General features: G+C 59.9%; 48 protein-coding genes and 1 tRNA gene (1 of these 49 running past the window's edge). 16 read left to right on the top strand and 33 right to left on the bottom strand.

The features are described from left to right. The 3 genes from AD665_RS18225 to AD665_RS18215 form a co-directional block, all read right to left on the bottom strand. On the bottom strand, window positions 1–95 hold the 5' portion of the coding sequence (locus AD665_RS18225) for a PhoX family protein (protein ID WP_053193059.1). It extends 1,807 nt beyond the left edge of the window; only the first 95 of its 1,902 coding nucleotides appear in the window; the start codon lies at window positions 93–95; its stop codon lies off the left edge, out of view. A 67-nt stretch (window positions 96–162) separates the two neighbouring features. Beyond that, window positions 163–927, bottom strand: a complete 765-nt coding sequence (locus AD665_RS18220; RefSeq protein ID WP_024779417.1) for a TOBE domain-containing protein — start codon at window positions 925–927, stop codon at window positions 163–165. Between the two features lie 56 nt (window positions 928–983). Then, window positions 984–1,724: a ComFC family protein gene (locus tag AD665_RS18215; protein WP_053193057.1), complete on the bottom strand. Its 741-nt coding sequence runs from the start codon at window positions 1,722–1,724 to the stop codon at window positions 984–986. A 91-nt stretch (window positions 1,725–1,815) separates the two neighbouring features. On the opposite strand from AD665_RS18215, the gene bioB reads away from it, so the two are divergent. From bioB to AD665_RS18185, 6 genes are all read left to right on the top strand, one after another. Further along, the gene (gene bioB / locus AD665_RS18210; RefSeq protein ID WP_053193056.1) at window positions 1,816–2,871 is read left to right on the top strand and encodes a biotin synthase BioB; all 1,056 of its coding nucleotides are present in this window, start codon (window positions 1,816–1,818) and stop codon (window positions 2,869–2,871) included. A 168-nt stretch (window positions 2,872–3,039) separates the two neighbouring features. Next, on the top strand, window positions 3,040–4,218 hold the full coding sequence (gene bioF / locus AD665_RS18205) for an 8-amino-7-oxononanoate synthase (RefSeq protein WP_024779414.1): 1,179 nt from the start codon (window positions 3,040–3,042) through the stop codon (window positions 4,216–4,218). Then, window positions 4,211–4,942: an alpha/beta fold hydrolase gene (locus tag AD665_RS18200; RefSeq protein WP_024779413.1), complete on the top strand. Its 732-nt coding sequence runs from the start codon at window positions 4,211–4,213 to the stop codon at window positions 4,940–4,942. The genes bioF and AD665_RS18200 overlap by 8 nt, the downstream gene beginning before the upstream one ends. After that, window positions 4,935–5,747 carry a malonyl-ACP O-methyltransferase BioC gene (bioC, locus tag AD665_RS18195; RefSeq protein WP_053193054.1) on the top strand — a complete coding sequence of 271 codons (813 nt, stop codon included), beginning with the start codon at window positions 4,935–4,937 and terminating at the stop codon, window positions 5,745–5,747. Before AD665_RS18200 ends, bioC begins: the two co-directional genes overlap by 8 nt. Continuing rightward, window positions 5,744–6,424, top strand: a complete 681-nt coding sequence (bioD, locus tag AD665_RS18190) for a dethiobiotin synthase (RefSeq protein ID WP_024779411.1) — start codon at window positions 5,744–5,746, stop codon at window positions 6,422–6,424. Before bioC ends, bioD begins: the two co-directional genes overlap by 4 nt. A gap of 105 nt (window positions 6,425–6,529) precedes the next feature. Then, window positions 6,530–6,826, top strand: a complete 297-nt coding sequence (locus AD665_RS18185; RefSeq protein WP_041022289.1) for a hypothetical protein — start codon at window positions 6,530–6,532, stop codon at window positions 6,824–6,826. A 38-nt stretch (window positions 6,827–6,864) separates the two neighbouring features. On the opposite strand, the gene AD665_RS18180 is transcribed toward AD665_RS18185, so the two are convergent. Beyond that, the gene (locus AD665_RS18180) at window positions 6,865–8,139 is read right to left on the bottom strand and encodes a delta-60 repeat domain-containing protein (RefSeq protein ID WP_053193053.1); all 1,275 of its coding nucleotides are present in this window, start codon (window positions 8,137–8,139) and stop codon (window positions 6,865–6,867) included. Between the two features lie 290 nt (window positions 8,140–8,429). Between AD665_RS18180 and AD665_RS18175 the strand changes: the two genes are divergently transcribed. The 5 genes from AD665_RS18175 (at window position 8,430) to AD665_RS27045 (ending at window position 16,234) form a co-directional block, all read left to right on the top strand. Then, the gene (locus AD665_RS18175; RefSeq protein WP_024779408.1) at window positions 8,430–10,235 is read left to right on the top strand and encodes a phenylacyl-CoA dehydrogenase; all 1,806 of its coding nucleotides are present in this window, start codon (window positions 8,430–8,432) and stop codon (window positions 10,233–10,235) included. Window positions 10,236–10,565: 330 nt separating this feature from the next. Continuing rightward, window positions 10,566–11,855 (top strand): GGDEF domain-containing protein, encoded by a 1,290-nt coding sequence (locus AD665_RS18170; protein WP_024779407.1) that lies wholly within the window; start codon window positions 10,566–10,568, stop codon window positions 11,853–11,855. A gap of 91 nt (window positions 11,856–11,946) precedes the next feature. Next, the gene (locus AD665_RS18165; protein ID WP_053193052.1) at window positions 11,947–13,743 is read left to right on the top strand and encodes an acyl-CoA dehydrogenase C-terminal domain-containing protein; all 1,797 of its coding nucleotides are present in this window, start codon (window positions 11,947–11,949) and stop codon (window positions 13,741–13,743) included. A gap of 224 nt (window positions 13,744–13,967) precedes the next feature. Beyond that, window positions 13,968–15,746: an acyl-CoA dehydrogenase C-terminal domain-containing protein gene (locus tag AD665_RS18160; protein WP_024779405.1), complete on the top strand. Its 1,779-nt coding sequence runs from the start codon at window positions 13,968–13,970 to the stop codon at window positions 15,744–15,746. 329 nt (window positions 15,747–16,075) lie between these two features. Then, the gene (locus AD665_RS27045) at window positions 16,076–16,234 is read left to right on the top strand and encodes a YqaE/Pmp3 family membrane protein (RefSeq protein WP_003177654.1); all 159 of its coding nucleotides are present in this window, start codon (window positions 16,076–16,078) and stop codon (window positions 16,232–16,234) included. Window positions 16,235–16,356: 122 nt separating this feature from the next. Here AD665_RS27045 and AD665_RS18155 read toward each other — a convergent pair whose 3' ends face one another. The 11 genes from AD665_RS18155 to AD665_RS18110 all read right to left on the bottom strand — a co-directional run bounded on the left by AD665_RS18155 (window position 16,357) and on the right by AD665_RS18110 (window position 29,910). Beyond that, a complete protein-coding gene (locus AD665_RS18155) occupies window positions 16,357–18,180 on the bottom strand; it encodes a S9 family peptidase (protein WP_024779404.1) in 1,824 nt (607 codons plus the stop codon). Further along, window positions 18,146–19,297 carry a pyrroloquinoline quinone biosynthesis protein PqqE gene (gene pqqE, locus AD665_RS18150; protein ID WP_024779403.1) on the bottom strand — a complete coding sequence of 384 codons (1,152 nt, stop codon included), beginning with the start codon at window positions 19,295–19,297 and terminating at the stop codon, window positions 18,146–18,148. Before pqqE ends, AD665_RS18155 begins: the two co-directional genes overlap by 35 nt. Continuing rightward, window positions 19,269–19,544 (bottom strand): pyrroloquinoline quinone biosynthesis peptide chaperone PqqD, encoded by a 276-nt coding sequence (pqqD, locus tag AD665_RS18145; RefSeq protein ID WP_024779402.1) that lies wholly within the window; start codon window positions 19,542–19,544, stop codon window positions 19,269–19,271. Before pqqD ends, pqqE begins: the two co-directional genes overlap by 29 nt. Beyond that, entirely contained in the window at window positions 19,541–20,293 is a 753-nt protein-coding gene (gene pqqC, locus AD665_RS18140; RefSeq protein ID WP_024779401.1) for a pyrroloquinoline-quinone synthase PqqC, read from the bottom strand. Before pqqC ends, pqqD begins: the two co-directional genes overlap by 4 nt. A gap of 194 nt (window positions 20,294–20,487) precedes the next feature. After that, complete coding sequence (pqqB, locus tag AD665_RS18135; RefSeq protein ID WP_024779400.1) at window positions 20,488–21,399, bottom strand: pyrroloquinoline quinone biosynthesis protein PqqB; 912 nt, start codon at window positions 21,397–21,399, stop codon at window positions 20,488–20,490. A gap of 80 nt (window positions 21,400–21,479) precedes the next feature. Continuing rightward, window positions 21,480–21,554, bottom strand: coding sequence for a pyrroloquinoline quinone precursor peptide PqqA (gene pqqA, locus AD665_RS27040; RefSeq protein WP_003177660.1), 75 nt, complete (start codon window positions 21,552–21,554; stop codon window positions 21,480–21,482). A 157-nt stretch (window positions 21,555–21,711) separates the two neighbouring features. Then, window positions 21,712–24,144, bottom strand: a complete 2,433-nt coding sequence (gene pqqF, locus AD665_RS18130; protein WP_053193051.1) for a pyrroloquinoline quinone biosynthesis protein PqqF — start codon at window positions 24,142–24,144, stop codon at window positions 21,712–21,714. Window positions 24,145–24,199: 55 nt separating this feature from the next. Continuing rightward, window positions 24,200–24,994: a carbon-nitrogen hydrolase family protein gene (locus AD665_RS18125; protein WP_053193050.1), complete on the bottom strand. Its 795-nt coding sequence runs from the start codon at window positions 24,992–24,994 to the stop codon at window positions 24,200–24,202. Between the two features lie 26 nt (window positions 24,995–25,020). Beyond that, window positions 25,021–26,703 carry a flavin monoamine oxidase family protein gene (locus tag AD665_RS18120; RefSeq protein WP_024779397.1) on the bottom strand — a complete coding sequence of 561 codons (1,683 nt, stop codon included), beginning with the start codon at window positions 26,701–26,703 and terminating at the stop codon, window positions 25,021–25,023. Between the two features lie 279 nt (window positions 26,704–26,982). Further along, on the bottom strand, window positions 26,983–27,444 hold the full coding sequence (locus tag AD665_RS18115) for an Lrp/AsnC family transcriptional regulator (RefSeq protein ID WP_024779396.1): 462 nt from the start codon (window positions 27,442–27,444) through the stop codon (window positions 26,983–26,985). Between the two features lie 36 nt (window positions 27,445–27,480). Further along, complete coding sequence (locus AD665_RS18110; protein WP_053193063.1) at window positions 27,481–29,910, bottom strand: sulfite exporter TauE/SafE family protein; 2,430 nt, start codon at window positions 29,908–29,910, stop codon at window positions 27,481–27,483. Window positions 29,911–30,127: 217 nt separating this feature from the next. Between AD665_RS18110 and AD665_RS18105 the strand changes: the two genes are divergently transcribed. Both AD665_RS18105 and AD665_RS18100 read left to right on the top strand, forming a co-directional pair. Further along, on the top strand, window positions 30,128–30,493 hold the full coding sequence (locus AD665_RS18105; RefSeq protein WP_024779394.1) for a type II toxin-antitoxin system RelE/ParE family toxin: 366 nt from the start codon (window positions 30,128–30,130) through the stop codon (window positions 30,491–30,493). After that, window positions 30,486–30,797, top strand: coding sequence for an XRE family transcriptional regulator (locus tag AD665_RS18100; protein ID WP_024779393.1), 312 nt, complete (start codon window positions 30,486–30,488; stop codon window positions 30,795–30,797). Before AD665_RS18105 ends, AD665_RS18100 begins: the two co-directional genes overlap by 8 nt. 120 nt (window positions 30,798–30,917) lie before the next feature. Here the strand turns inward: AD665_RS18100 and AD665_RS18095 are convergent. From AD665_RS18095 to rpsU, 5 genes are all read right to left on the bottom strand, one after another. Beyond that, window positions 30,918–30,994, bottom strand: a tRNA-Ile gene (locus AD665_RS18095). A gap of 15 nt (window positions 30,995–31,009) precedes the next feature. Further along, window positions 31,010–34,753, bottom strand: a complete 3,744-nt coding sequence (locus tag AD665_RS18090) for a bifunctional diguanylate cyclase/phosphodiesterase (RefSeq protein WP_053193047.1) — start codon at window positions 34,751–34,753, stop codon at window positions 31,010–31,012. Between the two features lie 123 nt (window positions 34,754–34,876). Further along, window positions 34,877–36,724 (bottom strand): RNA polymerase sigma factor RpoD, encoded by a 1,848-nt coding sequence (gene rpoD, locus AD665_RS18085; protein ID WP_024777399.1) that lies wholly within the window; start codon window positions 36,722–36,724, stop codon window positions 34,877–34,879. A gap of 67 nt (window positions 36,725–36,791) precedes the next feature. Continuing rightward, entirely contained in the window at window positions 36,792–38,762 is a 1,971-nt protein-coding gene (gene dnaG / locus AD665_RS18080) for a DNA primase (protein ID WP_053193045.1), read from the bottom strand. Between the two features lie 479 nt (window positions 38,763–39,241). Then, complete coding sequence (rpsU, locus tag AD665_RS18075) at window positions 39,242–39,457, bottom strand: 30S ribosomal protein S21 (protein WP_002551877.1); 216 nt, start codon at window positions 39,455–39,457, stop codon at window positions 39,242–39,244. Between the two features lie 199 nt (window positions 39,458–39,656). On the opposite strand from rpsU, the gene tsaD reads away from it, so the two are divergent. After that, entirely contained in the window at window positions 39,657–40,682 is a 1,026-nt protein-coding gene (tsaD, locus tag AD665_RS18070; protein ID WP_024777401.1) for a tRNA (adenosine(37)-N6)-threonylcarbamoyltransferase complex transferase subunit TsaD, read from the top strand. Window positions 40,683–40,687: 5 nt separating this feature from the next. Here tsaD and plsY read toward each other — a convergent pair whose 3' ends face one another. Next, window positions 40,688–41,257, bottom strand: a complete 570-nt coding sequence (gene plsY / locus AD665_RS18065; protein ID WP_024777402.1) for a glycerol-3-phosphate 1-O-acyltransferase PlsY — start codon at window positions 41,255–41,257, stop codon at window positions 40,688–40,690. 74 nt (window positions 41,258–41,331) lie between these two features. Here plsY and folB point away from each other — a divergent pair, with 74 nt between their 5' ends. Together folB and folK are read left to right on the top strand one after the other, a co-directional pair. Further along, a complete protein-coding gene (folB, locus tag AD665_RS18060; protein WP_024777403.1) occupies window positions 41,332–41,685 on the top strand; it encodes a dihydroneopterin aldolase in 354 nt (117 codons plus the stop codon). Further along, window positions 41,676–42,203, top strand: coding sequence for a 2-amino-4-hydroxy-6-hydroxymethyldihydropteridine diphosphokinase (gene folK / locus AD665_RS18055; protein ID WP_053193043.1), 528 nt, complete (start codon window positions 41,676–41,678; stop codon window positions 42,201–42,203). Before folB ends, folK begins: the two co-directional genes overlap by 10 nt. A 125-nt stretch (window positions 42,204–42,328) precedes the next feature. On the opposite strand, the gene AD665_RS18050 is transcribed toward folK, so the two are convergent. From AD665_RS18050 to AD665_RS17995, 12 genes are all read right to left on the bottom strand, one after another. Then, window positions 42,329–43,555 carry a multifunctional CCA addition/repair protein gene (locus AD665_RS18050; RefSeq protein WP_053193041.1) on the bottom strand — a complete coding sequence of 409 codons (1,227 nt, stop codon included), beginning with the start codon at window positions 43,553–43,555 and terminating at the stop codon, window positions 42,329–42,331. Window positions 43,556–43,618: 63 nt separating this feature from the next. Continuing rightward, a complete protein-coding gene (locus tag AD665_RS18045) occupies window positions 43,619–45,184 on the bottom strand; it encodes a SpoVR family protein (protein ID WP_024777406.1) in 1,566 nt (521 codons plus the stop codon). After that, window positions 45,181–46,452 carry a YeaH/YhbH family protein gene (locus AD665_RS18040; RefSeq protein WP_024777407.1) on the bottom strand — a complete coding sequence of 424 codons (1,272 nt, stop codon included), beginning with the start codon at window positions 46,450–46,452 and terminating at the stop codon, window positions 45,181–45,183. The genes AD665_RS18045 and AD665_RS18040 overlap by 4 nt, the downstream gene beginning before the upstream one ends. Before the next feature lie 111 nt (window positions 46,453–46,563). Then, complete coding sequence (locus AD665_RS18035) at window positions 46,564–48,486, bottom strand: PrkA family serine protein kinase (RefSeq protein WP_024777408.1); 1,923 nt, start codon at window positions 48,484–48,486, stop codon at window positions 46,564–46,566. Window positions 48,487–48,787: 301 nt separating this feature from the next. After that, on the bottom strand, window positions 48,788–49,117 hold the full coding sequence (gene glpE / locus AD665_RS18030) for a thiosulfate sulfurtransferase GlpE (protein ID WP_024777409.1): 330 nt from the start codon (window positions 49,115–49,117) through the stop codon (window positions 48,788–48,790). Window positions 49,118–49,148: 31 nt separating this feature from the next. Then, window positions 49,149–50,027 carry a symmetrical bis(5'-nucleosyl)-tetraphosphatase gene (locus tag AD665_RS18025; RefSeq protein ID WP_024777410.1) on the bottom strand — a complete coding sequence of 293 codons (879 nt, stop codon included), beginning with the start codon at window positions 50,025–50,027 and terminating at the stop codon, window positions 49,149–49,151. Beyond that, complete coding sequence (gene apaG / locus AD665_RS18020; RefSeq protein ID WP_024777411.1) at window positions 50,027–50,407, bottom strand: Co2+/Mg2+ efflux protein ApaG; 381 nt, start codon at window positions 50,405–50,407, stop codon at window positions 50,027–50,029. Before apaG ends, AD665_RS18025 begins: the two co-directional genes overlap by 1 nt. A gap of 107 nt (window positions 50,408–50,514) precedes the next feature. Continuing rightward, entirely contained in the window at window positions 50,515–51,333 is an 819-nt protein-coding gene (gene rsmA / locus AD665_RS18015; protein ID WP_024777412.1) for a 16S rRNA (adenine(1518)-N(6)/adenine(1519)-N(6))-dimethyltransferase RsmA, read from the bottom strand. Continuing rightward, complete coding sequence (gene pdxA / locus AD665_RS18010; RefSeq protein WP_024777413.1) at window positions 51,330–52,319, bottom strand: 4-hydroxythreonine-4-phosphate dehydrogenase PdxA; 990 nt, start codon at window positions 52,317–52,319, stop codon at window positions 51,330–51,332. Before pdxA ends, rsmA begins: the two co-directional genes overlap by 4 nt. Then, window positions 52,316–53,632 carry a peptidylprolyl isomerase SurA gene (surA, locus tag AD665_RS18005; RefSeq protein ID WP_147460425.1) on the bottom strand — a complete coding sequence of 439 codons (1,317 nt, stop codon included), beginning with the start codon at window positions 53,630–53,632 and terminating at the stop codon, window positions 52,316–52,318. The genes pdxA and surA overlap by 4 nt, the downstream gene beginning before the upstream one ends. Beyond that, on the bottom strand, window positions 53,613–56,411 hold the full coding sequence (locus tag AD665_RS18000) for an LPS-assembly protein LptD (protein ID WP_024777415.1): 2,799 nt from the start codon (window positions 56,409–56,411) through the stop codon (window positions 53,613–53,615). The genes surA and AD665_RS18000 overlap by 20 nt, the downstream gene beginning before the upstream one ends. Before the next feature lie 143 nt (window positions 56,412–56,554). Next, window positions 56,555–57,671, bottom strand: a 1,117-nt coding sequence (locus AD665_RS17995; protein WP_211267727.1) for a group II intron maturase-specific domain-containing protein, incomplete at its 5' end; no start/stop codon positions are given.

Genomic DNA, 57,671 nt, shown 5'->3' with positions numbered 1-57,671 from the left:
GCGCCACACAGGGCGCCGGCGCCGATGAAACTACGGCGGCTCAGGCCGACGATCTTTTCCAGGTCGGTGGATTGGTTTTCTTCTAATAGGCTCATCTCAGGCTCCCTGCTGGTTTTGGCAGTCACCTTAAAGCGGGTCGATGAAGCTTTTGTTTCAGTGCGTTTATAGCGGGGTCCCGAGCAACACATTCGTCGCCGAAAACACCACTTGCACCGGTGAGCCGATGTCGAGGTTGCGCGCTTGCAATTGGAGCGGATCGGCCAAGGCACACAGGGTCTGGCCGTTGGGCAAGCCGATACGCACCTCGCTGGGACCATCGGCAGCCGTGGCGATGTGTTCGATGACGCCTTGTAGAACATTGATGCCCGATTTCTCCAAGGGGCCGCTGGGAAACAATTCCAGCCAGCCGGCCTTGATCAACGCCACCACTTCGGTGCCGATGGCCAGCTCCAGGCGCACCGTGCTGTCGTGGGTGATCTGCGCGTCGATGACCAGGCCTCGAGCCAATTCCAGGCGCACCCGGTCGTTATGGCCCTGGGCTTCGATGCCGAGGACTTTGCCGTGCAACTGATTGCGGGCGCTGGTGCGCAGCATCAGGCGACTCAGCAGGCCGAGGTCGCCGGCGTCTTCGCTCGCTTGCAGCAACTGCGCCTGCAAGGCTTGCAGGCGCAGGTACAGGCGCAGCACACGCTGCCCTTCTTCCGACAGCCTGGCACCGCCGCCACCCTTGCCGCCGACGCTGCGCTCCACCAACGGTTGGTTCGCCAGGTTGTTCAACTCATCGATGGCGTCCCATGCCGCCTTGTAGCTCAGACCCGCGCTCTTGGCGGCACGGGTGATGGAGCCTTGTTCGGCGATGTGCTGCAACAGGGCGATGCGTTGCGGACGCCGGACAATGTGTTGGGTCAGAAGCGTGGGTAATGACATGGCGGAAACTGCGCGCAAGAGTGAAAGAACGACGTTGGCGCCTGGGCCGCCGCGCGTCAAGCCGGTTCACCGGGTTTTGGTGTGCGCGCCAGGCAATACACATCGACCCGGGCCGCACCGCCGTCGAGCATCAATTTGGCCAGTGTCTGGGCGGTGGCCCCGGTGGTGAGCACATCGTCCACCAGGGCCAGGTGGCGATTGCGCAATGGCGCATCGGGTGCCAGGGCGAAGGCCTGGCGCAGATTCCGGCGCCGGGCCCGGGCATCGAGTGCCTGTTGCGCCGGGGTATCGTGGATGCGCAGCAGCAGATGTTCTTCGCAGGGAATCTGCAACGCAGCACCGAGCCAGCGCGCCAGCAAGGTCGCCTGGTTGAACCCGCGCTGGCGCAAGCGTCGTCCTGCCAGCGGCACCGGCACCAGCGCGTCGGGCGGTTCCAGGCCTTCGTCGAAATGATGTTGCAGCGATTGCGCCAGCAGTTCGCCCATGAGGCGACCAAGAGGCCATTTTGCCTGGTGCTTGAAACGGGTTATCAGGCTGTCCACCGGGAAATCATAAGCCCAGGGTGCCAGGACCCGTTCGAAGGCTGGCGGTTGCGCGGTGCATTGCCCGCAACGCAGGCCGGCCATGGGCAGCGGCAGGGCGCAGATGACACATTGATCACCGAGCCAGGGCAGTTCGCTTTCGCAAGGCGTGCAGATCGGCTGTTGAGTGTCGGTGGCCTCACCACACAGGAGGCAGGACTGTTTGTTTTTTAACCAGATGTAAACCGGTCCATCGTATCGTGGTTGACAGCGCATGACTCTTCCTTAAATATGCCGAACATCCGTGTCGCGCCTGTGGGTATTGCGTGCCCCCAGTCGCCAGCCAAGCATAATCAAGGAAATACCCATGAGCGCCAGCACCACTGCCAACCTGCGTCATGACTGGTCTTTGGCCGAAGTCAAAGCACTCTTTGTCCAGCCGTTCAATGACCTGTTGTTCCAGGCGCAGACCGTGCACCGCGCGCATTTCGACGCCAACCGTGTCCAGGTTTCCACGCTGCTGTCGATCAAGACCGGCGCCTGCCCGGAAGATTGCAAATATTGTCCGCAGTCCGGCCACTACAACACCGGGCTGGACAAGGAAAAACTGCTGGAAGTGCAGAAGGTCCTTGAGGAGGCCGCACGTGCCAAGGCCATCGGTTCGACCCGTTTCTGCATGGGCGCGGCGTGGAAGCATCCGTCGGCCAAGGACATGTCCTATGTGTTGGAAATGGTCAAAGGGGTGAAGGCCATGGGCCTGGAAACCTGCATGACCCTGGGGCGTCTCGACCAGGAGCAGACCGAGGCACTGGCCCAGGCCGGCCTGGATTACTACAACCATAACCTCGATACCTCTCCGGAGTTCTACGGCAGCATCATCACCACCCGTACCTACAGCGAGCGCCTGCAGACCCTGGCCTACGTGCGTGATTCGGGGATGAAGATCTGCTCCGGCGGCATCCTCGGCATGGGCGAGTCCCTCGATGACCGCGCCAACCTGCTGATCCAATTGGCGAGCCTGCCGGAGCATCCGGAGTCGGTACCGATCAACATGCTGGTCAAGGTCGCCGGCACGCCGTTGGAAAATGCCGAGGATGTCGACCCGTTCGATTTCATCCGCATGCTCGCCGTGGCGCGGATCCTGATGCCCAAATCCCATGTCCGCCTGTCCGCCGGTCGCGAGGCGATGAACGAACAGATGCAGGCCCTCGCGTTCCTGGCCGGCGCCAACTCGATTTTCTACGGCGACAAACTGCTGACCACCGCCAACCCGCAGGCTGACAAAGACATGCAATTGTTCGCTCGCCTGGGCATCCAGCCTGAAGCCCGCGAAGAACATGCCGACGAAGTGCACCAGGCCGCGATTGAACAGGCGCTGGTGGAGCAGAAGAGCAGCGAGCAGTTCTATAACGCGGCTGTGTGATCAACCCCGATTTTTCTGTTTGGAATGGGGGACCTGTGGGAGTGAGCCTGCTCGCGATAGCAATAGAGCATTCAACATTTACGTCGAATGACACACCGCCATCGCGAGCAGGCTCGCTCCCACAGGGGAACCCTTCAATCTTTGAATAGTGGTCACCCCGAGGCCTGCATGCCCTTCGATCTCGCCGCACGCCTGGCTGCCCGTCGTGCCGAAAACCTCTATCGCCAGCGCCCGCTGCTCGAAAGCCCCCAGGGGCCGGAGGTGGTTGTGGACGGGCAGCCGTTGCTGGCGTTCTGCAACAATGACTACCTGGGCCTGGCCAATCACCCGCAGGTGATCGAAGCCTGGCGTGCCGGGGCGGCTCGTTGGGGGGTGGGTGGCGGCGCTTCCCATCTGGTGATCGGCCATAGCGGTCCCCATCACGCCTTGGAGGAAGCTCTTGCCGATCTCACCGGTCGTCCGCGGGCGCTGCTGTTCACCACCGGCTACATGGCCAACCTCGGCGCCGTGACCGCACTGGTCGGGCAGGGCGATACGGTGCTGGAGGACCGGCTCAATCACGCGTCGTTGCTCGACGCCGGGATACTGTCCGGCGCGCGTTTCAGCCGTTATCTGCACAACGACGCCCGGAGCCTGGCCAGCCGTCTGGAGAAAGCCACCGGCAATACCCTGGTGGTCACCGACGGTGTCTTCAGCATGGACGGCGACATTGCCGATCTGCCGGCCCTGGCCCGTGAAGCCAAGGCCAGGGGCGCCTGGCTGATGGTCGACGATGCTCACGGTTTCGGTCCGTTGGGCGCGAACGGAGGCGGTATCGTCGAGCACTTCGGCCTCAGCCAGGACGACGTGCCGGTGCTGGTCGGCACCCTCGGCAAGGCCTTCGGCACCGCTGGCGCTTTTGTGGCGGGCAGTGAAGAACTGATCGAGAGCCTGATCCAGTTTGCCCGCCCCTACATCTACACCACCAGCCAACCGCCGGCCCTGGCCTGCGCCACGCTCAAAAGCCTTGAGTTGTTGCGCAGCGAGCATTGGCGGCGCGAGCATTTGCAAGTGTTGATCCGTCAGTTTCGCCATGGCGCGGAGCAGATTGGCCTGCAACTGATGGACAGCTTCACGCCAATCCAGCCGATTCTGATCGGCGATGCCGGGCGAGCGATGCGCCTGTCGCAAATGCTGCGCGAACGGGGTCTGATGGTCACCGCGATACGGCCCCCCACCGTCCCGGCCGGCAGCGCCCGTTTGCGTGTGACCCTGACGGCCGCCCACAGCGAGGCCCAGGTGCAACTATTGTTGAATGCACTGGCCGAGTGTTTTGCCCTGCTGGGGCCGGAGGCAAGCCATGCGTGATCGATTGATATTGCTGCCTGGTTGGGGGCTGGGCGTTTCCCCGCTGGAACCGCTGGCCGCTGCGCTGCACGGGCTCGACGAACATCTGCGGGTGGAAATCGAGCCGTTGCCGGCCCTGGTAACGAGTAATCCCGAGGAGTGGCTCGATGAGTTGGACGCCTGCGTGCCCCAGGATGCCTGGTTGGGTGGCTGGTCCCTGGGCGGCATGCTGGCCTCCGAGTTGGCCGCGCGCCGGGGCGAGCGCTGCTGCGGGCTGTTGACCCTGGCAAGCAATGCTTCGTTTGTGGCCCATGAGCAATGGCCGAGCGCGATGGCCAGTGACACCTTCGACGGTTTCCTCGCCGGGTGTGCCGCCGATCCACGCCTGACCCTCAAGCGTTTCAGTTTGTTATGCGCCCAGGGTTGCAGCGACCCCCGCGGGTTGGCGAGGCTGCTGCTGGCCGGCGCACCGAACACCGCGCCGGAGGTGTCGATGGCCGGTCTGCAAGTGCTGGCGCAGCTGGATACCCGTGCCGCTTTGCAACGCTTCCGTGGCCCGCAATTGCATCTGTTTGCCGGGCTCGACGCCCTGGTGCCGGCCGAAGCCGCGAGTGAATTGCTGGCATTGTTGCCGGACGTCGAGATCGGCCTGATCGAACAGGCCGGTCATGGATTTCTTCTGGAAGACCCGCACGGTGTCGCGGGGGCGATCCAGGCCTTTTTACATGAGGCCGGTGATGACTGACCTGTCCCTTCCCAAATTGCCCGGGACCTTGCCTGACAAGCGCCAGGTGGCAGCCTCGTTCTCCCGGGCGGCGGCCAGCTACGACAGCGTGGCGGAATTGCAGCGCGACGTGGGGCAACAGTTGCTGGAGCAGTTACCTGCCTCGCTCGTGCCGGGACGCTGGATGGACGTGGGTTGCGGCACCGGTCACTTCACTCGGGCGCTGGGCGCGCGCTTCGGCGTGGCGAGCGGCGTTGCGCTGGATATCGCCGAAGGAATGCTCAACCATGCCCGGCCCCAGGGTGGGGCTGCGCATTTCGTCGCCGGTGACGCGGAGCGCCTGCCTCTGCAAACGACGAGTTGCGACCTGGTGTTCTCCAGCCTTGCGGTGCAGTGGTGCGCGGACTTTGCCTCGGTGCTGAGGGAGGCGCATCGTGTATTGAAACCGGGCGGAGCCTTTGCCTTCACCAGTCTCTGCGTCGGTACGTTGTACGAATTGCGCGACAGTTGGCGCCAGGTGGACGGCCTGGTGCACGTCAACCGTTTCCGGGAGTTCGAAACCTATCGACAACTGTGCATGGAAAGCGGGTTGAAGGTCATCAGCCTCGAGAACCGTCCCCATGTGTTGTATTACCCGGACGTACGCAGCCTGACCCATGAATTGAAGTCCCTTGGTGCCCATAATCTGAATCCAGGCCGCCCGGGTGGGTTGACCGGCAGAGCGAGGATCCTGGGGATGATTGAAGCCTACGAGCAATTTCGTCGGGTAGAAGGGTTGCCCGCGACCTATCAGGTGGTCTACGCCGTGCTGGAGAAACCCCTATGAGCCAGGCTTACTTCATCGCCGGTACCGACACCGATGTGGGCAAGACCACTGTTGCGGCCGGCCTGCTGCACGCAGCGCGACAGGCCGGCATGAGCACCGCCGCCGGAAAGCCCGTGGCCTCCGGTTGCGAGGTCACCCCCAAAGGCCTGCGCAATGCCGACGCCCTGGCCCTGCTCGCCGAATGCTCGATGCCGCTGACGTATGCCCAGGTCAACCCGATGGCGTTCGAGCCGGCCATCGCGCCGCATCTGGCGGCCCGGGAAGCCGGCGTGGCATTGACGGTGCAGTCGTTGTTGGGGCCGATGCGTGACGTGCTGGCCCTGCAAGCCGATTTCACCTTGATTGAAGGCGCGGGCGGCTGGCGCGTTCCGTTGGCCGATCAGGACAATCTCTCTGACCTGGCAATGGCCCTGGGCCTGCCGGTGATCCTGGTGGTGGGGGTACGGCTGGGCTGCATCAGTCACGCGTTGCTCACCGCCGAAGCCATTGCCCGGGACGGCCTGCAATTGGCTGGTTGGGTTGCGAATATCGTCGACCCCAAGACATCGCGGCTGGAGGAAAATCTGGCCACGCTCGCCGAACGCCTTCCGGCACCGTGCCTGGGCCGGGTGCCACGAATCAAGGGCGTGACGGCGGAAGCAGTGGCCGGGTACCTGCATCTGGACCTGCTGGATTAGGGTTTGCCTATAACAAGGCACTGTGCCATTAGTGTTTTTGTCGGGCCTTTTCCCAGTGCTTCTGATTCAATGGCCTTGTCGACCCTTCAAGATACGAGCCTTGCCATGGAAATCTCAGGAAGTACCGCATTCTATGCTGGTCTGAGTACTATTCAGACAGGGCAGAACCGTGTCGATCAGGCTTCATCTCAAATCGCCAACAACACCATCGAGCGGGCGGTTACCAGTCAGTCGTCCGAAGTCCAGGTCGATCGCCTGCGGTCGGTGGATCGCAGCCAGCAATCGGACCTGGCCAGCAACATGGTTGAAATGGCCCAGGGCAAGTTCCAGGTGCAAGCGGGCGTGAACGTGGCTAAAGCATCCGACGAGATGCTGGGTACGTTGATCGATACCTTCGCCTGAGCCCGCTCGCCTGAACCCTTCGTTGAGCATCAATCGACTCAAGCGCCCTGATACCCCCATATCCGGGGCGTAAAAGAGCTGATTGCAGCATTGAAAAAACCACCCGAAACCACCACGCGGTGATTAGGCTGCACCTGTACATCATATAAGTTGCCGCTTTCGTCGGTTTGCCAGAAGCCTTCAATGACTCCGCTCTGGCTCACCCGCTCGTACGCCTGGATAGGCTTGTTTGGCTGCCCGGGGACGAAGGCATGACCCACCGTGACGATTCTGCCATCGGCTTGGATGGTCAGGGCGTTCAGGGCCACATGGTAGCCCGGGCGGGCAATCAGAAGCGGCTCGCCGTTGTTGAAACTTCCATCGATTTCACCATTGGCCTCCAGCCGGATAAGTAAGCCCCTTCTCAGGTTATCGAGACCTGTCATCTGGCCTGCGATCAGGATTCTATCGTCCTCCTGAATTGCAATATGGCTGACGATATCCGGTGAGTTGATTTGAGCACGCGACTGGTCGGAGGAACCCTCGTCCATCTCGATATCAACGAAACCCTGATTGCCAAAGGTGATGTCCAGTTCTCCCGCGATGGTGTAGCGGGCCACTGTTCGTGTCCTCGGTTGCTCACCCTGATACCGCCAGGATCCTGCGACGATGATCTTGCCGTCGCTCTGAGTCTGCACATTGCAGGCGTAGCTGGGATGGCCATGGAACCTGATGTCGATGAATCCGCGACCGGCTCCAAAGCCTGTATCGGGTTCCCCGTTGGTATGCAGTCTGAACAGGCGGCCCTCGACCCCCGATTGGGCATTTTCATAGGTAAGGTAGTAGGCGCAGACGAGAATTTTCTGATCTTTCTGCAGGCAACCATCAACCGATTTGTAGTTGCTGTCCGTAGTGCGTGCATGCTCGGGGCTCATGGTGATTATTTTGCGCCCGAATACGAGATCGTGGCTGCCCGTGGCATAGAAACGCATGAGTGCAGGTCGCCATTCGCTGTCTTTGGTGGAGCCGCCAATGAGCAGTATTTTTCCGTCCTCCTGAAGTAACACGCGCGTCGGCGTGCTGTTTTTGGAGCCGTCCTCGAACCATCCGGTTGTGTCATGGAACGAAGTGTCCTTGACGCCATCGGGCAAGTAGCGCGTCAGTGCAAAATAACCCTTGAGTTGCAAGGCAAGGATCAGCTTGCCTTCGCTGTCGCAGACGAGCGAGCTGGCTACGCCTTCTGCGTTCACGCCAATGAACCCTTCGGTTCCAAAAGCCGGATCCAACTGACCGGGTTGACGAGGTTGGGGAGTGCCTGTTGGTTGAGTGTCCATATCGTTTTCCTCCAATCGCAACTAATCTGGACTGGGGACGCCCAGTTCGTTCATGGGCTTAGTAAATCGCCTTTTTTGAAACGCCGAACCTGTAGAAGCTGACAGTTGTGCCGGATTGACGAGCCAGGTGCCAACGACAATGTCGAGACGATCTGAATGGTGGGACCAGCGGTAATGGATAGACGCTTGACAAGATTTAGGCGTAAACGTATGTTTCAAACAACTGTTTGACCGCCACAACAAATCCATGCGGTCGTTCATCCCCGGTTACATCAGCAGAGGTTATCGCTATGCCTGACTACAAGGCCCCCTTGCGTGATATTCGCTTCGTTCGTGATGAACTGCTTGGCTATGAAGCGCATTATCAGAGCCTTCCGGCTTGCCAGGACGCAACTCCGGACATGGTTGACGCCATTCTCGAAGAAGGCGCCAAGTTTTGTGAGCAGGTGCTGGCTCCGCTGAACCGCGTGGGTGACACCGAAGGCTGCACCTGGAGCGAGTCCGGCGTGAAAACCCCGACCGGTTTCAAGGAAGCCTACAAGCAATTCGTCGAAGGTGGCTGGCCAAGCCTGGCCCATGACGTCGAGCATGGTGGTCAGGGCCTGCCGGAGTCGCTGGGCCTGGCCGTCAGCGAAATGGTCGGCGAAGCCAACTGGTCGTGGGGCATGTACCCGGGCCTGTCCCACGGCGCGATGAACACGATTTCCGAGCACGGTACGCCCGAGCAGCAGGACGCCTACCTGACCAAACTGGTGTCCGGTGAATGGACCGGCACCATGTGCCTGACCGAACCCCACTGCGGTACCGACCTGGGCATGCTGCGTACCAAGGCCGAGCCACAGGCCGATGGCTCCTACAAGGTAACCGGTACCAAGATCTTCATTTCGGCCGGCGAACACGACATGGCCGACAACATCGTCCACATCGTTCTGGCGCGTCTGCCGGACGCTCCGGCCGGTACCAAGGGCATTTCGCTGTTCATCGTGCCCAAGTTCCTGCCTAACGCCGACGGCACCATCGGCCAGCGCAACGCGGTTAGCTGTGGTTCGATCGAACACAAGATGGGCATCCACGGCAACGCTACCTGCGTGATGAACTTCGACGCGGCCACCGGTTTCCTGATCGGCCCGGCGAACAAAGGCCTGAACTGCATGTTCACCTTCATGAACACCGCACGCCTGGGCACCGCTTTGCAAGGCCTGGCCCACGCTGAAATCGGCTTTCAGGGCGGCCTGAAATACGCCCGTGACCGCTTGCAAATGCGCTCCCTGACGGGCCCGAAAGCGCCGGACAAGCCCGCTGACCCGATCATCGTGCACCCTGACGTGCGTCGCATGCTGCTGACCATGAAGGCCTTCGCCGAAGGTAACCGGGCGATGGTCTACTTCACCGCCAAGCAGGTCGACATCGTCAAGTACGGCGTCGATGAGGAAGAGAAGAAAAAGGCCGATGCGCTGTTGGCGTTCATGACGCCGATCGCCAAAGCATTCATGACCGAAGTCGGCTTCGAATCGGCCAACCACGGCGTGCAGATCTACGGCGGCCACGGCTTCATCGCCGAGTGGGGCATGGAGCAGAACGTTCGCGACAGTCGCATTTCGATGCTGTACGAAGGCACCACCGGCATCCAGGCCCTCGACCTGCTGGGCCGTAAAGTGCTGATGACCCAGGGCGAAGCGCTCAAGGGCTTCACCAAGATCGTCCACAAGTTCTGCCAGGGCAACGAAGGCAACGAAGCGGTCAAAGAGTTCGTCGGACCGTTGGCCGCGCTGAACAAGGAGTGGGGCGAGTTGACCATGAAGGTTGGCATGGCGGCCATGAAGGATCGCGAAGAAGTCGGCGCGGCCTCGGTGGACTACCTGATGTACTCCGGTTACGCCTGCCTGGCCTACTTCTGGGCCGACATGGCGCGTCTGGCGGCGGAAAAACTGGCTGCCGGCACCACCGAAGAGGCTTTCTACACCGCCAAGCTGCAGACGGCGCGCTTCTACTTCCAGCGCATCCTGCCGCGTACCCGTACTCACGTGGCTGCCATGTTGTCCGGTGCCAATAATCTGATGGACATGAAAGAAGAAGACTTCGCACTGGGTTACTAAGCCTCAGGCGGTATCTTCTGAAAGCCGCTGCCTCCTTCGGGACGCAGCGGCTTTTTCATGCTCGCAGGAAAAAACTGTGGGAGCGAGCCTGCTCGCGATGCGGTGTGTCAGTCGACAAAAAAATATCTGATACACCGCTTCGCGAGCAGGCTCGCTCCCACAGGGGTATGCGCTGATCCTGAAACAATATTCATCCAATTGTCCTTTAAGAAAACATCCCTTCCTGCCGTTACAGCGATGGCAGTGTGATATCGGTCACATCTCTCGTGCCTTATTGTTCCAATAGCAGGCACAATGCCATCTTTGATCAGCCGGGTTGGAGTTTTACCCTTGCCGCGTTCTTCCGCTGTACGTTTCAGTCATTTCCTACCTTCGCTGTTGCTATTGCTGGCGGGGCTTGCGGCTGCCTACGTCAAGGATCTCAACGTCTTCTTCACCTCGTTGTTCAATGTTCTTCCTACGTTGGTGTTGCTGTTGGGCGGTGCGTACTGCGCTGTTTACCGACGTCAACGTGAGCTGTTTCTGATGGTCACGGTGTACATCGGCTACTTCCTGCTGGACACCCAGACCGATTTCTACCGTGACAACGGCAAGGTGCGTGAAGACGCCGCCGTGGTGTTCCACCTCGTCTGCCTGTTGCTGCCGTTGTTGTTTGGCCTGTTCGCGGCGTGGCAGGAGCGCACCCACTTGTTCCAGGACATGGTCGCGCGTTTCGCGGTTCTGCTGGCCTTTGGCAGCGTGGCATTGGCCTTGGAGCAGAGCTTTCCCCAAGCCTTGTTGCTTTGGCTTTCGGAGATCCGCTGGCCGGCGTTGCATGGCGCCTGGATGAGCCTGATCCAATTGTCCTACCCGGTGTTCCTCGGCGTATTCCTGTTGCTGTCATGGCAATACTGGCGCAATCCCCGGCCCTTGCATGCCGCACAGCTGGTAGGCGTGTTGGGGCTTTTCTGGATGTTGCCGAAGACCTTCATCCTGCCATTCACCCTGAACATCATGTGCAGCCAGGTGATGCTGATGATCGCTGCGGCGGTCGCCCATGAGGCCTATCAGATGGCGTTTCGTGATGAGCTGACCGGCTTGCCGGGACGGCGTGCGCTGAATGAGCGCATGCAGCGGTTGGGTCGCAACTATGTGCTGGCGATGAGCGATGTGGACCACTTCAAGAAATTCAACGACACCCATGGCCACGACGTGGGCGACCAAGTGTTGCGCCTGGTGGCCAGCAAACTGTCGAAAATCGGTGGCGGCGGTCGGGCTTATCGCTACGGTGGCGAGGAGTTTGCGTTGGTGTTTGCAGGCAAAACCATCGACGAGTGCATGCCTCATCTTGAGGTCATCCGCCAGTCCATCGAGACGTACGCCATTCAACTGCGCAATCCGGACAGTCGACCCCAGGATGACCAACAAGGTCGCCAGCGCCGCTCCGGGGCGGGGGCATCCAGCGTGTCGGTAACGGTCAGCATCGGTGTCGCGGAACGTCTCGAGCAGCGTACGCCTGAAGAAGTCCTCAAGTCCGCCGACCAGGCTCTCTATAACGCCAAGGGCGCCGGACGCAACTGTGTGGTTGCTTTCGGCCAGAGCCGCCGTGGCGCGGTACGCATGGAAGCCGCCGCGGGTTGAGTGATGACGGCGCATTCAGCGTCTGTACTGTGATTGTGAGACTCGGTGGCCGGCAGTAGGTTTGAACGATCTGCTACCGGAGAAAATCACCATGCCCGAGTACAAAGCTCCCCTGCGCGACATGCGCTTCCTGATCGACCACGTTTTCGATTTCCATGGCCGTTATGCCGAACTGGGGGCCAGCGATGCCAGCCCGGACATGGTCAACGCGATCCTCGAAGAAGGTGCGCGCTTCTGTGAGAACGTACTGGCGCCGCTCAATCGTTCCGGTGACGAAGAGGGCTGTCATTTCGACAACGGTGTGGTGACCACGCCTATCGGTTTCAAAGAAGCTTTCGCACAGTACGTGGAGGGCGGCTGGCACGGCTTGGCCGCCGATCCGAGCTATGGTGGCCAGGGTCTGCCCGGTTCCCTGGGCCTGGTCATCAGCGAAATGATCGCGTCCAGCAACACGTCCTGGGGCATGTACCCGGGCCTGACCCACGGTGCCATGTCGGCCATTCATGCCCATGGCACCGAAGAGCAGAAGCAAACCTACCTGAGCAAGCTCACCGCCGGTCAATGGACCGGCACCATGTGCCTGACCGAAGCCCATTGCGGCACGGACCTGGGCATCATCAAGACCCGCGCCGCGCCTCAGGCCGACGGCAGCTACAGGATCTCCGGCAGCAAGATCTTCATTTCCGCCGGCGAACACGACATGAGTGAAAACATCATTCACTTGGTGCTGGCCAAACTGCCGGATGCTCCCGCCGGTACCAAGGGCATATCGCTGTTCATTGTGCCCAAGTTCCTGCCCGATGCCATGGGCGAGGCGGGGGAACGTAATGGCGTGACCTGCGGTTCGATCGAACACAAGATGGGCATCAAGGCCTCTGCCACCTGCGTGTTGAATTTCGACGACGCCAAGGGATTCCTGATCGGCGAGCCCAACAAGGGCCTGAACTGCATGTTCACCATGATGAATCATGCGCGGCTCGGCACCGGCATGCAGGGCTTGTGCCTGGGAGAAACGAGCTTCCAGGGCGCGATCAGATACGCCAACGACCGCTTGCAGATGCGCTCGCTCACCGGCCCCAAGGCACCGGAGAAAGTCGCGGATCCGATCATTGTCCATCCCGATGTGCGCAGGATGCTGCTGACCATGAAAGCCTTCAATGAAGGCAATCGGGCACTGACGTATTTCACCGCGCAACTGCTGGATACGGCGCACCTGGGCGCCGACGAAAGCGCCCGTCAGGAGGCAGAGGATCTGCTGGCGTTCCTCACTCCGATCTGCAAGGCCTTCATGACCGAAACCGGACTGGAAGTGACGAACCATGGCATGCAGGTGTTTGGCGGCCACGGTTTCATTCGCGAGTGGGGTATGGAGCAATTGGTGCGGGACTGCCGCATCGCGCCGATCTACGAAGGCACCAACGGAATCCAGGCCCTGGATCTGTTGGGGCGCAAGGTTTTGGGCAGCCAGGGCAAGCTGCTGCGCGGGTTCACCAAGATCGTTCACACATTCTGCGCCGCGAATACCGGACACCCGCAGCTAAAGGATTTCATCGCACAACTCGACGGACTCAACCGGCAGTGGGGCGAACTGACGACCGGGGTCGGCATGGCCGCCATGAAGAACCCGGACGAAGTGGGCGCCGCCTCCGTGGATTACCTGATGTACAGCGGCTATATCATCCTGGCCTACCTGTGGTTGCGCATGGCGCTGGTGGCCCAGGCACAACTCAACGGTGGTACCGGCGATGCCGATTTCTGCCGAGGCAAACTGGCGACCTGCGAGTTCTACTTCAAGCGACTGTTGCCGCGCACGGCTGCCCATCGGGCCGCCATCGAGTCGGGAAGCGACTGTCTGATGAAGCTGCCGGCCGCGCTGTTTGCGCTTTGATTTAGAGGGAATGCCAACAGAGATCGCAGGCTTCGCCAGCTCTTACAGGGAATACGCATTTTCATGTAGAAGCTAGCGAAGCCTGCGATCTTTTTGTTTTGACTAAAAATAACAAAACAGTCATGTGTTGACCCTATGTGTCGCAAAAGTTGTTGAGGTACACTCCGACCATTGCTAAAACCGTTTTCCCACGGACCAACTGTTTAGATCCTGCGAGGTTTGCCATGGCTGACTACAAAGCGCCCCTGCGCGATATGCGCTTCGTCCTCAATGAAGTGTTCGAGGTCGCGAAACTCTGGGCCGAGCTGCCGGCACTGGCCGAGACCGTCGACGCTGAAACCGTCGAAGCGATTCTCGAAGAAGCCGGCAAAGTCACCAGCAAAAGCATTGCGCCCCTCAGCCGTGCCGCTGATGAAGAAGGCTGCCATTGGGCGAACGGTGCCGTCACCACGCCGGCAGGTTTCCCACAGGCCTACCAGACTTACGCTGAGGGCGGCTGGGTCGGTGTCGGCGGCGATCCTGCCTACGGTGGCATGGGCATGCCCAAGGCCGTTTCGGCCCAGGTCGAAGAAATGGTCAACTCCGCAAGCCTGTCCTTCGGTCTGTACCCAATGCTGACCGCCGGGGCTTGCCTGTCGATCAACGCCCACGCCAGCGAAGAGTTGAAAGCGGCGTATCTACCGAACATGTACGCCGGCATCTGGGCGGGCTCCATGTGCCTGACCGAGCCCCATGCCGGGACGGACCTGGGGATCATTCGCACCAAGGCCGAACCCCAGGCCGACGGCTCCTACAAGGTCAGCGGCACCAAGATCTTCATCACCGGCGGCGAGCACGACCTCACCGAGAACATCATTCACCTGGTGCTGGCAAAACTGCCGGATGCGCCGGCTGGCCCGAAAGGCATTTCGTTGTTCCTGGTGCCCAAGTTCATGGTCAATGCCGACGGCAGCCTGGGCGCGCGCAACGCGGCCAACTGCGGGTCGATCGAACACAAGATGGGTATTCAGGCGTCTGCCACCTGCGTGATGAACTTCGATGAAGCCGTGGGTTATCTGGTCGGCGAGCCGAACAAAGGCCTGGCGGCGATGTTCACCATGATGAACTACGAACGTCTGGGGGTCGGTATCCAGGGCCTGGCGTCCGGAGAGCGCTCCTACCAGAACGCTATCGAATACGCCCGTGATCGCTTGCAGAGCCGTTCGCCCACCGGTGCGCAGAACAAGGACAAAGTCGCCGACCCGATCATCGTCCACCCCGATGTGCGCCGGATGTTGCTGACCATGAAGGCCTCGAATGAAGGCGGTCGGGCATTCTCCACCTACGTGGCGATGCAACTGGACACCGCCAAGTTCAGCGAAGACCCAGCCACCCGCAAGCGCGCCGAAGATCTGGTTGCGTTGCTGACGCCGGTGGCAAAGGCGTTCCTGACGGATCTGGGCCTGGAAACCACTGTGCATGGCCAGCAGATTTTCGGCGGCCACGGTTATATTCGCGAGTGGGGCCAGGAGCAGTTGGTGCGTGATGTTCGCATCACCCAGATCTACGAAGGCACCAACGGTATCCAGGCGCTGGACTTGGTGGGGCGCAAGATCGTCGGCAGCGGCGGCGCGTTCTACAAGCTGTTCGCCGACGAGATTCGCCACTTCACCGCCACTGCGAGCAGCGATCTGGCCGAGTTCACCAAGCCGTTGAATAATGCTGTCGCTACCCTGGACGAGCTGACCGACTGGCTGCTGGACCGGGCGAAAAGCAACCCGAACGAAATCGGCGCGGCTTCGGTGGAGTATCTGCAGGCATTCGGCTACACCGCCTACGCTTACATGTGGGCGCTGATGGCCAAGGCGGCGTTGGGTAAGGAAAGCCAGGATGACTTCTACGCCAGCAAACTGGGAACTGCGCGCTTTTACTTCGCTCGCCTGCTGCCACGGATCCATTCCTTGAGCGCTTCGGTGAAAGCAGGCAGTGAATCGCTGTTCCTGCTGGAAGCAGGGCAATTCTGAATATGAGGCAATGTAAGCAAATGCTTACATTACGTGACGTCGATTTCCCTCTATCGGCTGATTGGATCCAAGGCTAATCTACTTCACATGGACGTCGCGCAGGATGCGCAGAGAAACAACACGGACACGTAGGATTCCGCCAGGAAGGTGGAGTGAAAGGGATATCAGGGAAACAGTCTGCAAAGCCCCGCTTCGGCGGGGTTTTCTTTTGCCTGCGTTTTTTGTTCCTGCCTGGCTTCGCCCTACTCACTGATGGTTTGAACCCTGACGAGCGGTCATGGGTCAATGTGCTATATGGCAATGTAGCCATCGCCCATCAGGAGCCCACCATGGATTTCATTCGCATCATCATCGCCATTCTGTTGCCGCCATTGGGCGTGTTCCTGCAAGTCGGCTTCGGCGGGGCTTTCTGGCTGAATATTCTGCTGACACTGTTGGGTTACATCCCCGGCATCGTCCATGCGGTCTATATCATCGCCAAGCGCTGAACATTGCAGCAAAACCCATGTGGGAGCGAGCTTGCTCGCGATAGCTGTCTGTCATCCAACATGGATGTCGACTGATCCACCGCTATCGCGAGCAGGCTCGCTCCCACAGGTTCTTCATCTCCTTACAACGCCATCACCTTCCGATAGAACAACCACTCATGCTCGAGGGCGTGGGCCTGGTTCGCCGCCTTGCGAAAGCCGTGACGCTCATCCGGATAGTAATGCGCTTCGACCGTCACGCCGTTGTCTTTCAGCGCCCTGACCATATCGCGGGTCTGCTGCGGCACGACCACGGCGTCCAGTTCGCCCTGAAAGAAGATAACCGGTGCGTGGATCTGATCTGCGTGCAGCAGCGGGGTACGGGCACGGTAACGCTCGACGTCCCGTTGCGGGTCGCCGATCAGCCAGTCCAGGTAATCACTTTCGAATTTGTGCGTGGCTCGACCCAGGGCGACCGGATCGCTGACTCCATAAAGGCTGGCGCCGGCACGAAATACGTCATGAAACGCCAGGGCGCAGAGCGTCGTATAGCCACCGGCACTGCCGCCGCGGATGAACGCACGGCGGCCATCGATCAGACCCTGCTCGTCCAGATAGCCAACCACCGCACAGGCATCCTCGACGTCCACCACGCCCCAGTTCAAATGCAGCGCTTGCCGGTAGATCCGGCCGTAGCCGCTGCTGCCACGGTAATTGAGGTCCGCGACGGCGAAGCCGCGCTGGGTCCAGTACTGGATGCGCGGATCGAACAAGGGATAGCAGGCCGAGGTGGGGCCGCCATGGATGAAGACCACCAATGGCGGCTTGGTGTCTGCCCCCATGGCTGGGTAAAAGAACCCATGGGCCATGCCCGAGGTCGACGGATAGTGCAGGGTCTGCGGGCGGCTGATCTGTTCGACGGGCAGAGGCGCGACGCCTCCGGCCAGGACCTGCGTGTCGTGACTGTGGCGTTCAATCGCGATGACTGCGCAAGGACTGACCGGAGATGCGACAATGGCGTAAATGAACCGCTCGTCCAGCGCCAGGCTGCGAAAGCGGGTGTAGGCGCCGGTGTAATCTTCCTCCCCCGCGTCACTGCGGCACAGGCCAAGCCGCCCGAAACCCGCTTCGGTCCAGCTCGCCAGGTACGTGCTGCTGTCTAACGGCAACCAAGTGCAGCCGCCGAGTTGCCACGGCGCGGGAGCGTGATCGGCTTCAGCGCAGGGCAGCGGTTGCAGGCCGTCGGTCGTCTCGACCCACGGCTGCCAGTAGCCGCCGCGATCGCTCAGGCAGTACAAGCGGTTGGCATTATCGAAACGCGGTTGCTGGATGGATTCTTCTTCAGCGCTGCCCGCCACGCAACGGGGTTCACCCCAACCGGTAGCGGTGCGTTCGGCCAGCATCAGGCGCGTGGCCGTCCACGGTTGATGCGGACGGCTCCACTCGATCCAGGCCAGTCGCTGGCCGTTCGGACTCAAGGTTGGCGCGGCATAGAAGTCAGCGCCTTCGACCAGTAGACGCCGCTGTCGATCTGCCAGGCCAATCGCTACCAGGCGATGTTGATTGGCCTGTTCCTCCACTGCCAATACCTGGCCTGCGGCGAAACTGAGATCGCCATATCGACAGTCGCCCGACGTCAACGCCACGGGCATCTCGCCGCTCAGGGACTGGCGGTACAGCTGCTGGTCCGCGTCGTTGACGAACAGCACGCCATCGTCGCCCAGGCAGAACGATCCACCGCCATATTCATAGACCCGGCTGCGTGCGCTGAAACCGTCCGGGGTCAGGCAACGGGCCTGGGTGTCTTGCCATTGCCAGATCCGGCAGGCCCCGTCTTCCGGGCGATATTCGTTCCAGAACAGGCCCAGTGGGCCGACCTGCAATTCAGCGAAGTCGATCCCCGCCGCAACGGCCTGGGCGGCGCTGAACGGCTCAGCTTTTGGCGATGAGGTGCGAGTTTCGTTCATTGCGGAAGGCCAATTGTTCGATGGTCTGGGTGGCGTGCTCGGCTTCTTCCCGGGCCTTGAGAATCACCCCGTGATGTGCGGATTTGCTGCACACCGGGTCGGCATTGCTGGCGTCGCCCGTGAGCATGAACGCCTGGCAGCGGCAACCGCCGAAGTCCTGCTCCTTTTCGTCGCAGGAGCGACATGGCTCGGGCATCCAGTCGTAGCCGCGGAAACGGTTGAAACCGAAGGAGTCGTACCAGATGTGCTGCATGCTGTGGTCGCGCACGTTGGGAAATTGCACCGGTAGCTGTCGGGCGCCGTGACATGGCAGTGCGGTACCGTCCGGTGTCACCGTCAGGAAAAGGCTGCCCCAGCCGTTCATGCAAGCCTTGGGGCGTTCCTCATAGTAGTCCGGGGTGACGAAGATCAGCTTGCACGGATGGCCCTGGGCTTCGAGCCTGGCGCGATATTCATTGGTGATGCGCTCGGCGCGCACCAGTTGTTCCCGGGTAGGCAACAGGCCCACCCGGTTGAGCTGCGCCCAGCCATAGAATTGACAGGTGGCGAGTTCGACGAAGTCGGCTTCAAGGGCAATGCACAACTCGATGATGCGGTCGATCTTGTCGATGTTGTGCCGATGGGTGACGAAGTTGAGGACCATCGGGTAGCCGTGGGCCTTCACCGCCCGGGCCATTTCCAGTTTCTGTGCGAAGGCTTTCTTCGAGCCGGCCAGCAGGTTGTTCACCTGCTCGTCGCTGGCCTGGAAGCTGATCTGGATGTGATCGAGGCCGGCCTTTTTGAAGTCGCTGATTTTCTGTTCGGTCAAACCGATGCCGGAGGTGATCAGGTTGGTGTAGAAACCCAGCTTGCGCGCCTCGCCGATCAGCTCGGCGAGGTCCTGGCGCACCAGCGGTTCGCCACCGGAAAAACCCAGCTGCGCGGCACCCATTTCCCTGGCTTCACGAAATACCTTGAACCATTGCTCGGTGCTCAGTTCCTTGCCCTGCTCGGCGAAGTCCAGCGGGTTGGAACAGTAGGGGCATTGCAGCGGGCAACGATAGGTCAGCTCCGCCAGTAACCACAGCGGCAAGCCGATCGCGGGCTTGTCAGGCAAGTTCGATCCAATGCTCTGCACGGGCGACCTCCATGAACTGCTCGATGTCGTCACCGAGTTCGGGCACGTCGGGAAACTGCTTGGCCAGCTCGTCGATGATGGTCGTGACATCCCGTTCACCGTCGATCAGTCCACCGATCAGCGCAGCGCTGTCGTTGAGCTTGATCATGCCTTCAGGATAGAGCAACACATGACCTTTCTGCGCCGGTTCATACTGGAAGCGATAGCCGGGGCGCCAGCGAGGGGTTCTGCTGCGGTCGAAACTCATAAGGGGATTCCTTTGTGCCACACCCGTTGGCCGGTCACGCTGTGATAGGGCGGGCGGTTCAATTCGTAGGCCATGCTCATCGCGTCGAGCATGCTCCAGAGGATGTCCAGTTTGAACTGGAGGATCTCCAGCATGCGCTCCTGGCCTGCGCGGGTGGTGTAGTGCTGCAAGGTAATCGCCAGGCCATGCTCCACGTCACGGCGGGCTTGGCCCAGGCGCGTACGGAAGTACTCATAGCCGGCCGGGTCGATCCACGGATAATGCTGCGGCCAGCTGTCCAGGCGGGACTGGTGGATCTGCGGGGCGAACAGCTCGGTCAGCGAGCTACTGGCGGCCTCCTGCCAACTGGCCCGGCGGGCGAAGTTGACGTAAGCATCCACAGCGAATCGCACCCCTGGCAGCACCAGTTCCTGGGAGCGCAATTGATCGGGGTCCAGTCCCACGGCCTGGCCCAGCCGCAGCCAGGCCTCGATACCACCGTCTTCACCGGGGGCGCCGTCGTGGTCGAGCAGGCGCTGTATCCACTCGCGGCGAACCTCTCGATCCGGGCAGTTGGCCAGGATCGCGGCATCCTTCAGCGGAATGTTCACCTGATAGTAAAAGCGGTTCGCGACCCAGCCCTGGATTTGCTCGCGAGTGGCACGGCCCTCATACATCGCCACATGATAGGGGTGATGTATGTGGTAATACGCGCCTTTGGCACGCAGGGCCGCTTCGAACTCGGCGGGGGAAAGGGGGGTATCAGTCATTGCGGTTCTCCGGGGAATAACCGTGGGTTCTGTGGCGTCTGGGCTGGCCTCATCGCGAGCAGGCTCGCTCCCACATGGGTTCTGTGGCGCACTCGGACTACTGTGGGAGCGAGCCTGCTCGCGATGGGGCCAGCCCGGCCAGCACAACCAGGCTGACACAGCGCACGCTCACTCCCACAATCGTCCCGCCCTTGCTACAACTCAATACTCATTCCGTCGTAGGCCACTTCAATCTTTCGGCGTACAAGTTCGGCCCGCTCTGGTGAATCTTCATCAAGAATCGGATTGGTATTGTTGATGTGGATAAGGACCTTACGCGGTCCGGGCAGTTGCTCCAGCACTTCGAGCATGCCGCCGGGACCGTTCTGCGCCAGGTGGCCCATTTCCCGCCCGGTACGGGTGCCGACGCCGCGACGCTGCATCTCATCGTCGTCCCACATCGTGCCATCCACCAACAGGCAATCGCTGCCAGCCATGATCTCCAACAGTGCTTCGTCCAACTTGCCCAGGCCTGGCGCGTAGAACAGCTTGCCCCCGGTACACAGGTCTTCGACGATCAAGCCGATGTTGTCCCCTGGGTGCGGGTCGAAGCGGTGTGGCGAATAGGGCGGTGCGGCGCTGCGCAGGGGCAGCGGGGTGAAGCGCAGGTTCGGACAGGCCGGCACGGTGAAGCTTTGGTCGAGCTCGATGCGGTTCCAGCTCAGCCCACCGTTCCAGTGGGTCAGCATGTTGAACAGGGGAAAACCGCTGCTCAGGTCTTCATGGACCATGTCGGTGCACCAGACTTGATGCGGGCAGCCTTCCCGCAGGCTGAGCAGGCCTGTGGTGTGGTCGATCTGGCTGTCCATCAGGATGATCGCGCCGATGCCGGTGTCCCGCAGGGCCCGACCAGGCTGCATCGGCGCGAAGCCCTGGAGTTGGGCGCGGATGTCCGGAGAGGCGTTGCACAACACCCAGCTCACTCCGTCATCGGAAATCGCGATGGACGACTGGGTGCGCGCCAGGGCCCGCAGGCTGCCGTTGCGAAAACCTGCGCAATTGGCGCAATTGCAGTTCCATTGAGGAAAACCGCCGCCAGCGGCGGAACCTAGAATCTGGACGAACATGGCCGCTCCATCTGATAACCGAAATAAAAAACGCCCCGGATGACCGAGGCGTTTGCTGCGCGTTCAACCGACCGCAGCAATTAACGGCTGGCGAAGTACATGGTGACTTCGAAACCGATACGCAGGTCGATATATGCGGGTTTGGACCAGGACATGGAAATACTCCTTTGGTTGGGGTGGGACGGTTCAGATCTATACATATAGTCCACCTCCGTTCGGAGATGTTCAGATGCTTAGGCTGCTATGTTACTAAATTAAACAAAATTCCACGCCTCGATTCTCCGAGAAAGCTCATTGCAGACGCTGTAATGATCATTCCGCTATGTGCCAATGTTCATCCGGGCAGACACCGTTGCTCAGGCAATACCGGCCACCTTCGGCGTCGATCAGGCGTTGGGCGGCATCGAGCAATTGCTCGCGATTCAGTCCGGCGACCGCATCGTAAAGTTGCTCAAGGTAATCCGACGGGCGGCCGGCCAGTTTACCCTGCCAAAGCAGTTCGGCCGCTTGGGCGCAGGGCAGGGTGTCGCTGTGGAACTGGGAGGCGAGTGCCCGTTGTTGGCCGAACAAGGTCGAATCGTCGATCTGCCGGATCAGTTGCGGTAGCGCTTCCAGGAACTGTTCCATGTGCGTGATCAATTCAGTCGCCGAGGCGCTGGGCGACTGGACACCGAACAGCAGACCGGTTTGCCCATCGATCTGCCTCAATCCGCTGAACACCGCGTAGCCCAGCTGCAACTCGACCCGCAGGCGTTGGTAGAACGGCGTCTGACACAGCTGTGCCAGTAACCGCCAGGCGGCTTCGTTGGGCAACGCCAGGGTGGGTGTCGGACAAAACAGCAACACGGCCTGCTCGTCGCCCTGGGTCGGCAACCTGTGCCAGATACGCTGCGCCAAGAGCGGCGCCGGCTTGACTGGCTGGGCGGCAATGCCGGGGACCCTGGCCAGGGCAGGCCCCATGGCGCCCTGGGCTGTTTCAGAAAGGCCGATGGCCAAGCCGTCCCATTCGGCGGTCGCCCACAGGCTTTGGTCGCTGTCGGGCCGTGGCCTGGTTTCTGGTGGAGACGACGGTCGACAGTGATCCGCCAGCGCCTGCAACAAATGTCGAATCGGCATCAGCGGAGTTTCGTCTACAGCGTTGGGCAGCGGCTCCCCCAACTTTGTCAGGACCTGTTCGAGCACCAGCGGTATCGGTGCCTGCAAACCGATCAGCTTCAGCAGGCTTTGGTTTCCGGAGATCTCCATGGTGACTTCAACACCGGCCTGCCGGGCCTCCTCTCGCAATTCCTGCAGGTGCTGTTCCAGCCTGGATTGAAGACCGTGGGGCGTTTGAGCCGCCAGTCGCCAGCGCAGGTACACCACGCCTTCACGGGGGTGATCCGTCAGTCCCTGTCTGAATTGCATGGGTGAGCGGTCGCGTCGCCCCCGGGAGCGGTCCTGGGCGAAGGTCCGTAAACCGCGGTGGGCGCTTGTCTGACCGCGTATCAGACCGGCGCGGGGTGGCTCGATGGCCGTTTGCAGGAACGGGTTGGGCGCGGGTAGTTGCCATTTTTCAGTGATGTGAGTCGCAGGGTGCAGTTGCCTGAGGATTTCCCGGAGTCGCTCGAGGTCATTCTGCAACAGGGGCTCTTCCCGACTTTCACTGTCCGAGCGGGCCAGTTGCAGCGCCGATCCTGTGGCTTGCCGGCAATGGAGCAGGGCGGTCAACTCCTTGCGCAAGGACGCCCAGTCATCCTGGGCGGCAAAAAATCCCAACCAGTCGCGCAGCAACGGCTGTATTTCGTCGTGCCGTTGAGGCTCGTCGAGCTTGAGTTCGATGTGCAGCAGCGCCTGTCCGTCAAATTCATACAACGGCGTGGCGTTGAGGCTGTCAGCCAGACCACGTTGGCGCAACGTGGCCAGCAAGCCGCCCGGTTTGCCGGTGTTCAGCCAGGTGCAAAGAAAATCCAAAGCTTGGGGTGAAGCGCTGGGCAGGTCTTCGAAGGCGAATAGCAGATCGAGGCGACGGTCGCTGAGCTGTTGATAACCGGTATCGGCCGATTCCATCAGTTTCGGTGGTGACTGCCGGGCAGCTACGTCGCCGGCGGGCAGGTCGTTGCCGAATGATTCTGCCAGAGCGCTCAACTCATCGAGGCTTTGCGGGCCAACCAGGCTCAGGGTCATTTGGCCGTTGTGGTAGAACCCTCGATAAAAGTCCTGCAGTGCCGTCTGGAATTCAGGCTGCGACACGGCCAGGCTGTCACGGTTGCCGGCGTGAAAACCCCGCAGCGGGTGGACCATCGAGAGGCCTTCCAGCAGGGAAATCTGGCGCTGGGCCGCCGGGTCCTGGGACCAGGCGATGAACTCCGCCTGCAACACTTCTCGTTCCCGCAACTGGTCGGCTTCGTCCAGGCGCGGATGGACAAGCATGTCCTGCAACCGGTCCAGTCCGCCGGCGAAGGCGGCAGGCGGCAGCTCGATGAAAAAGTCCGTGGTGCGTTCGCTGGCGCGTGCGTTGACCTGGCCGCCATGCCGTTGCACGTAGGCCATCAAATGTTCTCCCGCAGGAAAACGCTCAGTACCGAGGAAGAAAAGGTGCTCAAGGAAGTGCGCCATGCCCGGCCAGGCCAATGGCGCATCATGGCTGCCGGCGGCTACCCGCAGCACGGCCGCGCTGCGTTTGAGACCGGCTGCATGACGCAATGTCACCTTCAGGCCATTGACCAGGGTTTCAGTGGAGGGGCGGAGGGAGTCGGGGGCCGGCATGAGCGCTTCCAAGGCAGAGATGCGCTCATGCTAGCGGATTGCAGGATGTTCTCAATCAGTGCTTGTGCAGGTCGCCGTAAAGCTCAGGACGGCGGTCATGCAAGTAGTTGTAGGCTGCGCGGGAGTTTTCCATCAATTGACGGTCCAGCTCCCCCACGATCAAGGCTTCATCCAGCCCCGCAAGGGCGGGACGGCTGCCATCCGGTGCGGCAATGCTGCTTTGGCCGCAATACTGCAATTCACCTTCATGGCCGCAGTAATTGGCGTAGGCCACGAAACACTGGTTCTCGATAGCCCGGGCGCGCACCGTAATGTCGGCGATGAACTCGTAGGGCAGCATGTTGGCGGTCGGTACCAGGATCAATTCGGCGCCGGCCAGGGCCAGGCGTCGAGCATTCTCCGGGAACTCCAGGTCGTAGCAGATCAGGAAACCGAGCTTCCAGCCGTTGAGGCTAACGATCGGCAGTGAATCATCGCCCGCGCTGAACATCGCATGATCGAGGTCACCGAACAGGTGGCTCTTGCGATAGTTGGCCAGGCGCTCGCCCTGGGCGTCGATCAGTTGGACCGAGTTGTAGATCTGCCCGTCCTCGCTGCGCTCAGGGTAGCCATAGAGAATCGCCAGGCCGGAGGCCTTGGCAATGCGACCGATCTGCTGCGCCCATTCGCCGTTGTAGACCTCGGCCAATACATTTACCGCGTCGACGCCGATGTTGTAGCCGGTCATGAACATCTCCGGCAGCACCAGCACATCGGCGCCCCTGGCCTCCAGCGCCACCTGATGCAGGCGCTGCAGGTTGGCGACCGGATCCAGTGGCAGCGGTGGGCATTGATAAAGGGCTACGCGCATCGACAACTCCTTTTATTCGGGCCGTTTCATTCAGGCAGTGCGATCGGACCGATCTCGTTGAATACATCACCTGGACCCGGGTTCTCGGCGTGAGTTTCACCGCCGAAGTGCTTCATGATTCCCCACACGGCATTGAGTGAGGTCTGTACCGCGCCTTCAACCCAGGCTGGTGTCCATGAGACGTCATCGCCAGCGATAAAGATCCCGCGTTGTTCAGCCGGCATGTCGTCTTGCATGAAATGCGCGTACATACGCTGGTTGTAACGATAGTGACCCGGCAAGGCGCCCTTGAAGGCGCCGAGGAAGTGCGGGTCGGCTTCCCAGGAAACGGTGATCGGATCGCCGATGATCCGGGCGGCGATGTCCACCTTGGGGTAGATTTTCTTCAGGGCATCGAGAGCCAGCTTCACGCGCTTTTCCACGGGATGAGGCAGCATTTTCAGCGCATCACTCATCCAGGAGTAAGACAGGCAGATGACGCCTGGCTTGTCATCGCCGTTGTCGAACAGGTAGGTGCCGCGCGTGAGGCGGTCGGTGAGGGTCATGCTCATCAGGTCGCGGCCGGTTTCCGGGTCCTTGTCCTTCCAGAACGGGCGGTCGACCATGACAAAGGTCTTCGATGATTGCATGTAGCGGGTGCGGTCCAGGGCCATCCACATCTTCTGCGAAAACAGCGCCTCTTCACATTCGATCTGGGTGGTCAGCAGCCAGCTCTGGCAAGTGACCAGTACCGCGGCATATTCCCGGGTGTCGCCCCAGACGTCCGTCACGCTGAACCGGCCATCTTCTGCGCGAGCGATGCGCTTCACACCGCTGCGGGGCGCGCCCAGGTGCAGCGAACTCAGGCTGGTGCCCTTTGGCCAATGCGCACAGCGCTCCGGCACGTGTTTCCAGATACCGTGGGGCACCTGTTCCACGCCGCCCACCACCAGGTGCTGGTGATCATCGCAGTTGGTCATCACCACGCGGAAGATTTCCAGCATCGAGTTGGGGAAGTCCGAATCCCAGCCGCCGGTGCCGAAACCGACCTGGCCGAATACTTCACGATGCTGGAACGAGAGCTTGGCGAATGCCTTGGAGGTGGCGACGAAATCATAGAAGGTGCGGTCGTCCCACAGCGGCACCAAAGTGTTCCACAACTCCTTGAGGCGCGACACGTCACGGGCGCGAATCGCTTGCTGGATCTCGCTGAAGCGCGAGCCGTCCTCCAGCGCATCGGCCCAGGCGTCGGCCACTTCCTGGAACAACGCGGGAAGGTCCGCCAATTTCTGCGCGTAGTAAGTCTGGCCCTCGAGGTCGATGACGGTGCTGCCGGAAGCCGGGGTCAACGGGTTGGGAAACGGCTTGGTTTCCAGCCCCAGCTTGTCGACATAGTGGTAGAACGCCGTGGACGACACCGGAAAGCGCATCCCCCCCAACTCGGCGACAATCCCTTCGGTACCATTGAACGCCTGCGAACGCAGCCGCCCGCCCATTTTCGAAGCCTCGTAGACCACCGGCTTGAGGCCCAGCTTCATCAGTTCGTACGCCGCCACCAGGCCAGAGATCCCGGCCCCGACGATTGCCACCTCGGCTCCGAGGTTGTCAGCCGGAATACTGCCCAAGCCGGCCGGATGCTCGATCCAGTCGTCAAAGGCGAAAGGAAAGTCCGGCCCGAAAATGGTGATGGGCTTCTTACCGTCTGCTGGGTGGCGATTGTGCTTGTTCATGGCTGACCTTGAGGGGCGACTCGACGCTTGCTCGCGTCTGAGTATAGGAAAGATGCCGGCCATTCTAGAGCGGGTTAAACACGTTAATAAGACGCAATGTGTCGTCGTTATGAATTATTAAACGTCATTTTGATGCGTTTAAAAGTCGTAATGACGAAGCGCACTTCCTTGTGGGAGCGAGCCTGCTCGCGATAGCGGTTTGTCAGCCCAGGTAGATGGTGGCTGGACTGAAGATATCGCGAGCAGGCTCGCTCCCACATTGATTCGGGTGGCACAGCCCTAGACCGGCTGCCCCCGATCAATCTTGCTGCTGAGGATGATGGAGGTGGTGGTCTTTTCCACGCCGTCCACGCTGCCGATCTGGTCCAGCAACTGATCCAGCTGTTCCGGCGAATCCGTGCGCAGCCAGGCCACATAATCGAACTCGCCACTGACCGCGCATAACTGCTGGACCTGGGCCATGGCGCTCAAGCGCCGTAGCACATCCTTGCCGGAGCGCGGTTGGACCTTGATGCCGACGTAAGCCTGCAGGCCGCCATCGATCACCCGCTGTCCAAGGCGCACGCCATAGCCGGTAATCACCTTGGTCTTTTCCAGCCTGGCCAGCCGGGAGGTTACGGTAGTCCGGGCGATGCCCAGTTGCCGGGCGAGCATGGCGACGCTTTCCCGGGCATTGATTTGCAAGGCGGCGATCAGCTGGCGATCGATTTCGTCAAGGACGGGAGGGCGTGTGTCAGACAAGTTGGGCTCCGGCGCGGGCATCGATGATGGGGCATGTTACAGGCTCTTGTGTTCGAAATAGTGGATGGCAGGTAACGCCAACGCTTGCCAGTACGGCGCCAGATGTAACTGCGAGGCCCCGAGCCAGAAACCGTCCTGGCAGACCAGCTGTTCAACGGGCAGTCGCAGCAACAGCGCCAATGGCAATGACTGGATAGAACCAGGGTCCTCATCGTCCTCCGCTTCCCAATCCCGTTCAAAACAGCGTATGAGCACCTGCTGGTCGTCGAAACCTTCAAACAGCGGACGGTTGCCCAACCATTGCGAATGCACCCGTAACGTGTGCGCTTGAACATCGAGTAGCAGCAATTGCCAGCCGCGATAGCTTCCACAAAGCTCTGTCACATCGGTGGCCATGCGGGTCAGCGCGAGATAGCGACCGTCTGGTGACCAGATCATCGAGGGCGCAAGGTCACTCAATGCGCAACCGGATGCGGTCAGCAGATGGCCACCGAGCCGCGGCGTATTCGCACGGACCCAGCTGTCGGCATATTCCGTCTCGCTGCCAAACAGCCACGCGGCATCTCCATGAGTGGGCGAGGGCTGGATGAAATCGCCCTCGGCGATGGCCGCTTGCGGTCGATCCACTAGGCGCCAAGGAGCAACGCTGCGTAACTGCGAATCGCTCACCTGCAACGCCACGGTGGTGTAGAACAGCCGGGATTGCTCGTCGGGATGAAAGAACGAAGGATCGCTGCCGATCGTCGGCGCAGGCATATTGAAGCGTTGCAGCGCGCTGCTGTTCAGGTCCTGGTCCAGCCGACCGGCGATCGCCGCCAGGCTCAGCAAGCCATCACGGAAATCGAGCAAGCGGGCCACCCACATGAAGGGCCCCTCCAGCACGCACCGCGCCTCCACATCGACAACGGCGGCATGAGTCGCGACAGTCATCGAGTCTGCAAAAGGCAACAGGGCCAGATAACGACCGCAGTCGGAAACCCGATGATCCAGCAGCCAACGTCCCGGCAACTGCCAGTCACCGATTTGACAGCGGTAAGCCCCCAGACCCTCAGTGTTGTCGCAAAGCCAGATCAAGCGAGCACAGATACCGCCCAGCATCGGCTGTGTCGCTATAAACGACTCACCTCGCCGGCCCTGGCTGTCCAGCGGCATGGCAATGCTCATCCGGGTCAATTGAAACTCGGCGACCTGCACCCGACCCTGGGCGTCATGGCCCACCTGTATGTCGGTGTCGCTGTGGATGCTGTCGAGGCGGTAACCATACCGGCCAAGGGACGGGCGCGGGTAGTCGAGGTACGACTCGATATACACATGGTGCTCGTCGAGGTTCGACACGTCATGCCAGTAGAAAGAGGGCTCGGCATCACGCTTCACCCACGGCGAAGGCAGGGCACGCCAGCCCTGGTCAACCTGCCACAACCAGTAGCGGTCACCGCTCGGATGTCCGGCTTCTTCCTGGGCCAGACACACCAGTGCGCGCTGATCGGTGCTCCATACCAGCGCGGTATCGGCGGCCATCAGCAGGCCGGACGGTTGTCCATTGACGCTGACGGCATAGCGCGGTGAACGCAATGGTTGCAAAGGCTGGGGCAGATCGCGAAAAGCCGGAGGCAAGACAATGTCACCTACCAGGCATTGTTGTCCGTCAGCGGAGCGCCGCTCGAAGGTGTGCGCGACATTGTCCGGATACCCGTCAGGTTCCAGCCAAAGGTCGGCAACGGGCACCAGATCGGCGGCGTCGGCGGTTTGCAGCAGTTCATCGATCCGAGTCTGGCGAACACTGTTGTCCACTAATGGACTGTAGCGACCGCTCAGGCTGTTGAGGTCCAGCGTGTCCAGCTCCCAGAACTCACTGTTGTCGCAGCGGTAGACCCGGCGTTGATGACGGTCGAGAACGAGCAGCCCCCAGCTCTGCCGGGACGGCACCGGCGCGGCGAAATAACGCCCATCGCTGGAAAACACCGCTGAGGAACCAAGGCCTTGCAGGAGCACCCCATCGGGAAACAGATAGTCGCAATAGGTCGGCCCGCCCATGGCGATTTCGCCGTGGTTGAACGTCCGGATCGGCTCACCTTCAGGGGTCAGTTGTGGCTCGGATCCGCCCCAGGCACTGGGTCCTTTGACAGGGGGCGACACCAGGCCGAGACGTCGCTCCCATTTGCTGACACAGGCGAGCCCGCCGATGATGGCGACGATTGCCACCAGAATCCCCCACCACTCGGGCAGCGCCCTGCCCAGGCTGAAACCCAGGCCAAATACGGCGCCGATCATCAACCGGGCACAACCCCGTCCCACCGATAAAAAGCCCAGGCGCGCCGCGATGCCCATCAACAGGCCGAAGAACAGCACCGTCAGCAAGGCCAGCGGGGGTGGCAGCACCGTGACGAAAAAGGCCGGCACCAGCAGGATGCCGAGTTGCCAGAACAGCTCTAGGAACAGTCGGGGGAGGGTGGGGGTGGCGATGATTGGCGTCTCGTGATGGTTTTTTGGGTGACGGACTTGGCGCGGATGGTTTTCATCATTCCCAGCTCGCGGAGTATTACTTCTGCTGCGCCAGGGGAGCAAGAGAGGACCGCTGCGAAATCCTCGTTAACAATTCGCGATGCGACCCAGATGGCAGGACGGCGGTTGGAGTGTCTAGGATTATTCCCTTGAGGTTATATATCCTGGGTGGCATATTTGAATGAAATGGGATGTTGAATACACAGATGAGTTTGAGATTTGGTGGAACCGTCTCGGTGAGAGTGAGCAGGATTCTGTGCAGGCCTCGGTAATGTTGCTGGGTGATGCCGGGCCTTTCTTGGGCTTTCCTCATACCAGCGATATTAAAGGTTCGCGTCATGGCAACCTTCGGGAGCTACGGGTGCAGCATGGAGGAAGACCTTATCGTGTGCTCTATGCCTTCGACCCGCGTCGCTGCGCCATTCTTCTGATCGGCGGAGGCAAGACCGGCCAGGATCGCTGGTATCACGAGTACGTGCCTTTGGCCGAGCGTCTTTATGACGAGCATTTGGAAGTATTGAAGAAAGAGGAGTTTGACAATGGCTAAGAAATTTGCCGATCTGGTGGCACGTCGTTCGCCAGATTCTCAGGTCCGCACGCAAGCGCTGTATCAGAAGTTACGGGCGGAAATGCCACTGCACGAGTTACGTCAGGCGCAGGAACTGAGCCAGGAAGCCTTGGCCAAGGCTCTGCATATCAACCAGGCGGCAGTCTCGAAAATGGAGCGTCGCACGGACATGTACATCAGCACGTTGCGTAACTACATCCGTGCCATGGGCGGCGAATTGGAGATTATCGCCACGTTTCCGGATGGTCAGGTCAGGATTGAAAACTTCTCCCATCAACCATAGTCGTTGGGTTTCCTGCGCATGCTCTTGTGCCGGGTTACATTTGAGCAGCGATGCTGTCCTTATCGAAGAGGAACTTGAAATCCAGAAACAGAAAAGCCGCGCAATGCGCGGCTTTCAAGTTGGTGGGCCCACACGGACTCGAACCGTGGACCAAAGGATTATGAGTCCTCTGCTCTAACCGACTGAGCTATAGGCCCTCAGTAGGCCGCGGATTATAACGACGGTTTCTCAGCTGTGCTATCCGAAAAATCCGATACGGTCATACGCAGAAACGTCGCGGCGAATTCGTCGGCGCCCAGGGGCAGGCTGACGATGTAGCCCTGGATCTGTTCGCAGCCTTCTTCGGCCAGGAATTGCTGCTGGGCCAGGGTTTCGACGCCCTCGGCGATGATGGTGAATTGCATGCTGCTACCCAGGGCAATGATTGCGCGTACGATGGCTGCATCGTGGGGATCGTCGGGCAGGCCGCGGACGAAGGACTGGTCAATCTTGAGGATGTCCAACGGCAGGCGCTTGAGGTAGCTCAGGGAGGAGTAGCCCGTGCCAAAGTCGTCGATGGCCAATTGAACGCCCAGTTTCTTGAGTTGGTGCAGCACCGTCAGGGCCTCTTCGGCCTGGCTCATGATGAAATTTTCGGTAATTTCCAGTTGCAGTAATCCAGGCTTGAGGTGGTTCTCCCGCAGGAGTTGTTCGATGCGTACCAGCAGGTTCGGTTGACGCAGTTGCGCTCCGGCCAGGTTGACCGACAGCGGACCGAGGCTGTCGTAGGCGCTGTTCCATTCGTACAGCTGTCGGCAGGCGCGCTCCAGGACCCAATCGCCGATCTGCAAGATCATGCCGTTTTCTTCCGCCAGGGGAATGAAGTGCTCCGGTGGCACCTCGCCAAACGTCGGGTGGGTCCAGCGAATCAAGGCTTCGGCGCCTACCAGACGGTTATCGGCGAGGCTGATTTTCGGTTGGAAAGACAGGGACAACTCGTTACGTTCAATCGCTCTGCGCAATTCGTATTCCATGGCTACGCGCTCACTGGCCTGGGCGGTGAGGTCGCGGGTGTAGCTTTCCACCCGGTTGCGGCCCTTGGCCTTGGAGCGGTACATCGCCGCATCGGCGTTCTTGACCAGTGTGGCGACGTCGCAGCCATCCTGGGGGTAGAGGCTGGTGCCGATGCTGGCGCTGATGAAGAACTCGTGTTCGCCGGCCTGGAACGGTGCGGCGAAACAGTTCAACAGCTTCAGGGCTATGTGCTCGGCATCGCTGGGCTGCTGCAGGCCTGGCAGCAGGATGATGAACTCGTCGCCGCCCAGGCGCGCCACGGTGTCGATATCACGCAGCTGTTCCCGCAGACGCACTGCGATGCCCTTGAGCAGCAGGTCGCCGACCGGGTGTCCGAGGCTGTCATTGATGTGCTTGAAGCGGTCCAGGTCCAGGAACAGCACCGCACCCTGCCCACCGTTTTCCTGCTGGTTGTTGAGGGCCGTCAGCAAGCGGCTTTCGAACAGCGTGCGGTTGGGCAGACCAGTGAGCGGGTCGTGGTGAGCCTGGTAGTCGAGCTTGGCCTGGGCGTGTTTGAGGCTGGAGATATCGGCGAAGACGGCGACGAAATGGGTGACCTGCTGATCACGATTGCGTACCGCGCTGATGGTCAGCCAACTGGGGTATAGCTCGCCGTTCTTGCGGCGATTGGAGATCTCCCCCTGCCAATGCCCCTCTGCCGTCAACTGGTGCCACATCGCGGCGTAGAACGCGCTGTCGTGCAAGCCGGAGGCCAGCAGTCGTGGCGTATGGCCCAAGGCTTCGGTTTCGCTATAGCCGGTAATTTCGCTGAAGGCGCGGTTCACAGCGCTGATGTGCTGCTGCGTATCGGTGATCAGCACGCCTTCGGCCGTGCTTTCGAACACGGTGGCGGCCTGTTGCAGTTTTTCCTGCATCAGATGGCGTTCGGTGATGTCTCGGGCGATGGTCAACATGCAGTCTTCATTGCCGATGGGCAGCGGACGGCTGGATACTTCGCAGAGCCGTATCTGCCCGTCGTTGCGCCGGATATGGCAGCTGAAGTCCTTGACGTAGCCGTCACGCTGCAGCAGATCGAGCATCTGCTTGCGCTCGTTGAGGTTGACCCAGATCCCCAGGTCCAGGGTGGAGCGGTCCACCGACAGGGCGCTGTTGAAGCCAGTGATGCGGCTGAAACCCTCGTTGACTTCAATCAGCAGGCCGTCGCTTTGTCGGGACAGCAGCAGACCATCGGGTGAAGCGTGGAACGCCTTGGCGAACTTCTCTTCGGAGGTTTGCAGTTGTTGTTGGGTTTCCTTGAGTTGACTGATGTCGCGCACCACTACGACCAGCGCAGGTGTCGTGTCGAGGTCGAAGGGCTCGGCGGAGATCAGCCCGGTGAACACCTGGCCGTTGCTGCGGCGAAAGGGCATCTCCAGGTTGCGGATACTCCCGGCCTGCAGACGCTGCAGCAGGCTTGGGCCAACGCCCTGGATGCCCCAGATATTCAGCTCGGTCGCGGTCTGGCCCACGACCTCGTCGGCGCTCAGGCCGATCTGTTCTTCGAAGGTTTTGTTGACTTCCAGCAAGCATCCGTCCAACAGACGCGCGATCACCAGAATGTCCGGGCACTGGCGGAACACCGAGGCGAATTTCTGCTCCGAAAGACGCAGCGCTTCCTCGGTGCGCTTGGCTTCACTGATGTCGATCATCAGCCCGCGCATTACCGGCTCATGACCGTGTTCGATCAGGCTGACAATGTCGCGAACCCACAGGCAGCGGCCATCGGCGGTGATGACTCGGTAATCGATGCAATGATCGCGTCCGGCGAGCACTTCATGATCGCAATAGGTTTGGGCACGGATAAGGTCCGCCGGATGAATGATGTTGCGCCAGAAGCCCGGGATCAGCCAATGGGCGAGGGGATAGCCAAGCAAGTCTTCGGCGTGGGGCGAGACATAGGTGTAGGTGAAGTCGCTGACCTTGGCTTCCCAGGCAATCGCCGAGAGGCTCTCCACCAGTCCGCGATAGTGATATTCACTGCTGCGTAGCTCCTGTTCCAGGTCGATTCGACGGGCGATCTCCGAGCTTAGGCGGCGGTTGATGCGAATCACCGCTGCCAGGATGCCCATCAAGAGCAGCAGTCCGGGCAGGCCATAAAGCAGCACGTCCGACCAGAACTGCCGGTAGTCGCGCACATTGCCGACCCATTTCTCCTGGATTTCAGCGATCTCGGCCGGGCTCATGTCGGCGATGACCTTGTCCAGAATGTTCACCAGTATTTGATTGTCGCGGGGAACGGCCATTGCCAACTGATAGCGATAGGGCGTCTCGCCGCTGACGTAAAGGCCTTCGAGCTTGAGCTGGCGAAGGCTCCAGACGCTGGAAGCAAGGTCGCCTACCACGGCATCCACTTTATCGGTTGCCAGGGCCTGCAGGGTTGAACTGACGTTGGGCAGCGCCACCAGGTTCAGGTCGGGGTGATGACTGCGTAGCAGCTCATGGGGGGCATAGTTTTCCACCACTGCAATCTTCAACCCGTACAGATCCTTGAGATTGTGAGGCTGGGCTCCGCCTCGATGGGCCAGGATAACGATCGGAAAGTCGAGGTAAGGGCGCGTAAAGGCCAGGAAATTCTGCCGTTCGGGGGTGGACATGATGCCCGGCAGCAGATCGATCTTGCCTTGTGCGACCGATTCCAGCACGGCGGTCCAGCTGGCGGGCTCAATGGGGGTAAGCGTGACTGCCAGTCGCTCGCGGATGATTTCAACGTAATCGGCGGCCAGGCCTTGATAACGACCTTGATCGTCGCGAAATTCGAACGGCGGCCATGAGGCATCGACGCCCAGGCGCAGGTCGGGGTGGTCCTTGAGCCAGCGGCGCTCTTCGTCAGTGAGCATCAACGCGCCAGCCGTTGCGGTCCAGGTCATCAGTGACAGCAAGAGCAGGGCCGTCAGTCTGGGCATCACGGTCTCGTCATGGCATAGGAAGGATGTTTCGAGTGTAGACGTGCAATGGGGCGGGGGGCGTAGCGAAGGGGATTTTTCTGCATATGAAAGAACCCCCGGCAGGGCCGGGGGTTCTGAAGGTCACTCGTCGAGGAAGGAGCGCAGATGCTCGCTTCGTGTCGGGTGGCGCAGTTTGCGTAACGCCTTGGCTTCGATCTGACGAATCCGCTCGCGCGTCACGTCAAACTGCTTACCGACCTCCTCGAGGGTATGGTCGGTATTCATATCGATGCCGAAACGCATGCGCAGTACCTTGGCTTCACGGGCTGTGAGGCCGGAGAGTACTTCGCGAGTCGCTTCCTTGAGACTCTCGACAGTGGCGACATCGATCGGCGACTGCATGGTGGAGTCTTCGATGAAGTCACCCAGATGGGAATCTTCATCATCACCGATAGGTGTTTCCATGGAAATCGGCTCTTTGGCGATCTTCAATACCTTGCGGATCTTGTCCTCAGGCATTTCCATGCGTTCGCCCAGCTCTTCCGGAGTCGGTTCGCGACCCATTTCCTGCAGCATCTGCCGGGAAATACGGTTGAGCTTGTTGATGGTCTCGATCATGTGCACCGGAATACGGATGGTGCGGGCCTGGTCGGCGATCGAACGGGTGATCGCCTGGCGGATCCACCAGGTAGCATAGGTCGAGAACTTGTAGCCGCGACGGTATTCGAACTTGTCCACCGCTTTCATCAGGCCGATGTTGCCTTCCTGGATCAGATCGAGGAACTGCAGGCCGCGGTTGGTGTACTTCTTGGCAATGGAGATCACCAGACGCAAGTTCGCTTCGACCATCTCTTTCTTCGCGCGGCGGGCCTTGGCCTCACCGATCGACATGCGACGGTTGATGTCCTTGATCTCGGCGATGCTCAGGCCGGTTTCGGTCTCCAGCGCGCTCAGCTTCTGCTGGCAACGAACGATATCCGGTTGCAGGCGGGCGATGGCCTCCGCGTATTTGGACTTGCCTTTGGCCAGTGCATCGGTCCAGCTTTCGTCGACTTCGTTACCAGGGAACTGACGCAGGAAGTCGGCACGTGGCATGCGGGCATCACGAACGCACAGTTGCATGATCGCGCGCTCTTGCTGACGCAGACGATCCAGGGCGCTGCGAACACGCTCGACCAGGCCTTCGAACTGCTTGGGCACCAGCTTGATCGGCATGAACAGTTCGGCCAGGGCCAACAGCTCGGCGATGGCTTGCTTGTTGTCGCGACCGTGCTTTTTCAGCGCCTTGCGGGTGATTTCCATCTGCTCGGCCACGGCGCCGAAACGCTGTGCGGCGACGACCGGATCAGGACCGCTTTCGGCTTCTTCTTCGTCATCGCTGGCTTCGGCGTCGTCGTCATCGCTGTCGTCATCGGCTTTCTCGGCCTTGGCGTCGATCGGTGGCGGGACTTCGGCGGCAGGCGGCGTGGTGCCGTCATCCGGGTCGATGTAGCCACTCAGGACGTCGGACAGGCGGCCACCTTCGGTGGTGACGCGAGTGTATTCGGAGAGAATATGGTCGACCGTGCCAGGGAAGTGCGCGATTGCGCCCATCACTTCACGGATGCCTTCTTCAATACGCTTGGCGATTTCGATTTCGCCTTCACGCGTGAGGAGCTCTACCGTACCCATTTCACGCATATACATGCGCACAGGGTCGGTGGTGCGACCAATGTCGGTCTCGACAGCCGCCAGCGCTGCGGCCGCTTCTTCAGCGGCCGCCTCGTCGGTATCGGCGTCGGCCAGCATAAGGGCATCCTTATCTGGCGCAACCTCGAATACGTTGATCCCCATGTCGTTGATCATGCGGATGATGTCTTCCACCTGTTCCGGATCTGAAATATCCTCCGGCAGGTGGTCGTTGACCTCCGCGTAAGTCAGGTAGCCCTGCTCACGACCCAATAGGATCAACTCTTTGATACGAGACTGCTGTTGCGCTTTTCCGGACATAACACCCTATCCACTGAAGGTCTTGGCGGGCAAAAAACAAGCCGAGGATTATACCTGAGCTGTGACCTCACGCGCCAGTTGAGGTCGGGTTTGATGTGGAGACATTGCGTTTTAATAGTTCACGCATTTCATTCGCTATCTGGCTGGCGTCCTCCGCGGTCAGCCCAGGCTGTCTTGCTTTCCTGATGAGGTCTTCCAGGTTCTGTGCGTGTTGACCCGCGGATAACCTAGTAATGGTGTCTAAAAACTGTTGTTCAAGATTGTCGTTTGCAATCAACCACTCTTTTTCTGCTAACGCCTTAAGCAGGCGCCCCTGATCGGTTCCGTGCCAGCGAGCCATGAGCTGAATGGAGCTTAGCTTAGGATTTTTCTGCACGGCCTCGACCAGTGCCACCAGTAGCTGGGCATAGGTATTGCTCTCATTTGCGAAATGATCAGCAGTTTCGACCTTGCTAGCCATCTGCGGGTGATGAATGAGCGTGCGAAGAGCAATCAGAGTTGGTGCTTCGACGCCTACCGGCACGCGTGGGGCACGTGGTTGGTCGCGATCGCCGCGCTTGCCGTTCTTGTCCCAGGGTTTCTTGTCCCATTTCTTGCCGCCGCCACCGGTTTTTTTCGGTGTCCACTCTTGCTGCGGCGCATAGTCCTGCTGAGGGTGATGATAGTCCGCGAAATCCGGCATTGCGTCGTAGTCGATGCCCGGGTCGTACGCCGGCGGCGCCTCCGCTGGAGCGCTATGAGCCAGCTGGTTGACCGCTTCGCTGTTGAGGCCGGTGATTTCGGTCAGGCGCTGGCGCATCAGTGCGCGCAGGTTGGCGCCGGGTACCTTGTCGATCAGCGGTGCCGCGAGGGTGACCATGTGGGCCTTGCCTTCGAGCGAGCGTGGATCGGCCTCTTCGGTCAACTGCTGGAAAAAATAATCGGCCAATGGTTGTGCATGTTGATTGATCCGCGCGCGGAACGCGTCGGTGCCTTCGGAGCGCACCAGGGTATCGGGGTCCTCACCTTCCGGCAGGAACAGAAAGCGCGCCCGTCGGCCATCCTGCAGGCAGGGCAGCGTGGCTTCCAGCGCACGCCAGGCGGCATTGCGGCCGGCCTGGTCGCCGTCGAAGCAGAACAGTACGCTGGGCACGACACGGAAAAGTCGCTTCATGTGCTCTTCGCTGGTGGCGGTGCCCAGCGTCGCAACGGCATTGCGCAGGCCTTGCTGGGCGAGGGCAATGACGTCCATGTAACCTTCGACGACGATGATCTCGTCGAGGTTGCGGTTGTTCTTGCGGGCCTCATACAAGCCGTACAGCTCTTGGCCCTTATGGAACACCGGTGTTTCCGGCGAGTTCAGGTACTTGGGCTTGTCGTCGCCCAATACGCGGCCACCGAAGGCAATGATACGCCCGCGGGTGTCGCGGATCGGGAACATTACCCGGTCGCGGAAGCGATCGTAACGCTTGCCGGTTTCGGCATTTTCGATCAGTAAGCCGGCATCGATCATGGCGCGCTGCTGCAGCGTGTCGCTGCTCAAGTGCTTGTACAGATTGTCCCAGCCGGGCGGGGCAAAGCCGAGGCCGAAGTCCCGGGCAATTTCGCCGGTCAGGCCGCGACCCTTGAGATAATCCACCGCGGCCTTGCGGGCCGGATGGCTTTTGAGAGCCTGGCGATAGAAATCAGCCGCCGCGGTCAGCAGCGGATAGAGCGGCGAGTCGGTGGGTTGGCGCGGCTTGTGTGCCCGACCGCTTTCCTCACGAGGAATTTCCATGCCGGCGGCTTTGGCCAGTTCTTCGACAGCCTGGGGGAAATCCAGGTTGTCGTGGTCCATGATGAAGCCGAGGGCATTGCCGCCAGCGCCACAGCCAAAGCAGTAATAGAACTGCTTGTCGGGGCTGACGCTGAAGGATGGCGTTTTTTCCTTGTGGAATGGGCAGCAGGCCGTGTAGTTCTTGCCGGCCTTTTTCATTTGCAGGCGAGAGCTGACCACATCGACGATGTCGGTGCGGTTCAGGAGGTCGTCAATAAAGCTCTGGGGAATTAGCCCGGCCATGGCGTTCTCATCATCACTGCGCGAAATAGGGGCCCGGAATCAGCAGGCGTAACCGGGTCCTGGTCATGAGACACTGTAAGCGGTGGCTCGACCGGGGTTGTCTGCATCATTGCTGTCGGGAAGTGTATCTGCCGATAATCCACTGACGTTAATTACCATCAGTATTCGACTGTTTGAATATGTTGCGCTGAATCCGGTCACGGCCGGTCAGGCCTCGGATAGCTCATCGAGCGGGCACGCAAGCAGGTGCCATGGGCTGATCGTCGTTAGAGGAATCAGGGTGTGCTCGTCAGTAGCCTTGGAAGGCTCGTCAGAAGAGACGTGCACCGCTGGCAGAAGAGCCAGGTCTGACGTGGTAAAGCAGTTGTCTCAGTCGCATCTGCGGCTTTGACTGTGAAGCATCAAGCGTTATTCCGCAAATGCCATAAGCCCGGCTTGAAGGCCGGGCTTGGCAGAAGCTTGCTACGAACGTCTGTGTATTAGTACAGACGTACGGCGCGGCGCTGTTCGCGCTGAACTTTCTTGGCGTGACGCTTAACAGCGGCTGCTGCTTTGCGCTTACGCTCGGAAGTCGGCTTCTCGTAGAATTCGCGGCTACGAACTTCAGCCAGAACACCGGCTTTTTCGCAGGAGCGCTTGAAACGACGCAGAGCTACGTCGAAGGGTTCGTTCTCTTTTACTTTGACGGCTGGCATCCAGAGCTACCTTCATTCATTACCGGGGTCAACATCCTCGCGGCAAAAGAGCACTTGAAGACGTCGGTTTTTAAGGGTTGCGGATGTTAACCCCTCAACGCCAGGAATGCAAAGCCTCTGATCGAAAACCGCTGGTCGGGGCACAACGTGGCGACTATCATGCGCGCCTTCGAATTCAGCCTCCACAAGGCGCAAACCCATGCTAGTACTGGGATTAGAAACTTCCTGCGACGAAACCGGCGTCGCGCTCTACGACAGTGAACGCGGCCTGCTGGCCGATGCGCTGTTCAGTCAGATCGACCTGCACCGCGCCTACGGCGGCGTGGTGCCCGAGCTTGCGTCCCGCGATCACGTCAAGCGCATGCTGCCCCTGATCCGCCAGGTTCTGGCCGAAGCCGGCTGTGTGCCGACTGAAATCGATGCCGTCGCCTATACCGCCGGACCGGGCCTGGTGGGCGCGTTGCTGGTCGGGGCTTCTTGTGCCCAGGCGCTGGCCTTTGCCTGGGGCATACCGGCCCTGGGTGTGCATCACATGGAAGGCCACCTGCTGGCGCCCATGCTGGAGCCGCAGCCACCGGAGTTTCCGTTCGTCGCCTTGTTGGTTTCAGGAGGCCATACACAACTGGTCCGGGTCGACGGCATCGGTCAATACGAGTTGATGGGTGAAAGCCTGGACGATGCGGCTGGTGAAGCTTTCGACAAAACCGCAAAGATGATGGGCCTCAATTATCCGGGTGGACCGGAAATCGCACGGCTAGCGACCCAAGGGGTCGAAGGACGTTTCGTATTTCCTCGGCCGATGTGTGACCGGCCGGGACTGGATTTCAGTTTCAGTGGCTTGAAGACCTTCGCCCTGAACACCTGGCAGCAGTGCGTCAGCGCCGGGGGCGACCATGAGCAAGCCCGTTGCGACATCTCGCTGGCGTTCCAGCAGGCCGTGGTGGAGACTTTGACCATCAAATGCAAGCGCGCTCTGAAACAGGCCGGGCTCAAGCGGCTGGTCATCGCCGGCGGAGTGAGTGCAAACAAGGCCCTGCGGGTGTCGCTGGAAAAAATGCTTGGCGACATGAAAGGCGACGTTTACTACGCCCGGCCGCAATTCTGCACCGATAACGGCGCGATGATCGCTTTTGCCGGCTGTCAGCGGCTGCAGGCCGGCCAGCGCGAAAGCCTGTCGATCAGTGTGCAGGCGCGCTGGCCCATGGAGCAGCTGTCGCCGTTGTGAAGTATTTAAAAATGCCGTTCGCGCCCGGCGAACAGGTCGCGTAGATTGCCCCGGTGACGCCAGACGATCAGCGCGACCAGGGCGGTCATCGGCAGCAGGGCCTCGGGTTCCTGCCAGGCCAGCAGCGGCAGGGTCAGCGGGGTGGCGATCAGTGCGGCCAATGAGCTGGTGCGGGTCAGGTAGAACATCAGCAGCCAGGCCGAGACGGCCAGCAGTGCCGCGGGCGGATACAGACCCAGCAGCATTCCGGCGGCGGTGGCGACACCTTTTCCGCCCCGAAAGCGGAAGTACAGCGGGAAAAGATGACCAATGACCGCACAGACGCCGATCCAGGCCTGTTGCTGCAAGGAAAGCCCCGCGAGGCTGGCGATCAGTACCGGCACAAGACCTTTGCAAAGGTCGCCGAGCAGGGTCAGGACGGCGAGTTTGCGTCCGGCCAGGCGCAACATGTTGGTGGCACCGGCATTGCCTGAGCCGCTCATGCGCGGATCGGGGTGACCCGTCAGACGGCTGAGCACGATGGCAAAGGACAGCGAGCCGAGCAGGTAGGCGAGGATCGCCAGTAACCAAAACATGCTAACTATTCCGGGCGAGGATGCCCTGATTCTAACGGCGCATTGCGCCCTTGTCGTGCTGCGGAGAAGAGTGCTTGGACAGAGTGTTTATCGAGGGCCTGGAAGTCGACACGGTAATCGGTGCCTACGACTGGGAGCGAGACATCCGACAGTGTCTGCGGCTTGATCTGAGTTTCGCTTGGGATAACCGCCCGGCCGCCGCGGGCGATGACCTGAATCTGGCGCTCGATTATGCCAGTGTCTCATCGCGCATCCAGGCGTTCGCCGATCAGGCCCGGTTCCAGTTGGTCGAGACTTTCGCCGAGCGACTGGCTCAAGAGTTGATGGACGAGTTCAAGATTACCTGGCTGCGTCTGAAAGTGACCAAGCCTGGCGCGGTTCCGGCGGCCAGCGGAGTGGGTGTGGAGATCGAGCGCGGATGTCGCTGACACAGGTTTTTCTCGGGCTCGGCAGCAATATCGAGCGCGAAACCCACTTGCGCGCGGGGCTTGAAGCCCTTGCGGGCTTTCTGGTGGACATACGCTGCTCGGCGGTATTCGAGAGCCAGCCGGTGGGCATCAAAAGCGGGCCTTTCTTCAATTTCGTCGTGTCGGCCTTCACAGACCTGCCGTTGATGGAGCTGGACCGCCGTCTCAAGTGCATCGAGGCGGACAATGGTCGTTATGCGCCGGATCGCAAGGGGCTGCCGCTGGACATCGACGTGTTGTTGTACGGCGAGCAGGTCGGCAATTTCGAAGGCTTGGTTCTGCCGCGGGCGGAAATCCTGAAAAATGCCTTTGTCTTGTGGCCATTGTCGTTGATTGCACCGGATCGCGTTCACCCAGGCGTAGGCAAAAGTTTTGCCACGTTGTGGGACGAATCGCAGATTGATCAGGTCCTGGCGCCGGTGGCTTTTGAATGGCGGGGCGAGCAGCTGACGTCTTCGGACCTGTTGCGAATTTCCTGACGCCATCGCGAGCAGGCTCGCTCCCACAGGTATAGGTATCCGGCACGGACACTAGTGTGGGAGCGAGCCTGCTCGCGATGGCGGTCCCCCGTCCGGTGAAAGTGCAAGCGGACACGCAACCCCTGTCAGTTCGCCCCCTCCTTGTAAGTTTTCAGGGCCCTGAGTCGTTCGCGTTTAATCGCCTCTCCCAGTTCAGGCCCCTTAAAGCCTTTCTCCAGCAATGGTTGCACTGCCACCCCCCGCGCCGCCGCTGCCGCGCCGCGCAGATAGTCCGCCTGTGGATAACTTCGATTTTCCAAGCCCTTGCGGCCTCGGGCATCCATTTCGCAGGCCGCGATAAACTCTTCGAAGCGATGGGGGCGGCGGTACACATCAAAGCTCTGTAGTAATTCGAGCAAGGTGGACGCTTTCAATTCAAGCGCACGATGGCCATGGGTGTGATATTGGCCAACCAATAGCGCCAATTCCTGGCAGTCGCGTGGCACTTTGAAGCGCTCGCTGACTGCCCTGATCGGTTTTAATCCTTTGTGCTCATGGGCGATGTGTCGCGGCCATTCATGTTCGGGTGTCAGGGCCTTGCCCAGATCATGTAGCAGGCAGGCCCAGCGGACCGTTAGCGGTTGTTGGTGCAGGGCGGCTTGTTCCAGCACGCTCAGGGTATGTGCGCCGGTATCGATTTCCGGATGATGGGCTTCGGGCTGTGGTACGCCGAATAGTGCATCGACCTCGGGCATGAGGGCTTTGAGGGCATCACAGTCGCGCAAGACCTGGATAAACACCTGTGGCTGGTTTTCCATGAGGGCGCGGGAAATTTCCTTCCAACTGCGCTCGGCGGTCAAGGCTTCCAGTTCGCCAGAATCGCTGAGTTGGCGCATCAGCTCAAGGGTCTCGTCCGCCACCTTGAAACCCAGTGAGGCATAGCGCGCGGCAAAGCGGGCAACCCGCAGGACCCGGAGCGGATCTTCGGCAAACGCCGGAGAAACATGGCGGAGTACGCGAGCTTCGAGGTCACGCTGGCCGTGGTAGGGATCGGTGAGGTTGCCCTGATCGTCCTCCGCCATGGCGTTGATCGTCAGGTCCCTGCGAACCAAGTCTTCCTCGAGAGTCACTTCAGGGCTGGCATGAAACACGAAGCCGCCGTAGCCCCGGCCGCTTTTGCGTTCCGTGCGGGCGAGGGCGTACTCCTCGCCCGTGTCAGGGGCGAGAAACACCGGAAAATCGGCTCCCACGGGGCGAAACCCCTTGGCGATCATTTCCTCGGCCGTGGCGCCGACCACGACCCGGTCGACGTCGACGACGGGAATGCCCAGCAGGCGATCGCGCACGGCACCGCCGACTTTATAGATCTGCATAAAAAACCTCCGTTGATCCGACAGGATAACCTTTGCGTCGGGTCAACGGAGGCGAAAACGGGATCAAAGATGGATGACGGCCAGGTCCAGACGGCCGTAATCGCCTTCGGTTTGTTCGTTTCTGGGGGGGACATGGTGGGTTTTCATGACTTGGTCACCCTGCAGGGTTTCCAGATGAATATCGAAGCCCCACAGTCGATGCAGATGTTTGAGCACTTCATCCGTAGAGTCGCCCAGCGGTTTGCGGTCATGCGCCTGATGACGCAAGGTCAGCGAACGATCTCCCCGGCGGTCGATGCTGTAGATCTGTACGTTAGGCTCGCGATTGCCCAGGTTGTACTGCGCTGCCAGGGTTTCGCGGATGATGCGGTAACCGCTTTCATCGTGGATGGCGGGCACCAGCAGGTCGTCCTTCTGATCGTCATCGAGAATGCTGAACAGTTTCAGGTCACGGATCACTTTGGGTGAGAGGTACTGCAGGATGAAACTCTCATCCTTGAAGCTGCTCATGGCGAATTTGATCGTGGATAACCAATCCGAGCCGGCAATTTCCGGAAACCAGCGACGGTCTTCTTCGGTAGGGTTTTCGCACATGCGTCGTATGTCGCGGTACATGGCGAAACCCAGTGCATAAGGGTTGATGCCGCTGTAATAGGGACTGTCGAATCCGGGTTGGAACACCACGCTCGTGTGGGATGTCAGGAACTCCATCATGAAGCCGTCAGTGACCAGGCCTTCGTCATACAGGTCGTTCATCAAGGTGTAATGCCAGAATGTGGCCCACCCCTCGTTCATGACCTGGGTCTGGCGTTGTGGATAGAAATACTGGGCAATCTTGCGCACGATGCGCACAATTTCCCGCTGCCATGGCTCCAGCAACGGGGCGTGCTTTTCGATGAAATAGAGAATGTTTTCCTGGGGTTCGGCGGGGAACCGCGCGTTATCTTTCTCGCTGTACTTGTCGGCGCCTTTTGGAATGGTGCGCCACAAATCATTGATCTGCTTTTGCAGGTGTTCTTCACGGTCCTTCTGGCGCCGGCGTTCTTCTTCGGCGGAAATCGGATACGGCCTTTTGTAGCGGTCCACTCCATAGTTCATCAGGGCATGGCAGGAGTCCAGAAGGTCCTCCACGGCATCAATGCCGTGGCGCTCCTCACATTGCATGATGTACTGCTTGGCGAACACCAGGTAATCGATGATCGAACTGGCATCGGTCCAGGTGCGGAACAGGTAATTGCCCTTGAAGAAACTGTTGTGGCCATAGCACGCATGCGCTACCACCAGTGCCTGCATGCAAATGGTGTTTTCTTCCATCAGATAGGCGATGCAGGGGTCGGAGTTGATCACGATCTCATACGCCAGCCCCATCTGGCCGCGGGTATAGGATTTTTCGGTGCTGAGGAAGTGCTTGCCATAGGACCAGTGGTGATAACCCAGCGGCATGCCGACCGACGCGTAGGCATCCATCATCTGCTCTGCAGTGATCACCTCGATCTGGTTGGGGTAGGTATCGAGGGCATAACGGTCCGCGATGCGGCTGATCTCGCGGTCGTAGGCCTGGATCAGCTCGAACGTCCACTCGGAGCCGGTGGAGATAGGTTGGCGCTTCTGCTCTTTTTTGGCGGTCATGTCACTAACCTGCGCTGGAAGAGTTCACGGAAGACCGGGTAGATATCCCCGGCCGAGACCAGTTGCTGTTGCGCAAACGTGTCGGAAAAAGCTTCGGCGATGCGTTCATATTCATACCAAAGGGCTTGGTGTTCCCGGGGCGTGATCTCTACATAGGTGTAGTACTGCACGAACGGCATGATTTGATTGATGAGGATGTCACGGCAGATCGGTGAGTCGTCGTTCCAGTTGTCTCCGTCGGAAGCCTGGGCTGCGTAGATATTCCACTCGTTGGCCGGATAACGTTCGGCCATGATTTCCTGCATCAGTTTCAGGGCGCTGGAGACGATGGTGCCGCCGGTTTCCCTGGAGTAGAAGAACTCCTCTTCATCCACTTCCCTGGCACTGGTGTGGTGGCGGATGAACACCACGTCGATCTTGTCGTAATTCCGCTTGAGGAACAGATACAGCAGGATGAAGAATCGCTTGGCGATATCCTTGGTGGCCTGGGTCATGGAGCCTGACACGTCCATCAGGCAGAACATCACTGCCTTGGAGCTGGGGTTTGGCTGTTTGACCAACAGGTTGTATTTAAGATCGAAGGTATCGAGGAACGGCACCCGGTGGATCCGGGCGCTGAGTTTCTCTATTTCCGCTTCCAGGTCTTGAATGTCTCCGAAGTTGTCGGGTTCTTCGCATTTCAGGCGGGTCAGCTCTTCCTTGGCTTCGCGCAGTTTCGCCCGACTGCTGCCCGACAGGGCGATGCGCCGGGCATGTGCCGAGCGAAGCGTGCGGATGATGTTGATGCGGGACGGGTTGCCTTCATTGCTGATGCCGGCGCGCACGGTCTTGAAGGTGTCGGTGCCGGTCAGGTTGCGTTTGACCAGGTTTGGCAGTTCCAGGTCCTCGAACATGAACTCCAGGAATTCCTCCTGGGTGATCTGGAACACGAACTCGTCCATGCCTTCGCCGGAGTTGCCGGCTTTGCCGGGCCCTCTCCCGCCGCCGCCACCCGGCGGTCGGGGGATGTGCTCGCCGCTGGTGAATTCCTTGTTGCCGGGGTGCACGACGGTCTGTTTGCCACCGCGACCATGGTGAAGCACCGGTTCGTCGATGTCGCGGCCGGGAATACTGATCTGTTCGCCATGTTCCATGTCGGTGATGGAACGGCGGCTGACCGCTTCTTCCACGGCCTTCTTTATGTGGTCACGATAACGCCGCAGGAATCGCTGACGGTTCACCGTGCTCTTGTTCTTGCCATTGAGGCGTCGGTCGATCACATAGCTCATAGGGCCCTCCGGGCAGCTTCAAGTGATGAGCCACAAGCTTCAAGTAGAAGCAGTTACCCGGTTGCCAGGGCTAACGCGCTTGTTCCTTGCAGCTTGCAGCTTGAAGCTGTTTTATTGCGATTTCCGGACCCGCAGATACCACTCGGAAAGCAGTCGTACCTGTTTGTCGGTGTAGCCACGTTCGACCATGCGTGTAACGAAGTCGTTGTGTTTTTGCTGGTCCTCCTTGCTGGCCTTGGCATTGAAGCTGATGACCGGCAACAGGTCTTCGGTGTTGGAGAACATTTTCTTCTCGATGACCACCCGCAGCTTTTCGTAGCTGAGCCAAGTGGGGTTCTTGCCATTATTGTTGGCCCGCGCCCGCAACACGAAGTTGACGATTTCGTTGCGGAAATCCTTCGGATTGCTGATGCCTGCGGGTTTTTCGATTTTTTCCAGCTCCTCGTTGAGCGCTACGCGGTTGAGAATTTCCCCGGTTTCCGGATCACGGTATTCCTGATCCTGAATCCAGAAATCCGCATACAGCACGTAGCGGTCGAAGATGTTCTGGCCATATTCGCTGTAGGACTCCAGATACGCAGTCTGGATCTCCTTGCCAATGAACTCGATATAGCGCGGGGCCAGGTATTCCTTGAGGAAGCGCAGGTACCGCTCGCGGGTTTCCGCCTGGAACTGTTCCTGCTCGATCTGCTGTTCCAGCACGTACAGCAGGTGAACGGGGTTGGCGGCGATTTCGTGGGGGTCGAAGTTGAAGACCTTGGACAGGATCTTGAACGCGAAACGTGTGGACAGGCCGTTCATGCCCTCATCGACCCCCGCGTTGTCGCGGTATTCCTGGATCGACTTGGCCTTCGGATCGGTGTCCTTGAGGTTTTCACCGTCGTACACCCGCATCTTCGAATAGATGTTGGAGTTCTCCGGCTCCTTGAGGCGCGACAGCACGGTGAACTGTGCCAGCATCTTCAGGGTGTCGGGGGCGCAATGAGCCTTGGCCAGTGAGCTATTGAACAGCAGCTTGTCGTAGATTTTCACCTCATCGGTGACTCGCAGGCAGTAAGGCACCTTGACGATGTAGATCCGGTCGATGAACGCTTCGTTGTTCTTGTTGTTGCGGAAGGTGTGCCATTCCGACTCGTTGGAGTGAGCCAGCAGGATGCCGTTGAACGGAATCGCCCCCAGGCCCTCGGTGCTGTTGTAGTTACCTTCCTGGGTAGCGGTCAGCAAGGGGTGCAACACTTTGATGGGCGCCTTGAACATCTCGACGAATTCCATCAGGCCCTGGTTGGCCCTGCACAGTGCGCCGGAGTAGCTGTAGGCATCGGCATCGTTCTGTGGGAATTCTTCCAGCTTGCGGATATCGACCTTGCCCACCAGGGCCGAAATGTCCTGGTTGTTCTCGTCACCGGGTTCGGTCTTGGCCACCCCGATCTGATTCAGGATCGAAGGGTAGAGCTTGACCACCTTGAACTGGCTGATGTCGCCGCCGAACTCGGCCAGGCGCTTGGTGGCCCATGGCGACATGATGGTATTGAGGTAGCGGCGTGGAATGCCGAAGTCTTCCTCGAGGATCGCGCCATCCTCGGTGGCGTTGAACAGCCCCAGGGGCGATTCGAACACCGGCGAGCCCTTGATCGCGTAGAAGGGCACCTTCTCGATCAACTGCTTGAGTTTTTCGGCCAGGGACGATTTACCGCCACCCACCGGGCCAAGCAGATAAAGGATTTGCTTTTTCTCTTCCAGGCCTTGGGCTGCGTGACGGAAATAGGACACGATCTGGTCGATGCATTCTTCCATTCCGTGGAAGTCTTCAAAAGCCGGATAGCGGCGAATCACCTTGTTGGAAAAAATCCGCGAAAGCCTCGAGTTGGTCGAGGTATCCAGCAGTTCGGGTTCTCCGATTGCCAGCAACAGGCGTTCTGCAGCCGATGCGTAGGCACTACGGTCCTGCTTGCAGAGTTCGAGGTATTCCTGCAGCGAGTATTCCTCCTGCCGCGTGGACTCGAAACGTTGCTGGAAGTGGCTAAAAATGCTCATGACGTCACCTCGCTCGATACGTGGAGCCGGTGTCGGATCAATCAGTCGTTGCTGGTCAGCCGCTGGGAATCCAGCTGCCGTTTATCCCCCCAGAATGCTTCCAGGATGAAGGTCCCTGGAAAGCTGACTCCCGATGATCCGCGCGCCGGTGTACCGGCTCTCCCCTGTTTTGGATGGCCTGAGGCTAAGAATAGTTCGGAATCGGAGAGGCACAGGTGGAATGCGTAATAAGTTATGGCAGACCGTTCGTCTGCTATAGCTCAAGCCCGCGGTTCACGCGGGTTTGGGGCGGGATAAAAAATTATTCGTGAGAGCCTTGCGCCGTTTCTGACGGATAAGTCGTGCGCCAGAGCTCAAACCCGCCATCCAGGCTATAGACGTCGGTGAAGCCTTGGCCGACCAGATAGGCGGCTGCGCTCTGACTGGAATTACCGTGGTAGCAAACGACCACGACCGGGGCGTCAAGATCGGCCTTGGTAATGAAATCATGCAGGGAGTGGTTATCCAGGTGCTTGGAGCCACTGATATGAAGGGCGGAAAAAGTGGCGGGATCGCGGATGTCGACGACGACCGCGCCCTGCTCCCGCAGGGCCTGGGCTTGGGCCGGGGGAATACGTTTGAATTCAGTCATGGGAGGGCTCCTGTAGCAGGCCAGGCGCCGATCAGACGGCGGTGCCGGTCGGCGATGACGCAATGGTCGGGTGTTGATGGGGATTGACGTGACCTTGTTCGTCGCAGTCGCAACGCAGTCGTTCGCCGGTATCAATGTTCATCAGTGTCAGTGCTTCGCCCCACACGCAACCGGTATCGAGGGCAAAGAGTCCTGGCTCGTCGCATTGGCCCAGCAGGGCTGCCCAGTGACCGAAAATGATCTTCAGGTTACGGGTCTTGCGCTCCTTGTGCTTGAACCAGGGCGCATAGCCGGGCGGTGCGGTCTCGATGCCTTCCTTGCCCTTGAGGTCTAGTTTGCCGTCGCGGGTACAGAAGCGCATGCGGGTGAAATAATTGGTAATGACCCGAAGGCGGGTCACACCGGTGAGGTCGTTGTCCCATTTGACCGGGTCGTTGCCATACATGCCGTCCAGGTAAGGGCTGAGCAAATTGTCGTCGCGTAGCGCCTGCTCGACTTCGCCGGCGCACTTGAGTGCCCTGCGCAGGGACCATTGAGGTGGAATGCCGGCATGTACCAGCGCCAGGTTGCGCTGCTCGTCGTAGTGCATGAGCTTTTGCTGGCGCAGCCATTCCATCAATTCGATGCAGTCGGGGGCGTCGAGTATTTCCTTCAAGGTATCGGATTTCTTCAGGCGCTCGATGTTCTGCCAGACGGCCAGCAGGTGCAGGTCATGATTGCCGAGCACGCATACCAGCGACTGGCGGATGCTGAAGAGAAAACGCAACGTCTCAAGTGATTGCGGGCCTCGGTTGACCAGGTCACCCACTAGCCACAGCGTGTCTTTCTGCGGGTCGAAGGCGACTCGCTCCAACAGGCACTTGAGTGGGCTGAGGCAACCTTGCAGATCGCCGACCGCGTAAGTGGCCATCAGTGCAAGGCTCCGGGAACCGCCAGGCGAAAGGGGCTGATGACGGCATCGAAGCGTTTGCCGTCCCCGGCCAGCATCTGATAGGTGCCTTGCATGGTGCCGACCCGGGTCGTCATCACGGTGCCGCTGCTGTAGCTGTGACTGTTGCCGGCGTCGATCAGCGGTTGCTGACCGACAACGCCCTCGCCACGCACCTCTTCGACATGACCATCGCCATCGGTGATGATCCAGTGCCGCGACAGCAGCCGGGCGGGTAGCGAACCGTTGTTGCGCACGGTAATGGTATAGGCGAAGGCGAAACGGTTATGTTCGGGCTGCGACTGTTCTGCCAGGAAGCGGGTGGTGACGCTGACGTCGACCTGATAACGAGGATCGGACATGCAAAAGGGCCTTAGAAGCGGGACGCGGGCGTGGCTGAAGGGGTCAGTCTAGGCCAAGTGTCGGGTAGTAAACCAGTGGGCGTCCCACCCGAGACGGCCATCGTCCGTCAGATGGCCTCGGTTTTCGGTGCGGCCTGTTCGCTGAGCTTGTCGGCCAGGCGCACGAAGGCCGCCAGATCCAACTGCTCGGGGCGCAGGCTGCCATCGACGCCCGCGGCCTCGATTTCGGCACTGCTGAGCAGCAACTTCAGCGTATTGCGCAGGGTTTTACGACGTTGGTTGAAGGCTTCGCGTACCACACGTTCCAGCAGGCGATGGTCCTTGGCCGGGTGCGGTAGCACCGCATGGGGGACGAGGCGGACGATGGCCGAGTCGACTTTGGGTGGAGGGTTGAAGGCCCCCGGGCCCACATTGAACAGGTGTTCGACCCGGCAGTGGTACTGGACCATGATCGAGAGGCGACCCCAATCACCGCCGCCAGGACCTGCGGCGAGACGTTCGACCACTTCTTTTTGCAGCATGAAGTGCATGTCGCGGATCAGGCCGGCGTTACTCAGCAGGTGGAAGATCAGTGGCGTGGAGATGTTGTACGGCAGGTTACCCACGACCCGCAGGCTGTTCGGCGCGGCGTTCAGGCTGTTGAAGTCGAACTTCAGAGCGTCGCCCTGGTGCAGGTTGAAGTTGCTCTTGCCGGCGAATTGCTGATTGAGGATCGGAACCAGGTCCTTGTCCAGTTCCACCACGTCCAGTTGTGCACCGCTGCCGAGCAGACCTTCGGTCAGGGCGCCCTGGCCTGGGCCGATTTCCAGCATGCGGTCGTCGGGCTTGGCGTTGATGGAGCGCAGGATGCGGTCGATCACTCCGGCGTCATGCAAGAAGTTCTGGCCGAAACGCTTGCGCGCGCGGTGTTGGTATTGCTCGGTCATAAATGGGTCTCGGCCATCTGGTAGGCGGTTTCCAGTGCGACCTGCAGGCTACCGGTATCGATCTTGCCACTGCCGGCCAGGTCCAGGGCGGTGCCATGGTCCACCGAAGTGCGGATGATCGGCAGGCCCAGAGTCACATTGACCGCCGCGCCGAAGCCTTTGTACTTCAGCACGGGCAGGCCCTGGTCGTGGTACATCGCCAGCACCGCGTCGCAGTGCTCCAGATATTTGGGGGTAAACAGAGTGTCGGCAGGCAGCGGGCCATGCAGGTTCATGCCTTCGCTGCGCAAGCGCTCCAATGTAGGTTCAATGATGTCTATTTCTTCGCGACCCAGGTGTCCGCCTTCACCGGCGTGGGGGTTGAGCCCGCAGACCAGGATGCGAGGGTCGGCAATGCCGAACTTTCCCTGCAGATCGGCGTGCAGTATCCGCGTGACACGCTCCAGGCGTTCCGGGGTGATGGCGTCGGCAATCTCCCGCAAGGGCAGGTGAGTGGTCACCAGGGCCACGCGCAGGCCACGGGTAGCGAGCATCATCACGACCTGTGCGGTATGGGTCAGGTCCGCGAGGAATTCGGTGTGCCCCGAAAAGGCGATGCCGGACTCGTTGATCACGCCCTTGTGTACCGGTGCGGTGATCATGCCGGCGAAAGCGCCATCCAGGCAGCCCTGGCAAGCACGGGTCAGGGTTTCCAGGACGAAGCCGGCATTGGCCTTGTCCAACTGCCCGGTGACGACCGGGGTGCCCAAGGGGGTATCCCAGACATACAGGCTGTCGGCCGGCGCTGGGATATCCGGCCAGGCGCCCGGTGTCACTGCAAGCAGATTGACGGCCACTCCGAGTTGCGCAGCCCGCTCAAGGAGCAGGGTGCGGCTGGTGATGGCAATCAGAGGGTATGGCTGGGGCTGCGCGGCGAGCAGCAGGCACAGGTCGGGACCAATGCCGGCAGGCTCGCCGGGCGTCAGCGCGAAACGCTTGGGTTTCACTGCGCTGCCTGGTCTGCACCAGGGAGCTTGATTTCAACGTAGGCTTCGTCGCGGATCTGGCGCAGCCAGGTTTGCAGCTCTTCGTCGTACTTGCGATTACGCAGTACCGTCATTGCCTGTTGTTCGCGGGCCTGAGTGGTGCTGTCGGTGGCGCGACGACCAAGGACTTCCAGGACATGCCAGCCATAAGGACTCTTGAACGGCTTGGACAGTTGGCCTTGTGGTGTTTCGGCCATGACCTTGCGGAACTCGGGGACCAGCGCGTTTGGATCAACCCAGTTCAGATCGCCACCGTTGAGGGCCGATCCCGGGTCTTCCGAGAAACTCTTCGCCAGTTCGCCGAAGTCCTCGCCTGCTTCGATGCGGTCGTAGAGCTTCTCCGCCAGGCGCTTGGTTTCGGCTTCGCTGCGAATTTCGCTGGGTTTGATCAGGATGTGGCGAACATGTACTTCGTCACGCACCTGCGCGCCGCCACCCCGTTTCTCCAGCACTTTCAGGATAATGAAGCCGCCGGGAGTACGGGCAGGCTGAGTAATGTCACCCACCGCCATGGCACTCAGCTCGCGGTCGAACGGAGGCGGCAGTTGAGCAGGTTTGCGCCAGCCCATATCGCCACCTTCCAGAGCGTTTTCGCTGCCGGAGCGGGCGACGGCCATCTGACCGAAGTCGGCACCTTGCTTGAGCTGCTGGTAGACATCCATTGCCTGGCGATAAGCGCTCTGAATCGCTTCGGAGTTGGCGCTTTCCGGGGTAGGAATCAGGATGTTTGCCAGGTGCAGCTCTTCGGAAAGCTGCATTTTGCCCAAGTCGGATGCGAGGAAGTTCTTCACTTCCTGTTCGGAAACCTGGATGCGTTCAGCCACCCGACGCTGGCGTACGCGACTGATGATCATCTCGCGGCGGATCTGGTCACGGGCGTCATCATAGGACAGGCCGTCGTGAGCCAGTGCAGCGCGGAACTGGTCGATGGTCATGTTGTTGCGCTGGGCAATGGTTCCGACGGCCTGGTTCAGCTCTTCGTCGGTAATGCGGATGCCGGAACGTTCGCCGATCTGCAATTGCAGGTTTTCGACGATCAGGCGTTCGAGTACTTGTTGATCCAGCACACCCGGCGGTGGCAGGCCGCCGCCGCGCTTGGCGATGGTTTGCTGCACTTCATGGACGCGTTGGTCCAGCTGGCTCTGCATGACCACGTCGTTATCGACAATGGCCACCACTTTATCGATGGGCTGTACCGCGGCGTTGGCCGCGGTACCCAGGAACAGCGCGCCCAGCATCAGCGGGCGCAGACAATCAGAAAGCTTGGTCTTCACGTTCACGATAACCTTGGATGCCTTTGTCGAGGAAGCTCTCTACCTTGGTGCCAGTGAGGCCGCCGAGTCCCTTCAGGACAATTTGGAGGAAGATGCCGTGGTCGCCTTTTTCGTTTTCCGGGGCGGCTTGACTGAACTCTTCGTAGTCGACCCAGTAACGGTTGATCAGGCGCAGTTTCCAGCAGCAGTTGTCGTATTCGAAACCGCCGAAGGCTTCCAGGGTACGGTTGCGGTTGTAGTCATACTGCCAGCGGCTGATAGCGTTCCACTGCGGAACGATCGGCCAGATGACCGAGAAATCGTGCTGCTTGATCTTGTAGTAGTCCTTCACGTAGCCAGGCGTGCCCGGTGTGCCATAGTCGCCACCACCCACTTGCCATTGACCGGTTGCCTCGTCGTAACGGACCTGGTCGTTACGATAGCGATAACCGGCATTGATGACCTTGTTCGGATTGTCTTCCGGCTGGTAGTGGAACATCGCACTGCCCGAACGCGGGCTGTGGGTATCCGGGTCCCAGTTGTAGGTGGCAGTGGTACGCCAGTCGCGATTCCAGCGGAATTCGTATTCCAGCGCGTATGGAGACACGTTCGACTTGGCGTCTTCGCGGGTCTTGAAATCGATGCCCGGCAGTTGTACTTCGCGATCCTTGAAGTACAGGGCCTGGCCGACGCTGATGCGCTGACGTTCAAAACCGTTTTCTTCGATCCAGCGGCTGGTCACGCCCAGGGACAGCTTGTTCTCGTCGCCGACGCGGTCGGAACCGGTGAAGCGGTTATCCCGGAACAGCGAGGAGTAACTGAAGGTCGATTCGCTGGTATCGAACACGGGAATGTCGCTCTGGTCCTTCTCGGGTACGTAGAGATAGAACAGGCGAGGCTCCAATGTCTGGCGGTAGTTGGTGCCGAACCATTGAGTGTCGCGGTCGAAATACAGCCCACTGTCGATGCTGGCGATTGGCACGCCACGGCTCTGGCTGCTGCTGTAGGTGCCTCGCAGCCGATCAGCCTCCGCGTTCTGCGCGGCGACCTGCGCTTTGCCGATACCGTCCAGATCCAGATCGTACTGAGTGTACTGATACTTGAGCGACGGTTTGATGTAGCCGTAGCTCGCATTCATCGGCAGGCTGATGACCGGAGCCAGGTTCAGGCGATTGCCATTAGCCCGTGCGAGGCCGCGAATGTTGTTGTCCAGAAATGGTGAAGTGTCCCCATTTTCATCGCTATAGTCGCCGGTTCTCAAATCACGATCAAACCGCACCAGCTCCGTCTTATACGCGAAATCCAGACCATACGGATGGTCAGGCAATGATCCATTGAAGGTGATCTGCGGCAGGCGGTTATACGGCGTGATCTTTGAGATCGTCGCCATTTGATACGCCTGGGCATTGACCCGTGCAACGTAGTTGTCGCCCCTATAGCTGACCGCACCCTGCTGATTCACGTAATCCTTGGACTCGACACCGATCTGGTCGGTCTGCAAATCCTGGAAGTAATAAGGGTCGCTGATCTTGGTGTAGTCGACTTCCGTCAGCACACGTGAGTCCAGCCCGCCCTTGTGCTGCCAGTTGTACATGTAGCGGGTCTTGCTGTAGTCGGACTGTTTGGCGCGCTCGTTTTCTTCGTCGTTGAGGTACGCAGCGCCGAACTGACCTTCGCTGGATTTGGTCAGGTAGCGGAATTCGCCTTCCATCAACAGGCCGCGCTTGCTCATGTAGCGCGGGTACAGCGTGGCGTCGTAGTTCGGCGCCAGGTTGAAGTAGTACGGGGTGACCAACAGGAAACCGGTGTCGCTGCCGCTGCCAATGGTCGGCGGCAGGAAACCGGACTGGCGACGGTCATCGATCGGGAAGTAGATATAAGGCGTGTAGAGGATCGGGATGTCCTTGACCCGCAGCGTCACGTTGGTCGCGGTACCGAAGCCGGTGGCCGGGTTCAGGGTGATGTTGTTGCCCTTGAGCGTCCAGGCGTTGCTGTTCGGTTCGCACGTGGTGTACGTGCCGTCCTTGAGGCGGATGATCGCGTTCTCGGCACGCTTGGCATACAGGGCGTTACCGCGGATACGCGACTTGTGCATCACGTATTCGGCGTTGTCGACCTTGGCTTCGCCGGTGTCCAGCTGGACATCGGCATGGTCGCCGACGATCAGCGCGCCGTTGTCGCGAACCCGCACATTGCCGTTCAGCTCGCCGCGGTTCTCGGCCTGGTAAAGGCTGGCTTCGTCCGCCTCGACCTGCATGCTGCCCTGGCGCATGACCACGTCACCGGCCAGGGTCGCCACCTGTTGTTCCTGCTCGTAGCGTGAAGCCTTGGCGCCGAGGAAGGTCGGGGCGTCGCTCTTGGCCGTCTTGTCATTCATGCCTGGACGGGTCGGCTCGATATAGGCACCGGAGCAATAAGGACCGGTTTCGGCCAATTGCGCAGGCGTGAGGTTCTCCCGCGGAACCCAATCCAGGTGGCTGTAGTCTGCACTGCGCGACTTCAGGCCGCGGCCCTTGGCTTCGGTAACCAGCACTGGCTTGTCGCCGCCTGCTTCAACCGAGCTGCTGCCGGCCGGAGCGTCGCCGCTGTCGGCGACGGCACTGCCTTCATGCACCGGACGTGGCGGCAATGCGGCGGCCGGGGTCTTGGGGGAACAGTCCCAGGCACCCGAGGCGGAGACGGAGCAGTCATACTGCTGCGCCGCGACAACGAATGAAGAGGCCAGGGGTTGCAGGGCCAGCAGACTGCCGGTGACCAGCAACGGAAATTTTTTACGAAACGCGGGGGATTTCAATGCCATCTTATTAGTCCGGGCTTCCTGCGTGCCATCTGCCCGCGGTGTGGGCCGCACGCCTCTCGATGGTCTGAAAGTTGGGTAGGAACAAACCATTTCTGGTCTGTCCCCCCCTAAAAACCGTACGTGCGCCTTTCAGCGCATACGGCTCAAGTCTTTACTAAACCCCCGAAAACGGGAGTCGGTTTGTTCACTGTCAAACCACGAGCGTGAAGCTGCTGGTGGCAAATGGGATGCAATAGTACCCGGTTGTTTAGCGAGTCACCACCGCCTTGTGAGCGATAGATAATGTGGTGGTCGTGCCACCCCGTCTCTCTAGTTATGGGGTTTTCGCATAGTAAACACAGCCCTTTTTGCGATTGGAACAATTTTGAGATCTGTGCACGATATTTCAGTTTTCCAAGCATCCGAGACATCCGCAGTTTCTCGCCATATTCCTCCATCGCAGGGTCGAACGGGTTGTATTCCCCGCTGATTTTCCTGTGCCTCTCGATCGGCGTAGCCTCAAGGGTGTATAGCCTGATCTCCTCTTTGCTCCCTTTCTCAGTCCCGATCGTGGTGCGGAACACCCAGTTTCGATCATCGGCTGCTTGGAAGTACTTCTCCTTGATCCAGTCGAGTCCTTTGTTGGAGTGTCGCCGCTTTGCCCAACGCCAAAGAGCATGGAAAATCTGGTAATCCATCCGGCTGTACGCTTTCTTGGCAACCACTGGCTGGTGATACAGCGCCCAGCCACGCAGCATCGGGTTCAGTAGTCGGATCAAATCCTCCTGCTTCACCGCTTTGTTGGTACTGATGACTTCCTTGACCTTGCTATAGAACGCTTTCACGTTTTTCTTGCTCGGCTTGATCAGGAGCTTCCCATCGTACTTGCGGAAATTCCATCCAAGAAAGTCAAAGCCTTGATCAATGTGGACGACATGGGTTTTCTCAGGCGACAGCTGCAGCCCTCTTACAGCGAGGAACTGTTCAACCCAAGGTTTAATCTCATTTTCCAGCACCTCTTTCGAGCTCCCGGTGATCACAAAATCGTCCGCATAACGCACCACGTTGATCTTCAGCTTTTTGGCCTTCGTCACGCCCAGATGTTGCTTGAGCTGTACTTCCAGTCCATCCAGCACCATGTTTGCCAAGGTGGGCGAGATGATTCCGCCCTGTGGCGTACCGGCGTCCGTTGCCTGTAGCTGGCCTTTATGAATCACACCAGCTTTCAACCATTTCTGAAGCACCGCCTTGTCCATTGGGACGTTGGCAATGAGCCAGTCG

The sequence above is a fragment of the Pseudomonas corrugata genome, assembly GCF_001269905.1.
Taxonomy (GTDB): domain Bacteria; phylum Pseudomonadota; class Gammaproteobacteria; order Pseudomonadales; family Pseudomonadaceae; genus Aquipseudomonas; species Aquipseudomonas corrugata.
This window is presented reverse-complemented; position numbering and strand designations above follow the sequence as displayed.

Coding starts and splice junctions, on each gene's coding strand:
- AD665_RS18120 (WP_024779397.1), bottom strand. CDS start 26,703: ATGAACAAGCACAATCGCCACCCAGCAGACGGTAAGAAGCCCATCACC.
- plsY (WP_024777402.1), bottom strand. CDS start 41,257: ATGTTTTGGTTACTGGCGATCCTCGCCTACCTGCTCGGCTCGCTGTCC.
- bioC (WP_053193054.1), top strand. CDS start 4,935: ATGACTGACCTGTCCCTTCCCAAATTGCCCGGGACCTTGCCTGACAAG.
- AD665_RS18220 (WP_024779417.1), bottom strand. CDS start 927: ATGTCATTACCCACGCTTCTGACCCAACACATTGTCCGGCGTCCGCAA.
- AD665_RS18160 (WP_024779405.1), top strand. CDS start 13,968: ATGGCTGACTACAAAGCGCCCCTGCGCGATATGCGCTTCGTCCTCAAT.
- rsmA (WP_024777412.1), bottom strand. CDS start 51,333: ATGACCGAGCAATACCAACACCGCGCGCGCAAGCGTTTCGGCCAGAAC.
- pqqB (WP_024779400.1), bottom strand. CDS start 21,399: ATGTTCGTCCAGATTCTAGGTTCCGCCGCTGGCGGCGGTTTTCCTCAA.
- pqqF (WP_053193051.1), bottom strand. CDS start 24,144: ATGCCGGCCCCCGACTCCCTCCGCCCCTCCACTGAAACCCTGGTCAAT.
- bioB (WP_053193056.1), top strand. CDS start 1,816: ATGAGCGCCAGCACCACTGCCAACCTGCGTCATGACTGGTCTTTGGCC.
- AD665_RS18185 (WP_041022289.1), top strand. CDS start 6,530: ATGGAAATCTCAGGAAGTACCGCATTCTATGCTGGTCTGAGTACTATT.
- AD665_RS18000 (WP_024777415.1), bottom strand. CDS start 56,411: ATGGCATTGAAATCCCCCGCGTTTCGTAAAAAATTTCCGTTGCTGGTC.
- bioF (WP_024779414.1), top strand. CDS start 3,040: ATGCCCTTCGATCTCGCCGCACGCCTGGCTGCCCGTCGTGCCGAAAAC.
- AD665_RS18090 (WP_053193047.1), bottom strand. CDS start 34,753: ATGCCCAGACTGACGGCCCTGCTCTTGCTGTCACTGATGACCTGGACC.
- rpsU (WP_002551877.1), bottom strand. CDS start 39,457: ATGCCAGCCGTCAAAGTAAAAGAGAACGAACCCTTCGACGTAGCTCTG.
- AD665_RS18040 (WP_024777407.1), bottom strand. CDS start 46,452: ATGAGCTATGTGATCGACCGACGCCTCAATGGCAAGAACAAGAGCACG.
- dnaG (WP_053193045.1), bottom strand. CDS start 38,762: ATGGCCGGGCTAATTCCCCAGAGCTTTATTGACGACCTCCTGAACCGC.
- AD665_RS18180 (WP_053193053.1), bottom strand. CDS start 8,139: ATGGACACTCAACCAACAGGCACTCCCCAACCTCGTCAACCCGGTCAG.
- rpoD (WP_024777399.1), bottom strand. CDS start 36,724: ATGTCCGGAAAAGCGCAACAGCAGTCTCGTATCAAAGAGTTGATCCTA.
- pqqC (WP_024779401.1), bottom strand. CDS start 20,293: ATGACTGATACCCCCCTTTCCCCCGCCGAGTTCGAAGCGGCCCTGCGT.
- AD665_RS18215 (WP_053193057.1), bottom strand. CDS start 1,724: ATGCGCTGTCAACCACGATACGATGGACCGGTTTACATCTGGTTAAAA.
- AD665_RS18125 (WP_053193050.1), bottom strand. CDS start 24,994: ATGCGCGTAGCCCTTTATCAATGCCCACCGCTGCCACTGGATCCGGTC.
- AD665_RS18050 (WP_053193041.1), bottom strand. CDS start 43,555: ATGCAGATCTATAAAGTCGGCGGTGCCGTGCGCGATCGCCTGCTGGGC.
- glpE (WP_024777409.1), bottom strand. CDS start 49,117: ATGACTGAATTCAAACGTATTCCCCCGGCCCAAGCCCAGGCCCTGCGG.
- AD665_RS18105 (WP_024779394.1), top strand. CDS start 30,128: ATGAAATGGGATGTTGAATACACAGATGAGTTTGAGATTTGGTGGAAC.
- AD665_RS27045 (WP_003177654.1), top strand. CDS start 16,076: ATGGATTTCATTCGCATCATCATCGCCATTCTGTTGCCGCCATTGGGC.
- AD665_RS18165 (WP_053193052.1), top strand. CDS start 11,947: ATGCCCGAGTACAAAGCTCCCCTGCGCGACATGCGCTTCCTGATCGAC.
- AD665_RS18045 (WP_024777406.1), bottom strand. CDS start 45,184: ATGACCGCCAAAAAAGAGCAGAAGCGCCAACCTATCTCCACCGGCTCC.
- AD665_RS18035 (WP_024777408.1), bottom strand. CDS start 48,486: ATGAGCATTTTTAGCCACTTCCAGCAACGTTTCGAGTCCACGCGGCAG.
- AD665_RS18025 (WP_024777410.1), bottom strand. CDS start 50,027: ATGGCCACTTACGCGGTCGGCGATCTGCAAGGTTGCCTCAGCCCACTC.
- AD665_RS18155 (WP_024779404.1), bottom strand. CDS start 18,180: ATGAACGAAACTCGCACCTCATCGCCAAAAGCTGAGCCGTTCAGCGCC.
- apaG (WP_024777411.1), bottom strand. CDS start 50,407: ATGTCCGATCCTCGTTATCAGGTCGACGTCAGCGTCACCACCCGCTTC.
- AD665_RS18200 (WP_024779413.1), top strand. CDS start 4,211: ATGCGTGATCGATTGATATTGCTGCCTGGTTGGGGGCTGGGCGTTTCC.
- bioD (WP_024779411.1), top strand. CDS start 5,744: ATGAGCCAGGCTTACTTCATCGCCGGTACCGACACCGATGTGGGCAAG.
- folK (WP_053193043.1), top strand. CDS start 41,676: ATGTCGCTGACACAGGTTTTTCTCGGGCTCGGCAGCAATATCGAGCGC.
- pqqD (WP_024779402.1), bottom strand. CDS start 19,544: ATGAGTTTCGACCGCAGCAGAACCCCTCGCTGGCGCCCCGGCTATCGC.
- tsaD (WP_024777401.1), top strand. CDS start 39,657: ATGCTAGTACTGGGATTAGAAACTTCCTGCGACGAAACCGGCGTCGCG.
- AD665_RS18175 (WP_024779408.1), top strand. CDS start 8,430: ATGCCTGACTACAAGGCCCCCTTGCGTGATATTCGCTTCGTTCGTGAT.
- AD665_RS18100 (WP_024779393.1), top strand. CDS start 30,486: ATGGCTAAGAAATTTGCCGATCTGGTGGCACGTCGTTCGCCAGATTCT.